Consider the following 57,420-nt stretch of genomic DNA (forward strand, 5'->3'; position numbering starts at 1 on the left):
TTTTACGACTGGTGCCGGCAATCGCTTTATCGCCTTCCGCCATCAGAGCGCGGATCGCCGTCGGCGCGGTGTAGAGCAGCGTGACTTTATGCTTGTCCACCACTTCCGCCATGCGGCTCGGCTTCGGCCAGTTCGGCACGCCTTCAAACATCAGCGTCGTCGCGCCGCACGCCAGCGGCCCGTAGAGCAGATAGCTGTGGCCTGTTACCCAGCCGACATCTGCGGTACACCAGTAGACATCTTCCGGATGGTAATCGAAAACGTATTTGAAGGTGGTCGCCACATAAACCAGATAGCCGCCGGTGGTGTGCAGCACCCCTTTCGGCTTGCCGGTCGAGCCGGAGGTATAGAGGATAAAGAGCGGATCTTCAGCCTGCATCTCGGCGGGCGCGTGCTGCTCGCTCGCTTTATCCATTAAGTCAGCCCACCAGAGATCGCGGCCATCCTGCCAGTCAATCTGCTGGCCGGTGCGTTTCAGCACCACCACGTTTTTCACGCTGTTCACGCCGGGGTTTTTCAGCGCTTCATCGACGTTTTTCTTCAGCGGAATGGGACGTCCGGCGCGTACCCCTTCATCGGCGGTAATCACCAGCCTGGCGCTGGAGTCCACCACGCGTCCTGCGACCGCTTCCGGCGAGAAGCCACCAAAAATCACCGAGTGCACCGCGCCGATACGCGCGCAGGCCAGCATCGCGACCGCCGCTTCCGGCACCATCGGCATATAGATCGCCACCACGTCGCCTTTTTTCACCCCCAGCGACAGCAGCACGTTGGCGAAACGGCACACCTGGTTATGCAGCTGGCGGAAGGTCAGGGTTTTGCTTTCGCTGGCGTCGTCGCCTTCCCAGATAATGGCGGGATGATCGCCGCGCTTTTCCAGATGACGATCGAGGCAGTTGGCCGCCAGATTAAGCGTGCCGTCTTCATACCAGCGAATAGAAATATTGCCCGGCGCGAAAGAGCTGTTTTTCACTTTGCTGTAGGGCTTGATCCAGTCGAGAATTTTTCCCTGCTCGCCCCAGAACGCATCCGGGTCGCTGACGGATTGCTGATACATTGTCTGATACTGCTCGGCAGTAATCAGCGCATTCGCAGCAATGCTGGCGGGTATCGGGTGTTTATGTTGTTGGCTCATGGCGGATCTCCTTGAAGATGTTAATAATATGTCAATCAAAGGTTAAGTGAAGCCTACGCCATCGCTTTGTTTCTTTTTTGCGCCACAGATCACGAGAGCAGACACAAGCGTGTAATCCTTTGCAAAATCGCGTGAACATTCTCCGTTATACCCCTGTCCGCCTGGTGAAAAATGCAGCAAACAAACCCGCCGCTATTTTGCGCAACGCTGCATAGCTATGCGCGCAGTGTGAGAACTATTACTTTTCAGAACAGCAAGTTAGGGTTTTGATAACTAAACAGCATTTTATGCTATAAGAGTGGCTAATCTTTAACCGAAGACGCCAGGGGTTGCATTTACCACAGTGAAAATGGTACTTATCTCGCCCCTGCTCAGCAGGACTCAACCAGACGGCGTCTGAAAAAAGTACGGGAATTTTCGCATTTTCGTAGAGGACGCTGTCCTCAATAACCCTCTAATTTACCGGGCTTTTGCTCACTTCCCTGTGTGTATCCTTCTCTGCACCTTCGCAGCGTAGCAATAGGGGTTTTGACTGAGGAAATAACGCGTTATGAAAGGTTTTAAAATAAGCCTGGCCTGGCAGATTCTGATTGCACTGGTGCTCGGCATCATCGCTGGTTCAGTGCTGCATAATCAGCCAGACGATCGTGAATGGTTAATCACCAACATTCTCAGCCCGGCGGGCGACATCTTTATTCACCTGATCAAGATGATCGTTGTGCCTATCGTGATTTCATCGTTGATTGTCGGCATTGCCGGCGTAGGCGATGCGAAGAAACTGGGACGTATTGGTGTCAAAACCATCGTCTATTTTGAAGTGATCACCACCCTTGCCATTGTGGTCGGCATTACGCTGGCTAACGTGTTTCAACCCGGCACCGGCATTGATATGTCAACGCTGGCAACGGTGGATATCTCTAAGTATGAAGCCACGACCGAAGCGGTGCAGAACGGGCCGCACAGCCTGGTCGCCACTATTCTGTCGCTGATCCCGCAGAATATTTTCGCCTCGCTGGTGAAGGGCGACATGCTGCCGATTATCTTCTTCTCGGTGCTGTTCGGCATGGGCCTGTCGGCGCTGCCGTCGGAGCAGCGCGATCCGCTGGTAAACATTTTCCGCAGCGTGTCGGAAACCATGTTTAAGGTGACGCATATGATCATGCGTTACGCGCCGGTAGGCGTCTTTGCGCTGATCGCTGTGACTATCGCCAACTTTGGTTTCGCCTCGCTGTGGCCGCTGGCGAAGCTGGTGCTGCTGGTGTATGCCGCGATTCTCTTCTTCGCTTTCGTGGTTCTCGGCGGCGTGGCGCGCTTCTGCAAGCTGCGCATCACGACCCTGATGCGCATCCTGAAAGATGAGCTGATCCTCTCCTACTCAACCTCCAGTTCGGAAACCGTCCTGCCGCGCATTATGCAGAAGATGGAGGCCTACGGCGCGCCGAAGGCGATCACCAGCTTTGTGGTGCCGACCGGCTACTCGTTTAACCTGGATGGTTCAACGCTCTATCAGAGTATCGCCGCTATCTTTATCGCGCAGCTTTACGGCATAGACCTGTCGCTGACCGATGAGATTATCCTGGTGCTGACGCTGATGGTGACGTCGAAAGGTATCGCGGGCGTGCCGGGCGTATCCTTTGTGGTGCTGCTGGCGACGCTGGGCAGCGTCGGCATTCCGCTGGAAGGGCTGGCCTTTATCGCGGGCGTCGACCGCATCATGGATATGGCGCGCACCGCGCTCAACGTTATTGGCAATGCGCTGGCGGTGCTGGTTATCGCCCGCTGGGAGAATCAGTTCGACGCCGAGCAGGCGAAAGCGTACGAGCTGACGCTGCGTACGCAAACGGCGAACTAGCCCTTCTTTTGCCCTGACCATCAGGCGGCATCTAAAGCCGACAAGCGGGAGAGAAGGGCCGCAGAGCAAAGCGTCCCGCAACATGGATGTTGCGGGACGAGCTGCCAGGGATAGCGCTTTTTGCGTCTTTGCGATCGGCTCCTCTCTCTCGCGTTAGCGCCTTGCTAACCAACGTAGGGTTCAGACAGCGTCTGAACCCTTTTTTTATCCTGCAAGTATGATAAAAACGGGCCTGAATCAACTCTTTCCCGGAGCATGCCCCATGACTATCGACCTCAGCCAGCTCATTACCGAAGGCCGCAACCCGGCCAGTCAGAACATTGACGAACTCTCTACCGACGCGATGCTGCGCGTGATTAATAACGAAGATAAAAAGGTGGCGCTGGCAGTCGAAGCGATAGTGCCGCAGATTGCGCAGGCGGTTGACGCCATCGTTGCCGCTTTCGCACAGGGCGGTCGGCTGATCTACAGCGGGGCAGGCACTTCCGGCCGTCTTGGCATTCTCGACGCCAGCGAATGCCCGCCCACCTTCGGCACGCCGCGCGGCCAGGTGGTGGGGCTGATTGCGGGCGGTCATAAGGCGATACTCCAGGCGGTGGAAAACGCAGAGGATAACCGCGAGCAGGGCGCGCAGGATCTGCGCGACATCCAGTTCAGCGCGAAAGATGTGCTGGTGGGCATCGCCGCCAGCGGCCGCACGCCCTATGTGCAGGGCGCGCTGGAGTATGCCCGTTCGCTTGGCGCCACCACGGCGGCGCTGACCTGCAACCCCAACAGCGCCATGGCGCAGGCGGCGGAGATTGCGCTCACGCCGGTGGTCGGCCCGGAGGTGGTTACCGGCTCCTCGCGTATGAAAGCGGGCACCGCCCAGAAGCTGGTGCTCAATATGCTGACTACCGGCGCGATGATCCGCAGCGGCAAAGTCTACGGCAACCTGATGGTCGACGTGGAAGCCACCAACCAGAAGCTGGTGCAGCGACAGATCAATATCGTTATGCAGGCCACCGACTGCGACGAGGCGAGCGCCAGTCACGCGCTGGCGGCCTGCGGCGGCCACTGCAAAACCGCCATCCTGATGCTGCTGGCCGGTATCGACGCCGCCGAAGCTCGCACGCTGCTCGCCAGGCACCAGGGTTTTATCCGTCGGGCCTTACAAGGCTGAGGATCGATTATTAAAAAGAGCTAAACGATTATATGTACCCTGCTGGCGGGTTAATTGCTCGCCAGTCCGCTTTTTTAGCGGGGAAAATTAATTGCTGCCACTAAAGCCAGGGTCTTTTGCTGCCGAAAAGATAAAAAAACATAACTGATAATCACCTTACTCTCAGCAGCTCTTTCAAGGACCCGCCATGCGCAATAACCAGCCAGTCACTCAGCGCGAATTCGTGTTTGACGACCAGGCGACATTAATGTCGACCACCGATATCAACAGCTATATCACCTACGCCAACGACGCCTTTATTGAAGTCAGCGGTTTTACGCCGGAAGAGGTCAACGGACAGCCGCACAATATGGTGCGCCACCCCGATATGCCGCCAGAGGCGTTTGCCGATATGTGGGCGACGCTGAAGCAGGGCGAGCCCTGGTCGGCGCTGGTCAAAAACCGCCGTAAAAACGGCGATCATTACTGGGTGCGCGCCAATGCGGTGCCGGTCGTGCGCGACGGCAAAGTGCAGGGGTTTATGTCGGTGCGCACCAAGCCCGGCGAGGCGGAAATTCGCGCCACCGAGGCGCTCTATCGTGATTTCCGCGAAGGGCGGGCAAAGGGACGCCGCTTCCATAAAGGGCTGATTGTGCGTACCGGCTGGCGACGCGTCGGCTCGCTGCTGAAAACGCTGCCGCTGCGCTGGCGTATTCACCTGCCGCTGATGACGCTGCTGCCGCTGGCGGCGCTCAGCGCCGCGCTGCTCGGCATGACGCCCGCGTCGCTCGGCTGCTTTACCGGCGGCATGGCGATCCTGCTGCTGCTGACCAGCCTGTGGATGGAACAGCAAATTTCGCGGCCTGTTGAACGTATTTGCCAGCAGGCGCTAAGCGTGGCGACCGGTGCCAGCCATAAGGTCGAAGAGATGGAGCGCGTTGATGAAGTCGGAATGACGCTGCGCGCCGTCGGCCAGCTCGGCCTGATGTTTCGCTGGCTGGTGGATGACGTTAGCGGTCAGGCGATTAACGTCCTCAGCGCCAGTGACGCTATCGCTAACAGCAACAACGAGCTGAGCCGTCGTACCGAACAGGCGGCCGCCAATGTGCAGCAGACCGCCGCCACCATGAATGAAATGACCGCCACGGTGAAGAGCAACACCGAAACGGCGGGCGAGGTTAATACGCTCTCGGCGCATACCAGCCAGGCGGCGAGCAAGGGCGGCGAAGTCATGCAGGAGATGGTGAGCATGATGGCGGAAATCGCCGAAAGCTCGCAGCGCATCGCCAATATCACCAGCGTAATCGACGGCATCGCCTTCCAGACAAATATCCTCGCGCTTAATGCCGCGGTGGAAGCGGCGCGCGCGGGCGAACAGGGCAAAGGCTTTGCGGTGGTGGCAGGAGAAGTGCGCAGCCTGGCGCAGCGCAGCGCGAAGGCCGCCAGCGAAATTAAAAGCCTGGTGGAAACCAGCGCCAGCCGCGTCCAGCTTGGCAGCAATCATGCCGACGCGGCGGGCCGCACCATGCAGGATATTGTCGCGCAGGTGCAGAACGTCTCTTCACTGATTGCGCAGATCAGCGCCGCCACCGCCGAGCAGTCCACCGCGCTGGGCGAAATCTCTACGGCGGTCGAGGATCTCGACGATATTACCCACCGCAACGCGGCACGGGTGCAGGAGAGCGCGGAGGCGTCGGGTCGTATGACGCATCAGGCTAACCGACTGGTGGAAGCTATCAGCGTCTTCCGCTAAGAGGCGACGCGGCTCTCATCTCGTCCGGCGCGCAGCGCGCCGGGCGGCTGGCCGACAATACGCTTAAAGGCGCGGCTAAAGGCCGCCAGCGAGCCGTAACCGAGCTGGAACGCCACTACCTCCACCGCCTCGCCGTTATTGACGATGCGCTGCACCGCCAGCCGCATACGCAGTTCGGTCAGGTAGCGCAGCGGCGTCATGGTCGTGGCGTTCTGAAAGCGCTCGGCAAATACCGAACGCGAGCAGCCCGCCACCCGCGCCAGTCTTTCAACCGTCCAGCTCTCTCCTGGCTCGCGGTGCATCGCGGCGATCGCTTTGCTCAGACGCGGATCGCGCATCGCCTGCACCAGCCCGCTGCCCTGACCGCAGCCATTCTCTACCCAGCCGCGTACGATCAGCGCCGCCACCACGTCCGCCAGCCGCGACAGGATACCGGCGAACCCGGCGTGCCGCGTGCGCGACTCGCGCTCCATCGCGTCGAGAATGGGCTGGATCTCCGGGTACTTCGACAGCAGCGTGCTGACCAGCATGATATCCGGCATGGTGTTGATCAACGGCTGCATGCCGCCCAGCTCGAATTTCATGCAGGCGCTGAATAAAATCACGCTCTCCTCATCGTCGCAGGCGTCGGCGGGCGCGCCGATGGCGCACACGCTGTCGCAGATCGGCTTGCTGACGAAGGCGGCGATGTTTTCGCTGGCGGCGTCGGGTGACGAGAGCAGGCTGTGCGGTTTGCCATGCGGGATCAGCAGCGCGTCACCGGTATTCAGGGTGAAAATCGCACCCGACGCGCCACGCACCAGCAGCGGCCCGCGTCCGACAAAGTGAAACTGCGCGCGGCCTGGCGCCTGCTCATAGCGCAGCCCGAAGGGCGCGGCGAGCTGAATGCGTTGATAGGTCACGCCGTGCAGCCGCATTCCCATCAGCAGCTCGCTGGTCAGATCTTCATAATGGCTCATGGCATTCCAGACGAATTATCAATAATGAAGGTGTCGTCATCATAGATCGTCTTGCCCGCAATCTCTATGCTCCAGCCTTAATCATTTTTTCTCTGGAGAAGCTACATGAGTCTGAGCACAGAAGTGGCTGATGAGGTTTCCGTCCCCGCGCGTCCCGCCTGGGGCGCGGTGTTTTCAATGGCGTTTGGCGTATTCGGGTTAATCACCGCCGAGTTTCTGCCGGTTAGCCTGCTGACGCCGATCGCGGCTTCGCTGCAGGTGTCGGAAGGGCAGGCGGGCCAGACGGTGACGGTGACCGCGCTGGTGGCGTTACTGACCAGCCTGGTGGTGGGCAGCGTAACGCGGCGGCTGGATCGTCGCGTGGTGATGCTGGCCTTTACGCTGTTGCTGGTCGCCTCGGCACTGCTGGTGGCGCTGGCGAGTAATCTGACGCTGATCCTGCTGGCGCGCGTGCTGCTTGGTATGGCGATTGGCGGTTTCTGGACGCTCTCGACCGCGATTACCATGCGCCTGGTGCCGAGCGCTCAGGTGCCGCGCGCGCTGTCGATCGTTTTCAGCGGGATTTCGCTGGCGACCATCATCGCCGCGCCGCTCGGCAGCTATCTCGGCGGCCTGATCGGCTGGCGCAATATCTTTATGCTCACCGCAGGCCTGGGCGTGCTGGCGCTCATCTGGCAATGCTTTACGCTGCCTGCCATGCCGCCAGAGAACAAAGCGCGTAGCGGCGGGGTACTCGATCTGCTGCGCAGCGGGCTGATGCGCTGGGGCATGCTGGCGGTAATTATGATGTTTACCGGCCACTTCGCCTTCTTTACCTATCTGCGTCCTTTCCTGGAGAGCAGCGCGCAGCTGAGCCTGAATCAGCTGTCGCTGGTGCTGCTGGCGTTTGGCGTGGCTAACTTTTTCGGCACCTCGCTGGCGGGTTATCTGGTGACGCGCAGCGTATCGCTGACGCTGAGCGTGATGGCGCTGGTAATGAGCGCGACCGCGCTGCTGCTGGTGAGTTTCGCCGAGGTCTCCTGGCTGGTCGCCGCGGGCGTGGCGTTGTGGGGACTCGCTTTTGGTTCGATGCCGACCGGCTGGTCCACCTGGATCTCGCGCGCGGTGCCGGACGATGCCGAATCGGGCGGCGGTCTGCTGGTGGCGACCATCCAGCTGGCGATTACCGCAGGCGCGGCGGCGGGCGGCTGGATGTTCGATCTGCAGGGCGCAGGCGGCGTCTTTCTCGCCAGCGGCGTGCTGATGCTGCTCGCCTCCATCACCATATTTACCCGAGTGCGTCATCACGGCTAAAAGGCTTAAGGGCAGCGAAATATGCTGCCCTTTTTTATTATCCCAGAGAGTTAACCTTTTGCGGCGCGGCTACACCAATTGTGCGCTTTCATCGTCAGTAAATTTGATAAAGAACGGCAATTATCTCCGCTATCCGCTGCATCAACCTCGGTCTATTATTCATATCAACAAGGCGAAACGCCTTACCTTACTAAACATCTACCAAGGAATTGACCATGAAAACCATCAAAACTTTTGCTGCTGTTATCGCTCTCTCTGTTCTTCCGCTGACCAGCTTCGCGCAGAGCGTAACCGCTACCGACTCGACGCTGGACGGCGCGGAAGCAAAAATCGCGGCGCAGGCGAAAGACGCGGGCGCATCATATAAAGTGACCGAAGCCTACACCAACAACGGCGTGCATATGACTGCTGAACTGCTGAAATAAGTCTGACCGGCTGTTGCTGACAGGACGCCCTCGGGCGTCCTGGCGGCGTTGTAAGCGCGGGAAACCGCTTCCCTTTCGGCGTTAAATCCTTATCATTTGCTAAAAAACATATCTTTGACGGCTTCAGGGCCGCTTCTCTTTTTGCAGGGTTTGCAATGTGAGCTTTCCAGCACTGCCTGACGGCGGTGAATCTTTACTATGGAGAGATCATGAAATCCTTATCCTTTGCGCTGCTCGCTACCGCGCTCTTTTCCGCCTCCGGCATGCTGGCGCATGCAGACGAACTCAACCAGCCCGTCAGTAAGGGCGCTTATGAACTCGCCTTCAGCCCCAGCGACAATGCGCTTTTTCTCGCCGCGTCTCAGGGCAGTGATGCGCCGGGCGGCGCGGTATTCCGCCTCGATCCGCAGACTCTGGCCGTTAAGCAAACCCTTCCTACCGAGCTGAAAAGTTTCGGCGCGGCCATTAATCCGCAAACCAACGTGCTTTACGTCGGCAATACCCTGAACGGCGCGCTCACCGCCATTGATGCCGCCAGCGGCAAGGTTATCAACACGCTGGTGCTGGATGGCCGCAAGCGCAGCGAAAACGTGCGTCCGCTGCAGCCGCGCGAGATCGCCGTCGACGTGAAAACCGACCGCGTGTACGTGACCGGGATCGGCCCGCAAAGCGTGGTCTGGGTGGTGGACGGCAAAACGCTGCGGCTGATTAGCGTGGTGCCGAATACCGGCAAAATGGGCACCGGCCTGGCGGTCGACAGCGAGCGGCAGAAACTCTATGTTACCAACGGTGATGGCGAGCTGGTCACCATCAACACCCGCACCAACGCCATTGAAAAACGCCAGAAAATCGACGGCGATAACGCGCATTTCTTCCTGAATATCGCGCTCGATACCCAGGGCCAGCGCGCCTTCCTCAGCGACGCGAAGCAGCCGCAGGTGCTGGTCATCGATTTGCGCGATCAAAAGGTGATCCAGTCGATCGCCGTTCCGGAGTCGCTGGCGGTGCTGTTTAATCCCCACAGCAATGCGCTTTACGTCACGCACCGCAAAGCGGGCGAGGTAAGCATCATTGACGCTGCCAGCTATCAGGTAAAACGCAGGGTTAAAACGCCGGGCCTGCCTAACAGCCTGGCGCTTTCCGCCGACGGCAGGACGCTGTTCGTTAGCGTCAAACAGCCAGGCTCGCGCAAAGAGCCGCCGAAAGATCCAGACAGCGTGATGCGCATCGCGCTTTGATTTCACTGTTAGTTTCAGGGGCGGCTGCGGGCCGCCCTTTGCATTTCTTCGGCTACCTTTAAAAGCGTGCCGCTGCCTGGCGGCATCAACACCATTGGAGAGGATGCAATGAGCCAGTTCCTGATGAATGAAAAAAATAATCTGGTCAACGAAGCGATAGAGGGCGTACTGCTGAGCACGCCCTGGCACAACCTCAGCCGCCTGGATTTAGGCGACGACATTCGGGTCGTGGTGCGCAACGACTGGGACAAAAGCAAGGTGGCGCTGATTTCGGGCGGCGGTTCAGGGCATGAGCCGGCCCATGCCGGCTTCGTCGGCAAAGGGATGCTGACCGCCGCAGTCTGCGGCGATATTTTCGCCTCGCCCAGCGTTGACGCGGTGCTGAGCGCCATCATTAACGTCACCGGCGACGCGGGCTGCTTGCTCATCGTGAAAAACTATACCGGCGACCGCCTCAATTTCGGCCTGGCGGCGGAGAAGGCGCGGGCGCAGGGCTATAAGGTCGAGATGGTAATGGTGCAGGACGATATCGCCCTGCCGGATAACCCGCAGCCGCGCGGCATCGCAGGCACCGCGCTGATCCATAAAATCGCCGGTTATGCCGCAGAGCAGGGGCAGTCGCTGGCGCAGGTAAAAACGCTGGCGCAGCGTGCCATCAAGGGTACGGCGAGCATCGGCGTCGCCTTCTCGACCTGTCATATTCCCGGCGAAAAGCGCGACAACCGCGTTAAAGAGGGCGAGAGCGAGCTGGGCATGGGCATTCACGGCGAGCCGGGCGTCATTACGCTGGACACACAGAACAGCGAAAAGCTGGTCAGTATCATGACGGAGAAACTGGCTAACAGCCTCTCTTCCGGCACCAGAGCGGTGCTGCTGGTCAACAATCTCGGCGGCTTCTCTATGCTGGAGCTGGCGCTGGTGACGCGCGAGGTGCTGAAAAGCCCGCTGGCGGCGCAAATCAGCCATCTGATCGGCCCGGCGACGCTGGTGAGCGCGCTGGACATGAAAGGATTTTCGCTGACGGTGCTGCAGATCGAGGCGGCGTTTCTTGAAGCGCTGAAAGCGCCGGTTGAGGTGCTGGGCTGGGCGCCGATCCATGCAGTAGAGCAGGTGACGACGCTGAGCAGCCAGCGCGTGGTCAGCAAGCTGGAGTTTACGCCTTCGCAGGATGAGCAGACGGCGCGGGTGGTGAGCCGCGTTGCGCAGACGCTGATCGATCTTGAAGCTGAGCTGAACGCGCTGGACGCAAAAGTTGGCGATGGCGATACCGGCTCGACCTTTGCCGCGGGCGCGCGCAAGGTGAAAAGCGCGCTGGAGGCGCAGCAGCTGCCGCTGGCGGATCTGCCGTCGCTGTTCGCGCTGGTGGGCGAACAGCTGGCGACGGTGATGGGCGGGTCGAGCGGCGTGCTGATGTCGATCCTCTTTACCGCGGCGGGCCAGCAGCTGGCGCAGGGCGGCACGCTGCCGGAGGCGTTACAGCAGGGGCTGGCGCAGATGAAGCACTACGGCGGCGCGCAGATTGGCCATCGCACGCTGATCGATGCGCTGGAACCGGCGCTGGAGGCGCTGGTCGCGGGCAATACCCTGGCGGAGGCGGCAGAGGCCGCGGCGCAGGGCGCTGAATCAACGGCGCAGATGCAGAGCGCCAGAGCGGGGCGCTCCTCTTACCTGAATCAGCAGACGCTGGATGGGGTGAAAGATCCTGGCGCGTACGCCGTGGAGCGGGTTTTCGCCGCGCTGGTTTAACCTTTTCCTCGCTGTCCCGCGCACCGGCTGCGCGGGACCTTTTGCTGCCGGGATCCTGCCGCGCTACTCGTTTTCCGCCGCTTCGCGCATCATCTCCTGATGCGGAATATCCTGCAGGATTTGCTCAAAGCTGCGCAGACGTTTGTAGATCGACATCAGCTCCACCAGCGTCGACCAGGAGGTGATCAGATACTGGAACGAGGAGCGCACCTGGTCGAACACGTTAGTGATCTGGTTCAGCAAACCGAGCGTAATGGTGCCCGCCACGATCGACGGGAACAGCACAAACAGACCGAAAACGTTATCGACCTGCAGATAGAGAATGCGGGTGATATTAAAGTAGAGATAGTGAAAGTAGAGGCGGAAGTAGTTAACCCGCACGCGGCTAAACAGCGCCTGCACTGTCGGCGGCGTCGCGCGATCGGGATCGTCCTCGCCATACACCAGCTCTTTACGGTAAGCCGCTTCAACCCGCTGATTGCGGAATTCCAGGCCCGGCAGCTTAATGCCCACCAGCGCCAGCAGCGCTGTGCCGAAGAGCGACCAGAGCAGCGCCGCAACCACCAGCGCGTAGGGAATATTGCCGAGAATCGGCACGTCTTTCACGTGGTGCGACAGGCTAATCAACACCGGTAAAAAGGCCACCAGCGTCATAATCGCCTGAATAAAACTCACGCCCCAGCTCTCCAGCGTACTGGCGAAGCGCATGGTGTCTTCCTGCACACGCTGCGCCGCGCCTTCCACCTCGCGCAGACGCTGCCAGTTATGCATGTAGTAGTTGTTCATCGCGGTGCGCCAGCGGAACACCCAGTGACTGATAAAGAATGAGTTCATCACGCCGATGACGACGGCAATAAGCGCGATGCCGAGAAAGGCCATCACTTCGGCGTAAAAACGGTTTATCTGCACTGAGCCCGCTTTAGTCAGCGCCTGCTGAATCAGATCGTAGAACGGGCCGTACCAGGCGTTAATCGCGACGCCGACCTGTACGCCGAACCAGGTGACGAAAATAATCAGTGCTGAGCCCCAGACCGACCAGCGCTGCCACGGATGGTTATCAATAGCGCGCCAGGCCAGGGCGAATAGCGCCACGACAATCCAGTAATAGCTGTAAAACCAGAGCTGGCTGGGCGCGATAAAGCGCGCGGCCGTGGTCGGCAGCTGCTGCTGCATCGCAGCATGTAGCGCTGACCAGCGTGACGGCAGATCGTCGGCAAAGCCGAACCAGGCAAAAATCGCGATCAGGCTCCAGATCGCCGCCGTGCTGAAAAACAGCGCTGGCCGGGGGAAAAAAGACTTAAACATAGGCTCTCCGCTGTTGTATGCATCCTTTTATAACGTTTTTTAGCGTTATTTGTCTGCTGAGTGTTGTTTCTGAAGGTGACAGCGTTCGCCCACGTCAGGTAAAGCATTCCGACGAGATGTTAATGAATTTGTGCGAATTTGTTTTGACGAACTAAATGTTTCGCCACAACGGTGTTACACTAGCGCCCGCTGTTACCGGTAACAGTGCTGCTGTAACCCTTAATCCGCATAAAAAAATCATTACAACGCAACTGTTTAACTTTCATGCCGCATTATAAGCGGTACTGAGGCAATGTCATGTCAGAACAAAAACGTGGCCAGACACGCAGGGATTTTCTGTTAAAGACCATTGCGCTGGCACCCGCCATGGCGGCAGGTAGCGCCGTCGTCGGGGGCTTCAGCGTGGCGCCTGCGGTACAGGCCGCCGATCCCGCTGCTGCGCAACCCGCGCGCGACTATCAGCCGAGCTGGTTTACCGCAGAAGAGTTCGCCTTTATCAAAGCAGCCGTTGCACGCCTGATCCCAAATGACGAGCGTGGCCCCGGCGCGCTGGAAGCGGGCGTGCCGGAGTTTATCGACCGCCAGATGAATACCCCTTACGCCACCGGCGCTAACTGGTATATGCAGGGACCGTTCAATCCGGATCTGCCTAAAGAGCTGGGCTATCAGCTGCCGCTGGTGCCGCAGCAGATCTACCGTCTGGGTCTGGCGGACGCCGACGACTACAGCAAGCGTCAGCATGGCAAGGTGTTCGCCGATCTCAGCGGCGAGCAGCAGGATGCGCTGCTGCAGGCGATGGAGAGCGGCCAGGCCGATTTTCGCCAGCTGCCAGCGAAAACCTTCTTCGCCTTCCTGATCCAGAATACCCGCGAAGGCTTCTTTAGCGACCCGATTCACGGCGGCAACCAGAATATGGTGGGCTGGAAGCTGATCGGCTTTCCCGGCGCGCGCGCCGACTTTATGGACTGGGTTGAACGCGGCGAGCGTTATCCCTTCCCGTCAGTTTCTATTCGCGGGGAGCGCGCGTAACCATGGCAAACGAAATGAAAAAAGCAGATGCGGTGATCGTAGGTTTCGGCTGGGCCGGCGCGATCATGGCCAAAGAGCTGACCGAAGCTGGACTTAATGTGGTGGCGCTGGAGCGCGGCCCGCACCGCGATACCTATCCTGACGGTTCCTATCCGCAGTCGATTGACGAGCTGACCTATAACATCCGTAAAAAGCTGTTCCAGGATTTGTCGAAAAGCACCGTGACTATCCGCCACGACGCCTCGCAGACGGCGGTTCCCTATCGTCAGCTGGCGGCGTTTCTGCCGGGCACCGGCACCGGGGGCGCGGGACTGCACTGGTCCGGCGTACACTTCCGCGTCGATCCCACCGAGCTGCGCCAGCGCAGCCATTACGAAGAGCGCTACGGCAAAAACTTTATTCCGGAAGGGATGACGATTCAGGACTTCGGCGTCACCTATGACGAACTGGAGCCGTTCTTCGACAAGGCGGAGAAGGTCTTCGGCACCTCCGGTACCCCCTGGAGCATCAAAGGCCAGGTGATCGGCAAGGATAGCGGCGGCAACCCGTTCGCGCCGGATCGCTCTGATAAATTCCCGCTGCCTGCGCAGAAACGCACCTGGTCGGCGCAGCTGTTTGCCGAGGCGGCGAAATCGGTGGGCTATCACCCCTACGATCTGCCATCGGCCAACACGTCCGGCCCGTACACCAACCCCTACGGCGCGCAGATGGGGCCGTGCAACTTCTGCGGCTACTGCAGCGGCTACGCCTGCTACATGTACTCGAAAGCATCGCCGAACGTAAACATTCTGCCTGCGCTGCGTCAGGAGCCGAAGTTCGAACTGCGCAACAACGCCTATGTGCTGCGCGTTAACCTGACTGAGGATAAAAAGCGCGCTACCGGCGTGACTTACGTCGATGCGCAGGGGCGTGAAGTGGTGCAGCCGGCGGATCTGGTGATCCTCTCAGCGTTCCAGTTCCACAATGTGCACCTGATGCTGCTCTCCGGCATCGGCAAGCCTTACAACCCGATTACCAACGAAGGTACCATCGGCCGCAACTTCGCCTACCAGAATATTTCGACCCTGAAGGCGCTGTTCGATAAAAACACCACCACTAACCCGTTCATTGGCGCGGGCGGCGCGGGCGTTGGCGTAGATGATTTCAACGCCGACAACTTCGACCACGGGCCGCACGGCTTTGTCGGTGGTTCGCCGTTCTGGGTCAACCAGGCGGGTACCAAGCCGATCTCTGGCCTGCCGACCCCAACGGGCACGCCGAACTGGGGCAGCAAGTGGAAAGCGGCGGTCGCGGATACCTATACGCACCATATCTCCATGGACGCCCACGGCGCGCATCAGTCTTACCGCGTCAACTATCTCGACCTCGATCCTAACTACAAAGATGCCTACGGCCAGCCGCTGCTGCGCATGACCTTTGACTGGCAGGATAACGACATCAAAATGGCGCAGTTTATGGTCGGCAAGATGCGTAAAATCGCCGAAGCGATGAGCCCGAAGATGATTATCGGCGGCGCGAAAGGGCCGGGTACCCACTTCGACACCACGGTGTACCAGACCACGCATATCAGCGGCGGCGCCATTATGGGCGACAATCCCGCCACCAGCGCGGTGAACCGTTACCTGCAAAGCTGGGACGTGCCGAACGTCTTTGTACCGGGCGCATCCGCGTTCCCGCAGGGGCTCGGCTATAACCCGACGGGGATGGTGGCGGCGCTGACCTACTGGTCGGCGAAAGCGATCCGCGAGCAGTATCTGAAAAACCCGGGTCCACTGGTGCAGGCATAAGGAAATGGCGATGAAAAACGGCTTACTGGCCCTGATTCTGGGCACGATGACCTTTGCCGCGCTGGCGGACGATAACGGCGGCGATCGGGTAAAACGCGGTGAGTATCTGGCGCGCGCGGGCGATTGCGTCGCCTGTCACACCAGCAAGGATGGTAAACCTTTTGCGGGCGGCCTGCCGATGGCGACGCCGATCGGCACCATCTACTCCACCAATATCACGCCCGATAAGGCGACCGGCATTGGCGACTACAGCTACGACGACTTCCAGAAGGCGGTGCGTCACGGCGTGGCGAAAAATGGCGATACCCTCTATCCGGCGATGCCTTACCCTTCCTATGCGGTGGTGAGCGACGACGATATGCAGGCGCTTTACGCCTACTTTATGCATGGCGTTGCGCCCGTTGAGCAGGCTAATAAAGAGAGCGCGATTCCCTGGCCGCTGTCGATGCGCTGGCCGCTGGCGATCTGGCGTTCACTGTTCGCGCCGGACGTAAAAGCGTTCCAGCCTGCGGCGCAGGAGGATCCTGAACTGGCGCGCGGTCGCTATCTGGTAGAGGGGCTGGGCCACTGCGGTGCCTGCCATACGCCGCGTAGCATCACCATGCAGGAAAAAGCGCTGAACAACGGCGAAGGCAGCGACTATCTGGCGGGCAGCAGCGCGCCGATTGACGGCTGGACCGCCAGCAACCTGCGCGGCGACAACCGCGACGGGCTGGGGCGCTGGAGCGAGAACGACTTGCGCCAGTTCCTGCGCTACGGCCGTAACGATCATACCGCCGCGTTTGGCGGCATGACCGAGGTGGTGGAGCATAGCCTGCAGCATCTCAGCGATGAAGATATCGCCGCGATTGCGCGCTACCTGAAGTCGCTCGGCGCGAAAGATCCGAGCCAGGCGGCTTTTAGTCAGGACGACGCCACGGCGAAAGCGTTATGGAAAGGCGACGACAGCGCGACCGGCGCATCGGTCTATGTCGATAGCTGCGCGGCCTGCCATAAAACCGACGGCAGCGGCTACCAGCGCTTTTTCCCGGCGCTGCGCGGCAACCCGGTGGTGATGACTGACGATCCCACCTCGCTGATCCATATCGTGCTGGCGGGCGGTACCTTGCCTGGCGTAAAAGGCGCGCCGTCGGCCATCACCATGCCGGCGTTCGGCTGGCGGCTCAACGATCAGCAGGTCGCGGACGTGGTGAACTTTATCCGCACCAGCTGGGGCAACGGCAGCCAGTCGAAGGTCACGGCGAAGGATGTGGCGAAGCTGCGTGAAGATAAGACGATAAAACCTTATCAGGGCAGCGCGGATATTCATCAGCTCGAAAACCCGTAATGCTCAAAGGCGCCCGGCTGACACCGGGCGCCTTTTCCCGCCTCTTTAGCCTTTCATCGCGCGCTGGCGCTTAAATATTCTCCAGATCGATGCCGCGCGTCTTCGGCCCGTAAATCCCTACCGAGAGCATCACAATCAGCATACTTGCCACAATAAAGGCGATAACGCCCTGACTGCCCGCATACTGCAAGATCAGACCGATCAGAATACTGCTGAATACCGTCGAGAGGCGGCTGAAGGAGTAGCAAAAGCCGACCGCGCGGGCGCGGATATGGGTCGGGAAAATCTCTGTCTGATAGGCGTGATAGCTAAAGGTCAGCCAGGCGTTGGACCAGGTGATCAGGAAGCCGCAGACAATCAGCAGCGCCGGGCTGGTCTGAAAGGCGAACAGCGTGCCGAATACCACGGTCATCAGACAGGACAAAACGATCTGCCATTTGTTCTCCAGCTTATCGGCGTAGCGGCTGGAGATCAGCGAGCCGAGCGGGTAGGCAAGGGTGATGAAAAAGGCGTAGAGCAGGCTGTGGGTGACGGTGGCCCCTTTGCCCGACAGCAGCGCCGGCAGCCAGTTGCCGAAGCCGAAAAAGCCGATCGCCTGAAAGAGGTTCATCACCACCAGCATCAGGGTGCGCTTGCGGTAAGCTGGCGCCCAGATCTCGCTGAACCGGCCGCGTTTCGGCAGCTGCGCCGCCGCGTCATCCGGCGGGAAATCCGCGCCGGGAGCGACGCCGCAGCGTTTTTCCATGGCGCTCAACACCTGATGCGCCTCCTGATGGCGTCCCTGCTGCGCCAGCCAGCGCGCCGACTCCGGCAGATCCTTACGGATAAACCAGATCGCCAGCGAACAGATCGCGCCCGCGATCACCACCCAGCGCCAGCCCTCAAGACTCAGCACTGTCTGTGGCACCAGCCACCATGACATCAGCGCCACCGCAGGCACGGAAAGGAACTGCACAAAGAAAGAGAAGGCGAAGGCGCGGCTGCGCAGATGCGTCGGCACCCATTCCGAGAGATAGGTATCGATAGTGACCAGTTCGATGCCGAGGCCGATGCCCACCAGAAAACGGAACAGGATAATCATCTCCGCGCTCTGTTGAAAAGCCATCAGCAGGGAGAAAATGCCATACCACGCCAGCGCACACATAAAGGTCAGGCGGCGGCCGAAGCGGTCAGCATAGGGCGCCAGCAGGCTGGCGCCGACAAACAAGCCGAGAAAGGTCGCGGAAGCGAAGGCGGCCTGATCGGCAATGCCGAACACGCCTGCGCTGCCGGTGTGGAAAACGCCAGCGGCCAGCAGACCCGAGCTGATATAGCCGGTCTCGAACAAGTCGTAGAGTTCAAAGAAGCCGCCGAGCGCGAGCAGCGTAATAAAACGCCACAGGCCTCGCGATGACGGCAGGGCGTCGATGCGCCCCGCTAAACTGTTGTTATGCGGCGTCGGCGCAGCGAACGCCGGCGCTATCCCTGAAGGGCAGGTTGTTGTCATTATTTTATAAACCTCGGTGTGACGGTGTTTGCCTGTCCTGCTAACGGCGTGGCGACGTTGTAAAAATAATTAACCGTTAGCAAGCGAAGAGATAGCAGAATAATCAATTCGGCGATCCTTGCCGAGAGGGTTGTTGGTGAGTTTTTAGCAACGTACGTTGCAGTTTTAGCCGTCCCTGGCAAGCCCGCTACGGCATCTGCGGATAGACCCCGGGACCGACAGGCAATCCCAGCGCATACCAGGCGAGCAGCAGCGCGATCCAGGTGATAAAGAAGAGCACCGGATAAGGGAAAATCAGCACGTAATAGGTGCCGAGCTGCGCATCTTTCTGGTATCGCTGCAGGAAGGAGAGGAACAGCGGCAGAAAGGGCGACATCGGCGCCAGCGGCAGCACTGCCGAATCGGCGATGCGGAAGATCATCTGGGCGAAGGCCGGGTGGAAGCCGAGCAGCATAAACATCGGTACGAATACCGGCGCAAGAATCGACCAGATCGCCGAACCGCTGGCGATAAACATACAGAGAAACGCTGACAGGAACATCAGGCCGAGGAAGGCTGGCGCGCCGCTGATGCCCGCGCTCTCCAGCACATCGGTCAGCCCGATGGCCATAAATTTGCCCATGTTGCTCCAGTTAAAAAAAGCCACGAACTGCGACAGCGGAAACACCATCACAATAAAGCCCGCCATGCTTTTCATCGGCTCCACCAGCAGCTGCGGAATATCATCCGGACGGCGGATCTGCTTCGTGACCGCGCCATAGACGATCGCCACGACAAAGAAGAACAGGATGATGATCGGTACGATGCCTTTGATAAAGGGCGACGGCACGATACCGCCGGTTACTGGATCGCGCAGCGGTGCATGTTCCGGCACCACCAGCAGCGCCATCACGCCGATAAACAGCAGCGCCGCGATGCCCGCCGCGCGCAGGCCGCGATTCTCCAGCGGCGTCAGGGCCGCCAGCCGCTCGCTGCTGCCTTCTTTCCACTGCGGCAGGCGCGGCTCGATAAACTTGTCGGTCAGAAGGGCGCCCGCCACGGTCAGCACCAGCACGGAGGTGGCCATAAAGAACCAGTTGTCGATCACGCTCACGTGTACCGTATCGCTCACCGCCTTCGCCGCCTCAGTGCTGATGCCGGAAAGCAGCACGTCGGTGGTGACGATCAGCAGGTTGGCGGTAAAGCCGGACGCGACGCCCGCAATCGCCGCCAGCAGGCCCGCGACCGGATGGCGGCCCACGGCGAGAAAAATCAGCGCGCCGAGCGGCGGCATCACCACCAGCGCGGCATCAGAGGAGATATGGCTGAAAAAGGCGATAAACAGCACCATATAGCTGGCGTAGCGGCGGCTGACGCGCGACGCCATCTTCACCATCAGCGACTGCAGCAGGCCGACTTTTTCCGCCAGGCCCGCGCCGAGCACCAGCGCCAGAATCGAACCGAGCGGCGTAAAGCCGCTGAAATTTTTGATGATGTTGGGCAGGATCCACTGCAGGCCCGCTACGCTCAGTAAATTGTTGACGCGCACCAGCTCGCCGCTGACAGGGTTTTTCACCGCCAGATCGAGGCTGCTGATAATGGCGGTCGCCACCATCAGCACCAGGATCAGATAAACAAACAGCAGGAAAGGATTGGGGACTTTATTGCCGACCCGCTCAATCCAGCCGAACACTTTCCCAGGGCTGCGATTCTCCGACATTACGGTCATGTTATTCCTCGTCTTGTATGGTCGTGTTTGCGTTTTTTATTGTGTTATCGGTCCGCGCCTGAGGCGCGGCCGTGGCTCAGTTGGCCAGTTTTGAAGGCGTGACGCCTTCAGGTATCGGACAGCGATAGGGCTGGGCGCGGCGCGCGCGCTCAAATTCGGCGCGACAGCGTGCCAGCGCCTGGTCATCGTTCAGCAGCTCCAGTACGGTGGCGGCCATCACTTTGGCCGCCAGCAACATGCCTTTATGCGCGATAGAGGTGCGGCCCTGCGCCACCAGCTGCCACGTATGAAGCGGGGTGCCAAAGGTAAAGCAGGGCGCGAAGCACTGTGCGACAGGCGTGACCCAGCTGACATCGCCGACGTCGGTAGAGCCGTAGAGCAGCTCGCGCGTCGCCGCGCAGGGCGCTACCTCGTCCATCAGCAGCTTGTCGCCGTGCGCCTCGATCCAGGCCGCGCCCGCCTCGCCGCCGGTGCGCGCCGCATTGAGTCGGGCATTGCGCAGATCGTCCTCGCTGAGCGTGGCGCGGATCTCGGCGGCGAAGGCGCGCTCTTCGTCGCTGTAGTGCGGCAGACCGAAGTGATGCAAATAGCGCTCCATCACCGCCTCCAGCGCGCGATTCGGCACGTAGTTGGAGCACGCCTTGTCGAAGCGAACGGTGACGTGCGTGTCAGTCATCAGCGCCGCGCCCTGGGCGATATTAATAACGCGCTGGTAGATCTCCTGCGCCTGCGGTAGCTCCGGCGCGCGGATCAGGTAGAGCACTTCAGCATCGGCCTGCACGACGTTAGGCGAGACGCCGCCGCTGTTGGTGACTGCATAGTGCAGCCGCGCCTCCTGCACGATATGCTCGCGCAGAAAGTTCGCGCCGGTGTTCATCAGCGTCACGGCGTCTAGCGCGCTGCGTCCGAGGTGCGGCGAATTAGCGGCATGCGCCGCCACCCCTTTAAAGTGAAACGCCGCCTGGATATTCGCCAGCGTGCTGAGGTTAAACAGGCCGCTGAAGCCTTCGGGATGCCAGGTCACGGCGGCGTCGACATCATCGAACAGCCCCTCGCGCACCATAAAGGTTTTGCCGGAACCGCCCTCTTCGCCGGGGCAGCCGTAAAAGCGAACCGTGCCGCGTCCGCCGTGCTGCTCCCTCCACGCCTTAAGCGCGAACGCCCCCGCCAGCCCTGCGGTGCCGAGCAGGTTATGGCCGCAGCCGTGGCCGTTGCCATTCTCCTCCAGCGGGTCAGGCCGCGCGCAGCCCGCTCGCTGGCTCATCCCCGCCAGCGCGTCGAACTCGCCAAGAATGGCGATAACCGGTTTGCCTTCGCCCACGCTGGCGATAAAGGCGGTTTCAATATTGCCGACGCCGCGCGTCACGGCGAAGCCTTCCTGCTCCAGCGCATCGGCCAGCAGCGCGCTGGAGCGGGTTTCGGCGAAGCGGGTTTCCGGCGTGTCCCAGATGGCGTCGCTGAGAGCGGTAAAGCGCGCCTGGTTAGCGTCGATATAGTCGCCGAGGAAATCAGCGTTCATCACCCGCCTCCAAACTGCGATTGATTGAGCGCCAGCGTCGCCAGCATCTGCACCGCTTTACCCATTACGCTTTCGTCAAAATCGAACTTCGCGTTATGGTGGCCCGCCGCCAGCTCGCAGCCGAAAATCGCGTAGGTCGCCTGACCACCGCGCTGTTTTACCCGCTCCATCATACAGGTGGCGTCTTCCGATCCGGCGGCCTGCGCTTTGCTATCCACCACCGAGTCGAAGATGCCCAGCGCCTCCGCCTGCTGATGAAGGAAATCGACCCAGGGCTGCGTCGGCGTGCAGCTGCGCGCCGCGCCCATCAGTTTGACCTCATACTCCACGCCGTACATCGCCGCCGCGCCAGCGATAATACGCAGCGCCTGCTGGTAGATATCGTCGTTAACCTCATTGCTGACGCCGCGTGTCTCCACCTTCATCAGCGCCGTATCGGCCACCACGTTGCGGCCCGTTCCCGCCTGCAGTACGCCGACGTTGACGCGCGCTACGCCGCCGCTGTGCTGCGGCAGGCCGTGCAGACCCAGCGTGGCCTGCGCCGCCGCCAGTAAGGCGTTGCGACCCTCTTCAGGCTTGCCGCCCGCGTGCGCGCCGACGCCGGTAAAATGCACGTCCAGCTTGGTGGTGGCGAGGAAGCTGTCGCTGCCGCACACCAGCTCGCCAGCGGGCACGCCGGTGCCGAGATGGATGGCGGTAAAGAGATCGACATCGTCCACCACGCCTGCTTCCACCATCGCCTTCGCGCCGCGCACGCCCTCTTCGGCAGGCTGAAAGATCAGCTTAATGGTGCCGCTCAGCTGCGACTTCATCGCCATCAGCACGCTGGCGAGCCCGAGCCCGATAGTGGTATGGCCGTCGTGGCCGCAGGCGTGCATCATGCCGGCGTTGCAGGAGGCGAAGCCTTCGCGCTGCGGCAGATGGTCGGCCGCCTGGCTCTCATTGAGATCCAGCGCGTCCATATCGACGCGGAAACCCATTACCGGGCCGGGACGACCGGTCTCCAGCGTGGCGACGATGCCGCAAAAGCCGCCGGAGAAAGCGGGCATCCACTGCGCCAGCGCGCCCTGCTGCAGCGCGCGCGCCTCCTGCTGCTTCAGGGTGTCGGCGTCGGGCAGCCCCATACGCGCCTCGGCATTGATTACCTCGCGGCCGAGCTGCAGCTGATAACCCAGCTTATGCAGCGCATCGGCCACCCGCGTCGCGGTGCGGAATTCCAGCCAGCCGGATTCGGCGAACTGATGAAGATCGCGCCGCCAGTTTTGCATTTGCGGCGCCAGCGCCTGGACCTGTTCAGAGAGGGTTGTCATAGGAAATCCTTATTGTTGGTTTTTTATGCACAGTCCCGAATTTACACAAGCCTCTCTGGCCGCATAAGATGCAAATATCTTTCTCCTGATAAACAGTGGTTATCATGCCGTCACAGCTTAAGCTGCATCAGCTGCGCGCCTTCGTTGAGGTCGCGCGCCAGGGAAGCATTCGCGCTGCAAGCCGTCTTTCCGGGCTTTCCCAGCCTGCGCTGACTAAATCGATTCAGGAACTTGAGCAGGTATTAGGCGCTCGGCTCTTTATTCGCCGTCAGCAGGGCGTGATGATGACCGACGTGGGTGATAACTTTTTTCGCCATGCCAGCCTGGTTTTAGAAGAATTACGTGTGGCGCAGGAGGATATTCAGCAGCGGCTTGGGCTGGCGGGCGGACGAGTCAATATCGGCGTCGGCGGCAGCGTGGCGCGCACCATCATGCCGCAGGTGATCACGCAGTTTCACCGCGAATACCCGCTGGTCAAAGTGCGTATCGTGGAGGGACAGCTGGTGTCGATGATCCCAGAGCTGCGCCAGGGCGAGCTTGATTTCACCATCAACACCTACGATCAAAGCCATCTCGATCAGGAGTTGAGCTTTGAGAAAATGATGCAGCGCGAATATCGGGTGGTGGTGCGTAAAGGGCATCCCATGGAGAAGGCGCGTTCGCTGGCGGCGCTACAGCAGTGCAACTGGACCATGCCGACGCCGAAAGGCAGCTACTACCGCCTGCTGCACGATCTCTTTAGCGAGCGCGGCATGGCGCCAAAAATTGTGGTCTCCTGCGAGACGTTTATGGCCTGTACCAGCCTGGTGGCGCAGAGCGATTTCGTCAGCATTTTATCGGTGGACGTGATCAACGATCCGGTGCTGGGCCATCAGCTGGTGGCGCTGGAGCTGGACGATCCGCTGCCGAAAGCGACCTTCTATTTGATCCAGCGAAAGGATACCGCGCTGACGCCGATGAGCGCCTATATGGCGCAGCTGTTCCGCCGTTATTGCCAGTAAAAACAGCAGGTAAGCCCTGTCGTCTACACTATTAAGGTGCTGTAAAAAATCCAACCGACAAATGGAGGTGAAGATGCAAGTCAGTCCTTATCTGTTTCTCTACGGCCGCTGTGAAGAGGCTATCGACTTTTACCTGAAGGCCACCGAGGGAGAGCTGCTCTATAAAATGACGTTCGGCGATATGCCGGATCAGGGCGAACAGGTGGGCGACCAGTCTGCGCCGCCGCTGCCGCCGGAGAAGATTATGCATGCTCATCTGCGTATCGGTCAGGGCGAGTTGATGCTGAGCGATGGCAATACCGATCAGCCCCCGGCATCGGAGCACGCCGGTTATGCGGTAAGCCTTTCGACTACCGATGCGGAGCAGGGTAAAGCCTGGTTTGAGAAACTGTCGGCTGGCGGGAAAGTGACGACGCCGTGGCAGGAGACCTTCTGGTCGAACGGATTCGCCATGTTTATTGATAAATTCGGCATCCCGTGGCGTATTAACGTGGTGAAGCCGCAGCATTAAGTTATATAAGTGCTCACGCGGTTAGCCTGATCCGATCGCAAAGACGCTCAAGGCATCCCTGCGCGCTCGGCCCGCGACATCCTTGTCGCGGGACGCTTTGCTCTTCGGCTCAGGCTAACCACTTTGTCAGTGAGGTGCGCTTGACTGTTTTATCAGAAGTTATAGCCCGCCACCAGGTAGTAACCCCAGCCGGTCGATTTCACTTCAAAGGGTCCGCGACCGAAATTCAGCTCCTGGCCGTCCGCCCACTGTCCGCCGTTATGGAAATAACGCGCCACGGCGGAGATATGCCAGTGATCGTAACCCAGCGACAGAATATGGCTGGAGGCGATGGAGTTGCTGGTACGCGAAGCGTCTGACTTGTCGCGCAGGTCAGAACCCCAGTCAAAGTTGGTAAAGCCGATATAGCTCAGGTTGCCGCCCCACAGCGTGGTGATCGGCACCATGTATTTCACCTTGAAGCGATAGCCATCCCAGCTGTTCTCATTCGCCGCGCCGTAGTTTTCCCACTGGTATTTGGCGTAAACGTTAAGCGACAGGCCGACGTCGCTGTGCGTATCGATGTCGGTGCCGAGACCCATATACCAGGTGTTCTGGCGGTTATCGCTGTTACGGCCCATATCGTAGATATAGTTGTTAGCGAAATACCACTCTTTGAACGGACCGAAAGCCAGGCTGGTGCCAGTCAGCTTATCAATAGAGAAACGCGGCTCAATTTCCATGAACATCGGCGAACCGTGGTCGAAAATACCGTTGGCGTTACTGTTGCCCATGCCGAAGAAATTGGTCAGGTCGAGGTAGCCGTAAAAATCGAACCAGTCTTTTTTGGCAAAGGCTTCATATTCCAGATAGACATCATTATTGAACTGCGGTCCGAAGCGGGTGTGATAGCTACCTACCACGTTAACGCTCTGGTGCCACCAGTCGGAAAGATATTGCGGATCGCTTTCGGCGGCTTGCGCGCTGCCAGCCAGAGAGGTCGCCAGCAAGGCTCCTGCTATCAAGGTTTTAAATGTCATTCTCATTAACCACATGCTTTCGACCACGCCTGGACGCAGTCAAGGTGAAATCAATCCCAGAGTAGGGCGGCGAAGATGTAACCGTTTTTTACTGCCGGTTTCTAGCCTGCGTAGCCTGACCGTTACAGGGCGATAGAAAATAGATTTTGCTCACGTTTGTCAAAATGTGTTGCATTGCATTTACGTGAAAATGTGAAGCGTGTCACGAAAATAAGCGGCAGCGAACGGAACGCCGCAACCGTTTACGTTGTCGGCATCGCGCTCGAACGTGAAATTCAGGGTAGGGTGACGCGAACCTGCAAACCGCAGATAACGCCTTGTGGGTTGAGACAGTTGGAGAGGGCTACCTGGATATGGTGTTTCTGCGCCACGCTGCGCACTATTGATAACCCTAAACCGCTGCCCTGCGCCTTCACCGTGGGGGCACGGGTAAAGCGATCAAAGGCGCGATCGATAAAGGCTTCTGGCATGCCGGGTCCGTTATCGACGATATCGACCACGGTGCGATCGCCGACGCGGTGCAGCAGCACGTCTACCAGACTGCCTTCCGGCGTGTGCAGCATGGCGTTGCCGATCAGGTTATCGAACAGGCTGCGCAGCTCGGAGCGGCTCGCCTGCAGACGATAGTGGGTCGAGCCATTAAAACCGATATCAATGCCGCGCTTATCGGCCACCACCATCAGCTGCTCAATGCTCTCTTTCAGCAGATCTTCCAGCTCAATATGCTCGATCGAGGCAACGACGGTTTTATCCTCCTGGCGAGAGATATTAAGCAGCTGCGTCACCAGATGGCGCGTGCGCGTGACGCCCGCCTCCAGCTGATCGAACTGGCGGCTCGCTTCGCCGGGCTGAATATGCTGACGCAGGTTCTCCAGCTGCAGCGTTACCGCGGTCACCGGCGTACGCAGCTCGTGCGCGGCGTCCTCAAGAAACTGGCGCTGCGACGACCAGGCGGCGCGCAGCTTATTGAGCAGCGAGTTGTACGCCTCTACCAGCGGCAGGATCTCGTCCGGCAGTCCCTCCGGCGAGACGAGATGAGGATGCAGCGTCTCCTGCGCCGCGATTTCACGCGACGCGACGCGCAGATCGCGGGTGATTTTGCGCACCACCAGCCAGATGACCAGCAGTGAGAGCGGCATCATTAAAATCATAGGGATAATGGCCGACAGCGCGCGCTGCACCATTACGGAACGCATATAGCTCAGGTTATGCATAACCTGGATGGTCTTGATCTCACTGCCCGGCTCGCCGGGGCGCGTATAGATACGCCAGGCGCACTCGTTGCAGTCGCCGACGTCGATATCATGCCACCCTTTTTCCGCCTGCAGCGGCGCATGCAGCTCCGGCCAGGAGCTGGCACGCAGTTTGCCGTTGCTGTCCCACAGCTGCACCACATAGGCGCTTTTGACCTTGTCGGCGTGCAGCATCAGCGGCATCAGCGCCGGGATCTCTTTATTGGTCGCCCAGGCGTCGGCGATTTTCGACAGCTGGTCATCCTTCATGGTGCCAATCATCTCGCCGTAGCAGCTGAAGAAGTACCAGGTGACGCCGCCAATCATCAGCAGATGAATAATCAGCAGCGTACTCAGCAGTTTATTACGCAGGGAGCGCATAAAGGTAAAAGGTTTCATAATGCAGGCACGCGCCAGCCGAGTCCGCGCACGTTGCGGATGGCGTCATTGTCGAGTTTGCGGCGCATGCCGTGGATCAGCACATCGACCGCGTTGCTGGTTACCTCTTCGCCCCAGCCGTAGATGCGGTTCTCCAGCTGTTCCCGCGACAGTATCGCGCCGGGACGCTCCAGCAGAGCGTAAAGCAGCGCATATTCGCGCGCGGTAAGCTGCTCGCGCTGCCCCTTATAGAGCACTTCGCGCGTCATCATATCCAGCTGTACGTCGCCGCTGCCGAGCAGCGAGTCCGCTGCGCCGTGGCGACGCCGGGTGATGGCGCGCATGCGCGCCAGCACCTCTTGCAGATCGAAAGGCTTCAGAAGGTAGTCATCGGCGCCGCTGTCGAGCCCCTGCACGCGCTGCGCCACAGTATCGCGCGCCGTTAAAATCAGCACCGGCGTGGTATCGCCGCGTCCACGCGCGCGCTTCAGCACCTGCAGGCCGTCGTCGCGCGGCAGGCCGAGATCGAGCAGCACGCAGGTATAGTCACCTTCGCTCCAGGCGTGATGCGCGAAAACGCCGTCGCGCACCCAGTCAACCGACCAGCCTGTGGCTTCCAGCGCCTGCTGCAGGTTGGCGCCGATCATTTCATCATCCTCCACCAGTAGCACGCGCATGAAAAATCTCCTCGTTGATAAGTAGCCGCAGTTTACGCCGGGATTATTAGCACAGAATTAAAGCTGCCGCACAGCGCACCCTGCGGCGCGCAATGCTAATTCTGCGCTAATTTTCCGCTAATTAAGGGATAAATTTCCTGCGTTAAAGTGGGTTCACTGAAGATCATGCCGTATCAGGAGAAACTCATGAATCAGCGCGAATTTATTCGTAGTTTGCTGCAGTGGATTGAAAACAACTTAGGTCAGGATCTGCATCTGGATGAGGTCTCGCGCCGCTCGGGCTATTCCCGCTGGCACCTGCAGCGTCTGTTTCGTCAGCATACCGGCTTTTCGCTGGCGGAGTATATTCGCCAGCGCCGGCTGACCGAATCCGCTCTGCTGCTGCTGAACAGCAACGAGGCGATTCTGCAGGTGGCGATGAACTACGGTTTCGATACCCAGCAGGCCTATACGCGCACTTTTAAAAATTATTTCCGCGTCACTCCAGGGCAGCTGCGCCGCCAACGGCGCGTCGAGCCGGACCGGCTGCTGTTCCCGCTGGCGATGGCGGGCTAAGTCAGCAAACAGGTGTAACAGATGGCTGAATTGTTTAGTCTGCTTTTTTCCGGCGGACAAAGACAATCATGGATAACAGCGAAAACTTAACGGCGATGATGATGTTCGCCCGCGTGGTGGAGTGCAGGAGCTTCAGCGAGGCCGCACGCGCGCTCGGCCTGTCAAAATCCCACGTCAGTCGGGAGATCGCCCGGCTTGAGGTGCGGCTGGGATTTAAACTCTTGCAGCGCACCACACGCAAACTGGCGCTGACCGAGCTGGGTCAGGCCTACTATCCTTTCTGCACCCGTATGCTGGCGGAGATGCATCGCGCCGACGCCTTTGTCCAGCAGCTGCATCAGAACGTTGCGGGCAACGTGCGGCTGCAGGCGCCGGTCACCTACGGCTGCCAGTGTGTGGTGCCCGCGCTTAATCCTTTTCTGCGGCGCCATATCCATATCAACGTCGATCTCGACCTGACCGATCGCGGCAGCGATCGGCTGGAAGAGCAGGTCGATATCGCCATCGTTATTCGCGCCCGCGCGCCGCAGGGAGCGCACGTTCGGGTGTTAGGTAATATCGACTGGGGGCTCTACGCCGCGCCGGACTATCTGGCGCAGCGCCCGCCCGTTACCCATCCCGATATGCTGCCGCGCCACGATTTGCTGATGTTTCACGGTCCGGCGCATACCGCCGCGCTCCCTTTTCGTCGCGATAAGCAACGACTGGCGATCGACGTGCGCAGCCGCTTTCGCGCCAACAACAGCATGGCGTTGCTCAACGCCGCGCAGGCGGGCAGCGGCATCGCCTATCTGCCTTCCTATATGGCGCAGGCGGCGCTGGCGCGCGGCGAAATCACCCAGCTACTGGCGGAGTGGCAGATGGATCGCCTGCAAAGCTATCTGCTGCTGAAGGAGGCGCAGCCCGCCGCGCCGGTCAGCCTGCTGTGTGACACGCTTATCGCCGCGCTGAATAGCTGATTGTTGCTGTCTGGCAACAGCGGGCGGCGCTGAGTAATTATCGCGGCGGGACTGTTGTTCACGCATCAACGCCGCTAGCCTGAAGGTCAAATAAGACGGAGGGCTTTATGGAAGCGATCGCCGCGCCAGATGCGCAAATCTGGAAACGTAACTTATGGGTCTGCGTGCTGGGCTCGTTCAGCACTATCGTGGCGATGACGCTACTGCTGCCGTTTCTGCCGCTCTATGTGCGTCAGCTCGGCGTGACGGAACCGGCGGCGATTGCGCGCTGGTCCGGGCTGGCCTATGGCGCGACCTTCTTCAGCGCCGCGCTGACCGCGCCGCTCTGGGGCAGGCTGGCGGATCGCTATGGCCGCAAGCTGATGCTGATCCGCGCCAGTCTCGGCATGGCAATCGCGATGGCTCTGATCGGCATGGCGAGCGCGCCCTGGCAGCTGGTGGCGCTGCGCCTGCTGGCGGGGCTGCTTGGCGGCTACGCCTCCGGCTCAACCATTCTGGTGGCGTCCCAGACGCCGAAGGCGCAGACCGGCTGGGCGCTCGGCGTGCTCTCATCCGGGATTATGGCGGGCAATGTCGTCGGCCCGCTGCTGGGCGGCGTGCTGCCGCCGCTGATTGGCATCCGCCATACCTTCTGGCTGACCGGCGGCGTGATTTTTCTCGCCTTCCTGGCGACCGCGTTTCTGCTTAAAGAGCTGCCGCGTCAGCCTGCGGCGACGCATCGCGCCGACAGCGGGTCGGGCCGCGTCAATCACGGCGTAGTAAGGCTGATGTGGCTGTCGGGAATGCTGCTGATTTTCGCCAATATGTCGATTGAGCCGATTATCACGCTCTATGTCGGGCAGTTTGTTCAGGGGGATCACACCGTCACCGTTACCGCCGGGCTGGTGATGGCCGCAGCCGCGCTGGGCAGCATTCTTTCTGCGCCGCGGCTGGGCAAACTGGCTGACCGTATCGGCCACTGGCGCGTGCTGAGTGCCGGGCTGCTGGTCTGCGCGATGCTGCTTATTCCTCAGGCGTTTATTACCGCCGCGTGGCAGCTGGTGGTGCTGCGCTTTTTAATGGGGATGGCGCTGGGCGGCCTGTTGCCCTGCATCACGGCGATTATTCGGCACAGCGTGCCGGAAGGGCAGGTTGGCCGTATGCTTGGCTACTCCACCTCTGCGCAGTATATCGGTCAGGTAAGCGGCCCGCTGTTCGGCGGCATTATTGGCGGGGCGTACGGCATGCGGCCGGTATTTTTGCTGACGGCGGCGGTAATGGTGCTGTGCGGGGCAGTGAACGGGTGGAAAAGCCGGAAGGAACAGCAATAAAAAAAGCGGACCGAAGTCCGCTTTTTTAATCACCTCAACGAGGCTTATTTCTCATCGGGCAACGCATAGGCAATAACGTAGTCGCCCAGCTTGGTGCCGAAGGAGCCATGACCGCCTGCAGCGATGACAATATACTGCTTGCCATTCGCTTCATAGGTCATCGGCGTCGCCTGACCGCCAGCCGGCAGACGCGCCTGCCACAGCTGCTCACCGGTTTCGGTGCTGAAAGCGCGCAGATAGTTATCTGCGGTCGCACCGATAAAGAATACCTTACCGGCAGTGGCGATCGGGCCGCCCAGCATCGGCATACCCATCTTGAACGGCAGCGGAACCGGCGCGCTGTCGCGCGTGGTGCCGATACGTTTCTTCCAGACGACTTCATTAGTTTTCAGGTCGACGGCAGAAACGTAGCCCCAGGCCGGCTGTTTACACGGCAGACCAAACGGTGACAGGAACGGGTTCAGCTCAACGCCGTACGGCACGCCGTACTGCGGCTGGATACCGGTTTCGGTGCCTGAACCGCCGTTCGCGCCTTCTGGCGGCTCGATCGGGTTGCCCGGACCGCGCGGCACCAGTTTAGAAACAAACGGCAGCGCCATCGGGTTGGCAATAGCGATCTGGCGATGCGGATCGACCGCAATACCGCCCCATTCGAACATGCCCAGGTTGCCCGGGAACACCAGCGTGCCCTGCTCGGACGGCGGAGTGAACGGACCTTCGTAGCGCAGGCGCTTAAAGATCACGCGGCACACCAGCTGGTCATACAGGGTCGCGCCCCACATATCCTTGTCCGTCAGATTCTGCTTCGGACGGAAGGTAAGCTCGGAGTAAGGCTGCGTCGGCGAAACGTGGTCGCCTTTCGCTGCGCCCTGCGGAACCGGGGTCTCCGGCGCAGGCACAACCGGCTTCCCGGTACGGCGATCCAGCACAAAGATGTTGCCGGTTTTCGCCGGGGCGTAGATCACCGGAACGGTATTGCCGTCTTTATCGGTGATATCGGCCAGCGTCGGCTGCGACGGCAGGTCCATGTCCCACAGATCGTGGTGTACGGTCTGATAGGACCATACCAGCTTACCGGTGGTGGCGTTCAACGCCAGCACGCTGCTCGCATAACGCTCCTGCTCCGGCGTACGGTTGCCGCCCCAGATATCCGGGGTAGAAACGCCCATCGGCAGGTAAACGGTATCCAGTTTCGGATCGTAAACCGCCGGCGCCCAGGAGTTCGGCGAGTTCATGGTGAAGGTGTGTTCGTCAGACGGGATCGCGTTAGGATCTTTCGCGCCCGGATCGAAGACCCACAGCAGTTTGCCGGTGTTAACGTCGAAGCCGCGGATCGCGCCTGACGGCTCGCGGGTCGAGTAGTTATCGGTTACCGCGCCCGCAATCACAATAGTGGTATCGGTGATAACCGGCGGCGAGGTCGGCTCATACTGACCTGAGGTAGTGACCGGCTGCTTGTGCTGCAGATCCAGCTCGCCGTTGTTGCCAAAGGCAGGGCAGCGTGCGCCAGTTTCCGCATCCAGCGCGAACAGGCGACCATCGTTTACCGGCAGGTAAATACGGCGCGAGCAGAGCGCAGGCTGGCTGTTAGCGGCATCGGCCGCAGCAGGCACTTCGTGGTAAGAGACGCCACGACAGGTGACATGCTGGAAGGTCGGGTTCGGTTTCAGGCCCGGATCGAATTTCCACTTCTGCTTGCCGGTGGTCGCGTCGAGCGCGAACAGGATCTGGTGCGGCGAGCAGAGGTAGAGGGTGTCGCGAACCTTAATCGGCGTCACTTCGTCGGTGATTTCACCCGGATCGTTCGGGGTTTTCAGATCGCCGGTCTGGAACTGCCAGGCAACCTGCAGGTTCTTCACGTTCCCTTCGTTGATCTGCTTCAGCGGCGAGAAGCGAGTACCCTGCTGGTCACGCGCATAGGCGGGCCAGTCAGCATCGTCGATATTGCTCAGCGGCTGTGCTGGCGTGGCGTTCTGCGCGGTTTCCGGCAGCTTGCCATTCACCGTCTGCGGATCGTTAAACACCGCATAGGCCAGCACGAGAGCGCTGGCGATCAGCGCGACAGCCATGCTGCCCAGCGCGGCTTTGCTGCCAGCGTTTACGCTACGGTAAACGAAGGGCAGGATCAGCCAGACGCCGAAGATCACCAGCACGTCGGTGCGCGGCGCCAGGGCCCAGAAGTCAGTGCCGACTTCCCACACGCCCCAAATCAGGGTGCCGATCAGCAGCAGCGCATAGAGAACCAGCGCGGTGCTTTTGCGACGTGACAGCAGATAAGCGGTGATAAGCATAACCACACCGCCGATAACGTAATACCAGGAACCTCCGATAGCGGCTAACCAACCACCGCCAATCAGCATAAACGCGCCCGTCAGGAATGCGAACAGCACCGTCAGGAAACGAATTACGCCAAAAGATGAGGAACTTTTCCCCATAATGTCGACCTCGTTTTTTTGCCATAAAAACACAGAAAACAACGAATTAGGCTGTTTTCACGTCATAAAGTACGTAAGAAAGCAGGTGTTCAATGCCGCTCTTTCCGTGAGCAACGCTGTCCATGTGAGTTAAATTTTATAGCAAAAACGTTAAGAGGTTTGATTTTTTTAGCGCTTTGCGCTTGAGCGCGTAATTAGGACGACATTTTATGGGGTTTTACGCTGCGTTATGGCGCGAAGCCTGCGCCCATAACGCCAGCGGTTGGGTTTTTCCTCGGCGATTCAGCTAAACAGAGAGCCTGCGCATCGCTGCTGCTGCCAGCCAGATATATTCAACGCCTTCATCACCTCGGCGGGCGGCGCGGGCTGAGCGCTGCGGACAATAACCTTAATTTCTCTTTCAGCAAATGAAGATAATAAAAAGGGGAAGGTGAATTTTTGATAATTAGCGTTAAAGAAATCTTCGCTTAACACGATGCCGGAAAAAGGAAAAGAGTCAATCAGCCGCCAGTCAGCGCCGGGCGGGGCGAAATCGAGTAGCCAGAAGTGGAAAATATTTGTTATTTCAGGCAAAGCGAGGCGGCACTCTTTCAGGGCGTCATAGTTAATGGCAAGACGGATCCGTGAATTTTGCCATAAGCGATATTGCTCCGGTGCGGCAATGATTTGTTTAAGCTGCTTTACCGTGACGGGAATAATCATTAAGGCTGCTTCATTTGCAGAATGATTCGTCCACGCAACTATGTCGGTATTATTATTGATTCCCTCAACATCATCCAGTAAGTAAGGTTTGGAATAACAAAAACCCAGCAGCGTACCTGCAGGGCAGAGAATATTTTCAGTAACATATGGATTGTACAAGCTATTTTCCATGCATCTCTGGTTAAAAGAAAAAGTCGGACAAAAATGAAAATTGATTTTCAAGGTAACGCTCAGGTTACTGCTGGACTCAATATAAAACGGAATTATTAAAGGCGTCACCCTTTTTATGCGCCTTGTTGCGCGGCTATTAGCAGCCATTATAATGAAACCTTTAATAATTTACTGGTCCTGATTTTGGGTTTCTGGAAATAAATAGTCTGATAATAGTCAGTAATTAACCCAATAACAGGCGTGCCATTTTACCCGCCTGACAAAGCACATCCCGACATTGCCAGGCGACGGGAAATCAAGCACGCTGTGCTACGCATTCGCCTGCGCGGATAAAAAAGAGAGGCTCATGCTATGACGTGAGTCGGCAGAGTGATCAACGGGATATATTATGGATTCTATGGCATCGACAGCGGATGATTCGCTGTTAAAACACCGGGCGTTTGTCGCTTTCTGGCTGGCACGCACCTGCTCATCGTTTGGCTTTCAGATGTTCTCCGTCGCCATTAGCTGGCAGATCTACGCCCTTACCAGCAGCGCTATGGCGCTGGGCATTATTGGCCTGATGCAGTTTCTGCCGTCGGTGCTGCTGGCGCTGCCTGCCGGTCATCTGGCCGATCAGTACGACCGTCGGCGCATCGTCCTGCTGGGTCAGCTGATAGAGTTTGTCGCGCTGGGCGCACTGGTGTTGTTAACCCTGTTTCAGTGGGCAGGCAAAATAGAAATCTGGGGGCTGGTGTTCCTTATCTCCGTGGCGAAAGCGCTGGAGTGGCCCGCCATTACCTCGATGCTGCCTTCGCTGGTACCGCCCGCTATTCTCGCGCGCGCCATGGCCTCGACGTCAGTCGGCAGCCAGGCGGCGGTTATCGTCGGCCCCACGCTGGGCGGTCTGCTCTATGTCGCCGGACCGGACGTGGTCTATGGCGTCTCTGCCGCCTTTTATCTGCTGTCGCTTTTTCTGGTGGCCCGCCTGCATTATGAGCGTCCGCCGCAGACGCGTCTGCCGATGAATCTGCCGAACCTTTTTGCCGGCGTGCGCTTTATCCGCGATCGTAAAGATGTGCTCGGCGTGATTTCGCTGGATCTTTTCGCTGTCCTGCTCGGCGGCGCGACGGCGCTGCTGCCGATTTTCGCTCAGGATATTCTTCACACGGGTCCCTGGGGGCTTGGTCTGCTGCGCGGCGCGCCTTCAGTAGGCGCGCTGCTGGTGGGATTGTGGCTGAGCCGCAATAAGCTGGAGAAACATGTCGGTATGATCATGTTCGGCTCGGTGGCGGGATTCGGCATCGCGACGCTGGTGTTTGCGCTCTCCACCCAGCTCTGGCTGTCGCTGCTGGCGCTGGCCGCGCTTGGCGGATTCGATATGGTGAGCATGGTGATCCGCGGCGCGCTGGTGCAGCTCGATACGCCCGATGATATGCGTGGCCGCGTTAACGCGGTCAACGCCATTTTTATCAACACCTCAAACCAGCTCGGCGAGTTCGAGTCAGGGATGCTGGCCGCCTGGTTCGGCGCGGTACCTGCCGCGGCGATTGGCGGTATCGGCACGCTGGTGGTGGTGGGTCTGTGGATGGCGCTGTTCCCGCATTTACGTAAGCGCCAGAAGCTGGAGAACGATGTCGATGCCGCATAAAAAAACCGGCCCATGGGGGCCGGCGACAGTGAGCTTCCAGTCATACCGCTAATCACAGACTAAGGCGCGACGGGGGACGGCGCGCCTCAGGAGAGGGCCATCAGGCCCCTGTTTTTCCCAGGTTGGCGTCAAAGGTTTGCCAGCTTTCGCGCATATCCACTACGCTGCGGGTTTTGCGCGCCTCATCGATTTTTATGGCGGTGAGGCCCGCTTCCAGCGCGTCCACAACTGAAACTTTCAGCGGTGTTCCCTGTTTAATGTGTTTTACAATCTCTTCCGCCATCAGCGCGTCGGCACCGTAGTGGCCATCGTAAGCGTTGCCGCTGTAGGCGGTATCGACTTCTTTCTCGCCGCTGCGCGCATTGTGGACGCGGAAATAGTTGCGAACGAAATCCCCTTCCGCCATCCCGTCGGTACCGATGACGCAGAAGCGACGGAACTCATCCGGCACGTTCAGATTGGCGTGAAAGGCGAGGGTCGCTCCGCCCGCGTATTCAATCAGGGCGGTCTGGTAGTCGACAATATCCGCATCGCTGTCAAACACCGCATCAGTACTCGACCAGCCGCTTGGCTTGATATGGTAGACCTCGGAGTCAGCAGTTACCGTCCCCTGCGGGGCATGCGCCGGGGTAAAGGATTTACGGCCGCCAAAGCTGGCCACCCGCACCGGTCGTTGCTGCATCAGCCCCTGATAAAGATCGATGTCGTGGCAGCATTTTTCCAGAATGTAGGGACCGGCATATTTTTCCAGCCGCCGCCAGTCGCGCTGGAAGAATGCGCCATGGTAAGGCTTGATATGCTCTGTCGCCTCAATTGACGTGATTTCGCCCAGCTGACCGGCGTCGCGTGCGGCCAGCAGATCGTGATAGAGCGGCGAATAGCGCAGTACCAGCCCAACCAGAATGCGCGCCTCGCCATATTGACGCACCAGCTTCGCCATCTCCATGGTCTGCTGTTCGTTGATCACCACCGGTTTTTCGGTAAAGACGGTATAGCCCGCCGCCAGCGCCTGGCCCACATGCTCAAGGTGGAGAAAATTAGGTGAACCCACCAGCACCACATCCATACCGCCGTGCTGCAGTAATGCCTCAGCCGAGTCAAACGCCTCTCCCGGATCGATACCAAAACTATGCAGATTAGGCAGCCCGGCGGGAGCCGGGTCGTAATAGCCCACCACTGAGAAGGCGTCGTCAGCGTTATTGAACTCTTTGATGACGTGGGACAGACGAAAGCCAAGACCGATAATGCCTACTTTCATGTTAAACCCCTGATCCTGAAATCGGATAGCGCAGAGCCCGCTCATAGCCAGGCGCGACTGTTGATAATCTGAACGCCAACTTATTACGGTAGAAAAACTAATGTCAATATCGCGCTGCAATATTTGCAAAGGAGGTTTTATTTATCTTTATGTAAATTAAGATGAAAATCCGGATATTTTTTTGCGATATTTATTTGTTATTGCGATTTAAGTTTTTTTACCCTATCGTTCGCTCATTATGGCTACAACTCTTAACCAGTGGAGGCGGGAGGAAACGCGTGCAATCACACTATCTTCTTGGCATTGATGGTGGCGGCACCCAGTGTCGCGCGCGGTTAACCGACCTTCAGGGTACGGTACTGGCGGAAGCCGCTGGCGGGCCTGCTAACGTCTGGTCACAGTATGAGGCCGCTCTGTCCAGCGTCGGGCAGCTGATCGACACGGTATTTGTACAGGCCGGACTGTCACCAAAGATGCTGGCACAGACCTCGCTGGTCGCCGGATTAGCTGGCGCTAACGTCGCGTCGGTACAGGCGCGGCTGGCCAGCTGGCAGCCAGTATGTGCGGCTTTACAGGTGGTCAGCGATGTAGAGATCGCCTGCGCGGGCGCCCACGGCGGGCAGCCTGGTGCGGTGTTCATTACCGGCACCGGTAGCCAGGGCGCCGCCTGGGATGGCGCACGCTTCACGCTGCTGGGCGGCTGGGGCTTTGCCCTCTCCGATCACGGATCGGGCGCGGAGCTGGGCCGCCGTGCGCTGCGCCTGGCGCTGCTGGCTCACGAAGCGATTGTCGGGCAAAGCGATTTTACTTATCAGCTGATGGCGCAATTTGATCACAGTCCGGAAACCATGCTGTTGTGGACCCGTACGGCCGCGCCCGCTGACTGGGCGCGAGTGGTGCCGCAGATTTTCGCCGCCGCTGCTGCCGGTGACCATCATGCACAGGACCTGTTGCGGCAGACGGCTGAAGATATCGGCCTGATGGTGCGTCGACTTACGGCGCTAAGCTCCGGGCGCGTGGCGTTGATGGGCGGCCTGGCGGCGCCGATTTATCGCTGGCTGGCCGCCGATATCCAGGCCCGGCTGGTGATGCCGCAGGGTGACGCGTTAAGCGGAGCGCTGACGCTTGCCCGCGCGCATCCTGCTTTATCGTCCGATAACGTCACTCCGGCACAGCTACCCAGTCACTGACCGGAAGCCTGCTGGTTAACGACAGGGATATAACCCGAGGAATTTATGACCGCTCCCAACGTGACCGCGCGCATTCTGCGGTTGATTGTTGAAAACGCGCCGATTAGCCAGTCCGATCTTAAAGTCCGCAGCGGCCTGAGCATGTCGACGGTCTCGCAGGCGACCAATCGCCTGCTGGCACAAGAGATTGTGCAGGAGCTGGGGCTGCGTCGCGTGTCGATGGGACGGCCCAAAACGCTGCTGGGGCTCAACCCCGATCGCGCCAGCGTAATCGGCATCCAGCTCAACGCTGAACGTAACCTCATCGTGATGACCGATCTCAGCGGCAATTTGCTGGGCGAACAGCAGATGCCTTCTGGTCCCCTGACGCCGCGCCAGCTCGGCGATGCGCTGGCAAAATTCCTGCGCGGCGTTGAAGAGAAGCGGGTCGGCGCCATCGGTCTGGCGTTATCGGGGCTGGTAGACGCTGAAAACGGCTACTGCATCCGCTCGAAAGTACTCGACTGGGAGAACGTGCCGGTCGCGCGTCAGCTGGAGGAACGCTTCTCGCTGCCGGTCTTTATTGAGAATGATGCCAACGCGATGGCGATGGCGGCGCTGGTATTTGGCCAGCTCGGCACGGCTCAGTCGGCGGTTATCGCCACCTACGGCAAGGGCATTGGTGCCGGGATCATCCTCAATCGCCAGCTCTACCGGGGGCGCCACGGCAAAGCGGGCGAGATTGGTAACGGGCTGGTCGGCGACGGCTCGCTGCGGTTGCTGGAGGACGTGGCCTCCTCCCGCGCTATTTTGCAGCGGGTGGCGGAGCACGAGCCAACTGCGCTAACCACACTGCAGTCGCTGGATCAGCGTCCGACGCCAGAGGTGCTGGCAGCGCTGGAAGAGGCGGGGCGTGAGCTGGGGATCTCGCTGGCAAATCTGTCGGTGGCCTACGATCCCGATGTGGTGTATCTGGCGATGGAGCCGCATATGGCGTCGCGCATTCTCCTCGATCACATCACCCAGAGCTTCCAGGCTTACCGGCTGAAGCTGACGCCGCATATGACGCCATTGCAGTTCCTGACCGAGTCAAACCGCATGTGGGCGCTGGGGGCGGCGGGTTTTGCCGTTAACCGCCTGCTTGACCTGCTGGCGGCGCAGGCCGATGAAGAGCCGGTAACCTGATACCGGCTGTCAAAGAAAACGGGCGCCGCAGCGCCCGAAAATCCTGTTCGCTTCTCTTAACGTAGCCGTTCTCCGCGCTCGTCAAATAGCAGGCAATGAGCGGCGGAAATGCCCAGTTCTACCTGTGCGCCCAGCTCGCGCGCATGCGCTTCGCGCTCCTCAACCACCAGCATCTGTTCACGCCCAATGTCGAGATAGAGATAGTTGGTGTGGCCGAGCATTTCGCTAAACGACAGCTCACCCTGAAAGCGCAACGCCTCTGGCGTTTGCATCACCGCCTGAAAATGCTCCGGCCGAATGCCCAGCGTTACCGCTTGCCCCTCGCGGCAGGGCGCAGCAACGCGCAGCACCAGGCTGTTAATCTTCAGCTCCGGCACCCGCAGCTGCACTTCGCCTTTGCCAACCGCGCTGATTTCAGCGTGCAGGAAGTTCATCCTGGGCGAACCGATGAAGCCGGCGACGAAAAGGTTATCGGGATCGTGATAGAGCGTTAACGGCGCGCCAACCTGTTCAATGCGGCCCTGACGCAGCACCACAATGCGGTCAGCCAGGGTCATCGCCTCCAGCTGATCGTGGGTGACATATATCATGGTGTTGCCTAGCGAGGCGTGCAGCCGGGCAATCTCAATCCGCATCTGCAACCGCAGCTCCGCATCAAGATTAGAGAGCGGCTCATCGAACAGGAAAATCCGCGGACGGCGAATGATCGCCCGACCAATCGCCACGCGCTGCCGCTGCCCGCCAGAGAGCGCGCGCGGCAGGCGGTCAAGGAGTTCGGTCAGGTGCAGACGCGCCGCCGTCCGCTCAATCGCCTCGGCAATCTCCGCCTTTGATTTTTTCATCACCTCAAGCGGATAGGCCAGATTTCCGCGCACCGTCATATTGGGGTAGAGCGCATAAGACTGAAAGACCATGGCGATGCCGCGTTCGGTGGCGGGCTGCTGCGTCATGTCCTGCTCCTCAATCAGCAGCTGCCCGCTGCTGATCTCCTCCAGCCCGGCGATCATGCGCAGCAGCGTTGATTTACCGCAGCCGGAAGGCCCGACAAATACGACAAACTCACCGCTGTTGATCGTCAGATCGATGCCATGAATGACACTGACGTGCTCGTAAGACTTCTTCACATTCTGCAAGCGCAGGCTGGTCATCGGCTACCTCACTCAGAGTATCTGGCCCATGTAAATGGCGTTGCTGCGCATGATCGGCGTGAATCCCATGCGCTGATAGAACGCGCAGACCTGCTCGTTTTGCAGGCTCACGCCAAGGTGTACGCCGCTGACGCCTGCCGCCCGTAACGCTTCCAGTTCATGCTCAATCATTTTGCGTCCCCAGCCCCCTTTTTGCGCCGCTGGCAGCAGGTTGATGTGCAGATGCGCTGGCCACTGCGCCACCAGCGCGTCAGCCGCACTGTCGGGCTGACGGATGGCGTCGAGCACTTTATTATCAAGCGGCGCGCTGGCGGTACGCTGGCGATATTTCTCCTGCCATAACGGCCACCATTCCGCCTGCAGCTGCGCCTCGAAGGCACGCGTATCGGGCGCGGCTACCACATAACCCATTACCTCGCCGCCGATCTCCAGCACAAAGGCAAAATCAGGCGCGAAGCGCGCATAGGGCACGGCAAACCGCTGGCCGGGATAGTCCGGATCAGAGTAAAGCGCGCGGGCATCGCCTCCGGCATCGGCTGTCTCCAGACAGATGCGGTAGAGCGCCGGATAGTCCGCCGGGGTGGCCGGACGAATGACACCTTGATTCGCCATAATGCATTCTCATAAGTGGGTGAGAGGGGCAGTCGATGAACCGGCCCGCAGATGAAAAGTTACGTTAGTGAAAGCGGACTTAGTTTTCAAGATAGAATAATTATCTTATCGCACTAACGCATCGGGTTCGGCAATCTTTACCGGTATCACCTTTCACAACTGTGATCGCCAACACGCACGACAGGCGGCGTCTGAGGCTGGCTTTCAGAACTGGAAAAACGGAAAAATGTGAGCGTGATAGGATTTTCATATGTTTTATCATGAGGTTATTTTGCAATGGTGACGTTGATATTTTGTGCTGAGGAAAGACGTTCGGGTGGCGTTCCGCTGCGGTCAGGTCACGGATAGCCAGCGCGGCATGCTGATTTTGCCGCCACAATGCTGTTTATTTGCGCGTGCTCACAGCGTTGCAATTTCACCGGCTGGCTGTTTGACTTTATTTTTCTATTAAAGTAAGTATGGATAAGCGTGTGATGTAAAAGGCTTCAGCCTGCGGGATGGCGGGCGGTGAGATGAAAGGATGCCGACCCTGGTCTGGAGAAGGTGAGCATAATGTCTGTTTCCTCAGTTCGTTCGTTCCGTATTCGCAATGTGGGTCGGCTATTGGCGGCGGGCTTGCTGGCGGGCAGCGTCGCGCACGTCGCGCAGGCCGCCGTCACCCTCAATGAGTGGGATATCTATAACTATCCGCAGCAGACAGCCGCCGTGGACGAGGGCATTAAAGCCTTTTCGCAGCAGAATCCAGGCATTGTGATTAACCGGTCGGTACACTCGTTTGAAGATACGCGTATTCCGCTCAAGCTGGCGCTCACCGCTGGCGACGGGCCGCAGATCGCCCAGGTGAATCAGGGCGGCGGCGATATGGGCTCCCTCGTGAAAGATAAACTGCTGGTGCCGCTGGATAGCTATGCCAGCGCCGACGGCTGGACCACACGCTTCCCCGACTCGATTCTTAAACGTAACCGCTGGTCAGACAGCGGCGAATTCGGCAGCGGCAAACTGTACGGCGTCGCCAGCCTCGGTGAAATGGTTGGGCTTTACTACAACAAAGCGCTGCTGGATAAAGCGGGCATTGCGGTTCCCAAAACCCTGGCTGAGCTGGAGAGCGCCATGGCGAAGCTGAAACAGCAGGGCACCGCGCCGATGATGCTCGGCCTGCTGGATGGCAACATGGGCCAACAGCTGCTCAGCACCCTGTGGCAGGCGCAAATAGAAAGCCACGACCGTAAGGCGCTGGACAATCTGATTTACGATGTCGGCGGCAGCTTTAAGGATGACAAGCTGGTGAAGGCCGCCACCATGATGAAGCGCTGGACAGACAACGGCTACTTTTTCCCGGGCTTCCAGGGGATCGGTCACGATGACGCCGCGACGCTGTTCCAGAACAATCAGGCGGCCTTCCTGGTGAGCGGCACCTGGTACCTCGGCCAGTTTAAAGACAATAAAGATATTCACTTTGCCGCCATGCCCGCCGGTGACGGCGTGAAGCAGCCGCTGATGGTGGGCGGTACCGACCTGGCCTTCTCAGTCACCAGCACCGCGAAGAGTAAAGAGCAGCAGGATGCGGCGGCGAAATTCATTAACTATATGGTATCGGATGAGATGGCTGACCGCTGGCTGAAGATCGGCTTCCTGCCTGCCAGCACCAATAAGACGGCCAAAATGCCGACGGACAATCCGCTGCTGGCGGAGGCGTATCAGGTGTGGCTGACGCTCAACGACTATGACGGTCTGGGCCACTACGTTGACTGGGCGACGCCGACCATGAATGCCGAGCTGAATCAGAACGTTCAGCTGCTGCTGGCCGGCCGGCAGACAGCCGACCAGATGATCGCTAATTTTGACGACAACTATCAGCGTTACCTGAAAACCCTGAAACATTAAGCCGGTGGCCCGGCCTATTGCCGGGCCTGAGTGTCGTTCTGAGCCACGAGTACGGTTATGTTGAATCTAAGCGGTTGGCGTAATTTTCTCTATGTTCTGCCTGCAGTACTGGTCTACGCGGTATTTCTGCTCTTTCCATTGCTGGCCTCGCTGGGCATCAGCTTTACCGAGTGGGACGGCACCTCGCTGCCGCTGTTTAGCGGTGTCAGCAACTATCTGCGCATGTTCAGCGATCCGGTATTCTGGATTGCGCTGGGTAATAACGCCATCCTGATGCTGTTCTATACCCTGTTGCCCATTAGCGTGGGCCTGCTGCTGTGCAGCTTTTTGTATGACACGCGCAGTAACAGCGAACGAAGCGTGCTGCGTATTCTCTTCTTTCTGCCCTATATCATGCCGATGGCGGTGCTGGGGGTCGTATGGCGCTGGCTGTATAACCCGGCGTTTGGTCCGATCGATCAGGTACTGCGTGCTATCGGCTTGCCGCAGCTGGCGATGTCGTGGCTCGGTGACTTTACCTGGGCGCTGCCCGCCGTCGGCTTAGTCGCTACCTGGTACTTCTTCGGCTTCTGTCTGGTGCTGTTTATGGCGGGGCTGCAGCGGATGGATCCTTCTCTGCTGGAGGCGGCCGATCTGGATGGCTCCTCGCGTCGCCAGAAGTTTATGCGAATCACCCTGCCGGGCCTGCGGCCCGAGTTGCGGATCGCGCTGCTGTTGACGGTTATCGCCAGCCTGAAGGCGTTTGATCTGGTCTATGTGATGACCCAGGGCGGGCCGGGCACCTCGACCATGGTCACCAATATCTTCATGTATAAGCAGGGCTTTGACCTGCACTACTTTGGCTATGCTTCATCGGTAGCGGTGTTCAGCATGCTGATCGTGTTAGGGATTAACTACCTGATACACCTGGCTTTAAAGGAGCGTTACTGATGCGAAGTACGCTGGTGATTTCACGCGCGCTGATCTGGATTGTTGCGCTGATGACCATCCTGCCGTTTCTGATGGCGCTGATGACCTCCTTCAAAACCCAGATGGAGCTGTTTCAGGGCGTGTTCACGCTGCCCGCCTCGTTTAGCATCAGAAACTACGTTACCGCCTGGCAGCAGGGGCATTTTAACATCTACTTCCTTAACTCAGTGCTGGTGGTCATTCCTGTGGTGCTGTGCAGCGTGCTGCTTGGGATTCTGGCGGGGTTTGGCTTCGCCTGGCTGAAAATTCCCGGTAAAAAAGGGATTGCGGCGCTGCTGGCGCTCGGTATGGTGCTGCCGAGCGAGGCGTTTATCATTCCGCTCTATCATGAACTGCGCTGGATGGGGCTGACGAATACCTACCTGGCGCTGATCCTGCCGCAAATCGCCTTGTCGCTGCCGTTTACCACGCTGATGATCGCCAGCGCCTTTCAGCAGGTGCCGAAAGAGCTGATAGAAGCTGCGGTGATGGATGGCGCGTCGCGGGTCAAAATCCTGTGGGGTATTCTGGTACCGGCGATCTGGCCGACGTTGTCGACGCTTGGTCTATTACTCTTTATCTGGACCTGGAACGAATTCCTTATTCCCCTCATTCTGGTCAACAAAGATGAACTGCGCACTCTGCCGATTGGCATGATGTTCTTTCAGAACAAAAACACCATCGATATTCCGGTACTGATGGCGGGCGCGATGATTGTCATTATGCCGCTGATAGCGGTGTTCCTGATTTTCCAGCGGAAATTTATCAGTGGCGTGACCGAAGGCGCCGTGAAGTAATGCGAAAGATGTCATATGGCGCGGCGAAGTGGCGGCCAGACAAAGGTTTGCAACGCCAGAACGTGCTGCAATTCTTCCTCCTCACTGTTGCGGGAGCCGCATAATGCACCTTTCCCTTGCTGATTTTCATCCTGCCGCCGATGGCGAAACCCTGGATACGGCGGTGCTGCAATACGCCATGGATCAGATCGCTGCCGCGGGCGGAGGACGCCTGACGGTGCCTGCCGGGCGTTACCGCAGCGGCTGCCTGAATCTGCCCTCTGATTTTGAACTGCACCTTGAAGCGGGCGCAGTGCTGATCGCCAGTCAGCGGCTGGCCGATTACCAGCCGTTCCAGGCGCTGAGCAGCGCCGAGAAGTCGCACAATGTGCTGCTCTACGCCCTTGGCCAGCGCAATCTCACCATCAGCGGCACTGGCCGCATTGACGGCGACGGCGAAGCCTGGTTCGCCGCCGGGCGTGACGAGCAGGGCTACCGGCTGCCGCGCGCCGACAGGCCGCGCATCATTGTGTTTGAAGATTGCGAACAGGTGCGGCTGGAGGACGTTACCATTGTGCAGGCCCCGATGTGGACCGTGCATCTGGTGAGCTGCCGGCATGTGCATATCGACCATCTCACCATCGACAACGCCATGACTATGCCGAATACCGACGCGCTGGATATCGACAGCTGCGAGACGGTGTTTGTCAGCAACTGCTACCTCAGCGCTGCCGATGACGCAATCTGTATTAAAACCACCCACAAACCAGCGGCGCTGCGGCGTCCGGCACGGCAGATTATGATTACCAATTGCCAGCTGCGCAGTTACAGCTGCGCCTTTAAGATCGGCACCGAAACCTGGGATGACGTGGAAGATGTGACGGTCACCGGCTGCACCATATTTGACTCCAATCGCGCCGTAGGCATCCTGTCTCGCGACGGCGGCACCCTGCGGCGTCTGCTGTTCAGCCAGCTGACCTTTGTCTGCCATTATGCGCCGCCGTGCCACTGGGGAAAGGCCGACCCGCTGTTTATTTCAGTACGCAGCCGTCGCCCTGACATTATGCCTGGCAGGGTTGAGCAGGTGCAGTTCAGCAATATCGTCGGCGTGGCGGAAGGGGCGATCAACCTGCATGCGGCGCGGCCGGGCGATATCCGCGACGTGCTGATCGCCAGCGTGCAGCTGCGCCAGACGCTGAGCCATGATAGCGCGCAGGGACAGTATGATATTCGGCCGCCGTGCAACCCGGACGCGCCGACCGGCATGGGCCTGGATAATGCGTATAAGCTCGACCCCAGAACCGGCGAAGCGTACGGCGTAGAGCGTTATCCTGACGGCCTGCCCGCGCTGTTCGCGCGCGGCGTTGAGAACCTGCGCTGGCATCACCTGGCGGTTGAGCGGCCTGAGCCGCTGCCGCCAGGCTGGCATGCAGAGCTGTTCGACGTGGATTAAGCGTTGAGCGCGGCGGCGATCGCGGCGCCAAGCGCTTCGGTGCCTGCGTCGCCGCCAAGATCGCGCGTCAGGCATTCGCCCTGCGCCAGCGTGCGTTCGATAGCGTCGAGCACCGCGTCGCCCGCCTCTTTATAACCCAGGTGTTCCAGCATCATCGCGCCGCACCAGATCTGGCCGATGGGATTCGCCACGCCTTTACCGGCGATATCGGGCGCGGAGCCGTGTACCGGTTCGAACAGGCTGGGGAAGGTGCGGTCAGGGTTGATGTTAGCGGAGGGCGCAATGCCGATAGTGCCGGTACAGGCCGGGCCGAGATCGGAGAGGATATCGCCGAACAGGTTGCTGGCGACTACCACGTCGAACCAGTCAGGATGCAGCACGAAATTGGCGGTAAGAATATCGATATGATACTTATCGACTTTGACCTGCGGATAGTGCTCGCCCATCGCCTCAACTCGCTTGTCCCAGTAAGGCATAGTAATGGCGATGCCGTTGGATTTCGTGGCGGAGGTCAGGTGCTTTTTCGGGCGGCTGTTTGCCAGCTCGTAGGCAAATTTCAGGATGCGATCGACGCCGGTGCGCGTCATCACGGTTTCCTGGATCACCACTTCACGCTCGGTGCCGGGGAACATCGTGCCGCCGACGCTGGAGTATTCGCCCTCGGTATTTTCACGCACCACGTAAAAGTCGATATCGCCCGGTTTGCGGTTCGCCAGCGGTGCCTTAACGCCGGGCATCAGGCGCACCGGCCGCAGGTTAACGTACTGGTCGAACTCGCGGCGGAACTGCAGCAGCGATCCCCACAGCGAGACGTGATCCGGCACGATCTCAGGCCATCCCACCGCGCCGAAGTAGATCGCATCGAAGGTTTTCAGCTGCGCAAACCAGTCATCGGGCAGCATCTTGCCGTGCTGCTGCCAGTATTCGGCACTGGCGAAATCGAACCACTCCCAGCGCAACGCGATACCAAACTTCTCTGCCGCCGCATTCATCACGCGGATGCCTTCCGGCATCACCTCTTTACCGATACCGTCGCCGGGGATCACGGCAATACGATGGATTTTTTCAGTCACAGGGCACCTCACAGGGTTGATGTTCGAATTGTCTCCGCAGTATAACTTTGCATCACCGGGAAATAATTAGCCTGAAACGCAAGCCAATGTTGAATCAAAGTAAAGAATCCCGCACTTCGACCGACGATCTCGCCTTCTTTGTGCGTATCGCTACCCTTGGCAGCCTGACGGCGGCGGCGCGCGATCTCGGTTTATCGCTGGCGGCGGTCAGCAAGCGTCTCAGCCAGCTTGAGCGACGGCTCGGCGTGCAGCTGCTCAGGCGCACCACGCGGCGTCTGGAGCTGACGGCAGAAGGACGCCGCTATCTGGACGGCGCGCGTCCGCTGCTCGATCAGCTGGCGGCGCTGGAGGAGGCGGTAAGCGGCCAGACGCAGACGCTGCGCGGCACGCTGAATATTAACGCCTCGTTCGGCTTCGGCCGCCGCCACGTCGCCGCCTGCGTCTCGGCGTTCGCGGCTCTGCACCCTGATCTGTCGCTTTCGCTGCAGCTCAGCAGCCAGCCGCTCAATTTTCTCGATGCTAACGTGGATATCGATGTGCGCGTCGGCGAACCGCCCGATTCACGGCTGGTGGCGCGTCGGCTGCGCACCAATCCGCGCATCCTTTGCTGCTCACCCGCTTACGCGGCCCGCTGCGGACTGCCCGCCGATATTCATGGACTGGCGCAGCACAACTGCATTCTGCTGCGCCAGCATGAAGGGGATTTTACCCTGTGGCGCTTTGTTAAGGGGGATGAGAGCAGCAGCCAGAAGGTTCGTGGCAGCCTGCTCACTAATGACGGCGAGGTGGCGATGCGCATGGCGCTGGACGGTCACGGCATCCTGCTGCGCTCGTGGTGGGATGCGCAGCACGCCATTGAACGGGGCGAGCTGCTGCACGTTCTGCCGGAATGGCAGGCGCCTGACGGTGATATTTTTGCGGTATGGCAGGCGCAGCGTCAGCTTCCGGCGCGTATTACCGCCTTTGTCGATTTTTTACAGGCGCGTTTACAGCAGGAGGCGTAACGCTGTCGCCGCGGCGGGTTAATATTTACACATTGATTGTTAATGAGTATGATTCTCATTCTTTTTGAGCGCTAACCGCTGCGGATTAACCGGGCGGAGGCGACTCATTTGCTAAGGGAGTCATGCATGAAACCTCTGTTCAGTCCGCGCAACGCCGCGCTTGCTCTGGCGATTGCCGCCGCTTTCGGCCTGACAGCCTGTCAGGCCCCGGCGAAAAAAGTCGAAGCCCCAACCGTCGCCGCGCAGCCCGCCGCTTCTCAGGTGAAACAGCGCAAACTCGCCTTCGGCCTCTATGAGATGGCTTACGCGCCGGGCGCCAAAGCGCTTTACGTCGCCAGCGCTGACGCCTTTAAGGATGTCAGCGGCGGCGTCATCTATCGCCTCGATCCCGCCACGCTGGAGACCACCGGCAAAGGCTATACCGATCTGAAAAACTTCGGTATGACCATGAATGATGACGGCAGCCTGCTCTACGTGACCAACACGCTGGATGGCGGCGTCTCGAAGATCGATCCGGTGAAGGGCAAGGTGCTGGCGCGCACGCTGTTCAGCGAGCGCAACGAGAAGGGATCCCCGTTCGGCGCGCGCGAGATCTTTCTGCATGACGGCCTGCTCTATATCGGTGGCGTGGGCGATCCCGGCGTGATCTGGGTGGTAGACGCGCAGACCATGAAGCTGAAAACCCGTATTAAAAACGCAGGCAAGTGGGTCACCGGCATTATCTATTCCCCCGTCACCGATCGTATTTACGCTGCGAACGGCGGCGGAGAGATCCTGGCGATCAACCCGCGCAGCCATAAGATCGAGAAGCGCCTGACCGCAGGCGACGGCAAAGAGTATCTGCTGCTGAATATGGCGGAAGATCCGGCGACGGGCCGTCTGTTTGTCACCGACAACTCCAAAGCGAAGACCACGCTGGTGTTCGATGAGCGTACGGGCAAGGTGATCAAACGTATCGACGGCGACGCGCTGGGGATTAAATTCAACGCGAAACGCAACGAGATCTATATCAGCCAGCGCGAATCGAAAAAGGTGCTGCAGCTTGACGCCACCACCTATGCGGTGAAAAACAGCTGGTCGTTCGAGGGACATCCCAACAGCCTGCTGGTCACGCCGGATGGTCAGACGCTCTATGTCACCGTCAAGCAGGGCTTCAATAAGGACCACAGCAGCAAAGGTCCGGACAGCGTGGCGCGTATTCAGCTGAACTAAAGCAAAGCGTCGTACGGAATAGCCATGGCGGGCGCAGCGGGTGCCCGAAAACAAAGCGTCCCGCGCTATGGATAACGCGGGACGCGCTGACATCAATGCTGACTTTCGCCTTTTTGCGACGGGATCATGCAACCCGCGTCGGCACGCTGTCAGCTTTTAAGGGGGCGCCGTCAGGCGTCCCTTTTTACTTCTCGACGCCCTGCACCAGCACCACGCGATACTCCGCGCCTTTCAGGCGGTGCGCTTTGGCTTCCTGATATTCCGGGCTGTCATACCAGCCGTGTGCCGCTTCTACCGTCGGGAATTCTAGCACCACAACGCCGTCCGCTTTTGGCCCTTCCAGCGTCTCCAGCTCACCATAAAACGCCAGCGGCGTAACAGGGTGATCGCCGCGCGCTTTGCCCGCCTTTTCGCCGTAGATAGCGAACTCTTCAGGGTTGGTAATTTTGTCGCGAATAAAGATTACATATGCGCTCATTGTCGGCTCCTTTACGCCTGGCGTTTATCTTCGGTGTTGGTATCAAAATCGGATGCGTCGTGACGCTCGTGCAGCTGATCAGCCGGTTCGCCCATCACGCGGTTTACTTTGCGCCCGCGGATCACCGCTGGACGTTCCGCAATCTCCTGCGCCCAGCGCGCCACGTTTTTATAGGATTTCGCATCGAGAAACTCGGTCGCGCCATACTGGTTGTTCAGCACCAGCCCACCGAACCACGGCCAGGTCGCGATATCGGCAATGGTATAGGCGTCGCCGCCGAGGAAGCGGCTCTCCGCCAGACGGCGATCCAGCACGTCGAGCAGGCGCTTGGTCTCAAGCGTATAGCGGTTAATGGCGTATTCGATTTTCTCCGGCGCGTAGTGATAGAAGTGGCCGAAGCCGCCGCCGACGAAGGGCGCTGCGCCCTGTAGCCAGAAGAGCCAGTTCAGCGCTTCGGTACGGCCTGCCAGGTCTTCAGGCAGGAAATGGCCGAACTTATCCGCCAGGTAAAGCAGGATATTGCCGGACTCGAACACGCGCAGCGGCGGGTTCACCGAATGGTCGCTGAGCGCCGGAATTTTTGAGTTCGGGTTGATATCAACAAAGCCGCTACCGAACTGATCGCCTTCGCCGATGCGGATCAGCCAGGCGTCATACTCAGCTTCCCTGACGCCGACCGCCAGCAACTCTTCCAGCAGGATGGTTACTTTCTGGCCGTTCGGCGTGCCGAGCGAGTAGAGCTGCAGTGGATGTTTGCCGACCGGCAGCGCTTTTTCATGGGTCGCGCCTGCGATGGGACGGTTGGTTTTCGCGCCGTTGCCTTTGGCTTCCGGATCCCATTTCCAGACTGTTGCGGGCTGATAACTGTTTTCCGACATAGTGTGGGTTCGCCTTGTTGATGAGAGTTTGTCAGACGTCTCTGAGTGTAGCAGGGCGGATAATTGCGGTTTAACTCTGCTGGCGTTCGCTAATCGACGTTCTCCTGGGTATAGAGCATAAAGTCGACGCGCCCCTCCTCATAAGTAGAAAAATTTCCGCCTTTTTCCAGCTGCTGCAAAAGCAGGTTAAGCGCCAGCTGGGCGTGACGCTGGGTGTTCTGATCGAGCGTTAAGGTGAGGATGCGCTGCTGCAACAGGCGGCGCGTGGTGGCGTACAGTTCATGCGTAATGTAAACCACGTCGCGTTCGCGACGGTGACGCGCCAGCGCCTGCGAAATCTCGCTGTTGCCAAGACCGGTATTATAGATGCCGACAATTGCGGTCGACTCCACCAGCGCCTTCTCCAGCAGTTTGCTGATGCGCTCGCGCTCCTCCTGTCCGGCCAGCACTTCGCGCAGCGCCAGATGCGGGAAGCGCTGCTGCAAAACGTCGCGAAAGCCTTCAATACGCTGGCGATGCGCGCGATAGTCGACGCGGCCGCTGATCATCAGCACCTCGCCCGCGCGGGCCAGCATGCTGCCCATCATCAGCCCGGCGGTGCGTCCGGCTTTAAGCTGATTGATGCCTACATGCAGCAGCCGCTCGGCATCGGGCAGATCGGAAACCAGCGTAATCACCGGCACGTTGCGCGCTTTGCAGTCGCGTAGCGCCTGATAAATCGCAGGATGTTCATGAGCAAAGACCATCAGCCCATCCATCCTGCGGCTGCTGGCGAGAATATGTGCTGCCAGCTTCTCCGGCGCGTTTTCGGCGATAAAGGTGCGCTGCAGGCGCAGGCGGCGATAGCCGAGCGCGTCGGCTAACTGCTGAAAATCCTGCGCCATCTGCTGAAAGAAAAAGGAGTCGTTGCCGCTGAGGATCACTTCGATTTGCCACGGCTGGCGGTGCTCTTCCGGCAGGATGCGGTTAAGGCCCGCCGCGCGCGCTGCGTCCAGTACCTTTTTCGTCATCGCTGGCGACACGCCGCCGCGTTCGTTGAGCACCCTGTCCACGGTCGCTACGCCAACGCCTGCGGCGCGAGCCAGGTTGCTGAGCGTCATTCGCTTCATGCTGAGTGAATTCCATCAATTTCTGCGTTCAGTCAGCCTGACAGAAGGGGCTATTTTGACAAGGCCAACCATCCTGAACTGTGAAGAGGAAACCGAAAATGTTGCCAGTAACTCAACGCGTTGCCCTGATTGGCAGCGGCTTTATCGGCCAGGTTCACGCTGCGAATCTGGCGGCGCACCCTGGCGCGCATCTGGCGCTGGTGTGTGACCTCGACGCGACGCGCGCCGACGCGCTGGCGCAGCGGTATGGCGCGCGTGCTGGCCGCGTCAGCGAGGCGCTTAGTCGCGACGATATCGACGCGGTGCTGATCGCCAGCTCGACGCCGACCCACGCCGACTTTCTGGCGCAGGCGGTGAATGCGGGCAAGGCGGTCTATTGCGAAAAGCCTATCGACCTGTCGCTGGCGAAGGCGCGCGCGGTAGTGGAAAGCATCACGCCGCTGAAGGTGCCGGTTACCGTCGGCTTCAATCGCCGTTTCGACCGCAGTCACCAGCAGCTTAAGCAGCAGATTCAGCAGGGCGCGATTGGCGTGCCGGAGCTGATCCAGATGGCGTGCCGCGCGTCTGAAATGCCGTCGCTAGAATACCTGCGCGCGTCGGGCGGTCAGATGCGCGACCAGGCGATACACTTTTTCGATCTGCTGCGTTTTCTCACCGGCGATGAGGTAGAGGCCATCGGCGCGCTGGGTGCGACGCTGGCGCAGCCTGCGCTGCGCGAACTGGGCGATGTCGATACCTCGGTGCTGATTATGCGGCTTGAACGCGGCGCGCTGGCGCAGCTCGACAACACGCGGCGCACCGCTTACGGCTATGACGAGCGCATCAGCGTGGTGGGATCGAAAGGGATGCTGGCGTCTGAGCCGCAGGCGACGCGCGGCGCGACGCTTTATCAGGCAAGCGGCATCACTCAGCCCGGCCTGTTCCCGGACTGGTTTAGCCGCGTGCGCGACACCTACTACGCCCAGCTGGATGCGTTTCTGCGCCATCTCGGCGGCGAAACGGTGGCGGATCTGCCTGGCCTGATGGATGGTCTACAGGCGCAGGCGATTGCCGAAGCGGCCTGTGAATCGCTGGCCAGCGGGCGTTTCGTTCAGGTGGAGCGGCTGGTGTAAAGCGATTACCGGCTCAGCAGCTCGCGTTCGATCAGCTCACGCGTCTCTACCGCCTGCACCTTCATCTTCTCCGGATAGCCGAACAGCGCGGAGGCGATAATGGATTCGCCGCCCACTTTATAGGTGCGGTTGGCGAAGTCCATCTCGCGCAGCGTCTGGAACAGGGTATCAAAGTCGACTTCGCCTTCGCCGACGCCGACGTGCTGGTGGATCGTGGCGTCCACGCCCGGCGGGTTAACGATATAGCGGCAGTGCTTGGTATGGTTCATGGTATCGGCGATCAGCACGTGGGAAAGATCGTCACCGGCATACTCGAGCATCGGCCTGACGTCGCCTTTACCGTTGTCGTAGAAAAAGGTGTGCGGCACGCTGTAGACATATTTCACGTTGTCGCTGCGGAACGATTTCACCATATCGGCGGTTTCGTTGCTGTTCTCGCAGAAATCCCAAGGATGCGACTGGATTTCAACGCGAATGTTCTCGCGTTCAAAAATCGGCAGCAGCTCTTCCATCGAGCGGTAGAACATCTCTTCGCAAATCTCCGGCTCGTTAGGGTTGCCGGACAGTTCGGTGTTGATCACCTGCACGCCCATTTCAACAGCGATTTCGATCATGCGCTTCCAGTTTTTCACCGCCGCCTGACGACGCAGCTCATCCGGGCCGGACCAGCGATAAACCACGATAAACGAGGAGATCTCTACCCCGGTGGCGTTTAGCGCGTTCTTATATTCGCGCATGATTTCGCGGCTGGCCTTCGGGTGCTTATAGAACGGGTTGATCTGCGGATGGGGCGATTGCTCGATATATTTATATCCCCACTCCGCCACCTGGTGCACCATGCGGGTGATGCCCATATCCCTGATTACATCCACATCAAAAGCGATTTTCATCTTAACTACTCCAGGCTTAAGTTAGCGTTCTTCGTTAAATACCACACCGATCTGCCGACGCGCCTCATCCATCGCGCGCAGCGTCAACAGCGACGTCGCCAGCGAGCGAACCGGCGAATCAGCGAGGCCCTGGCCGACGCACCAAGCGAAATGGTTGATTTCATGGCAGAGCTGCTGGTAGCGGTTAGCGGGTTCTTCCCAGTGCAGCGTGTGACGCCTGTCGCTGGAAACCAGACGGAAGTTGCCAGGCGCGTAGAACTGGCCGTCGAGGTAGAGCGTGGCGTCGCGACCGGCGATCACCGCCGTGCCCGGCGTGTTGCTGAACAGCGTGGTGTGCAGCACTGACTGCATACCCTGCGCATGGGTAAAGATCATCGCGGTCTGGCCGTTGACGCCGCCCGGTGCGGGTTCGCCCTGCGCAATAATGCGCTCTGGCGCGCCGCCGACCAGAATACTAAAGGCGACAAGATAGCTGCCGAGATCGAGCATCGGCCCGCCGGCGAGATCGGCGTTGAAAATACGATGATCCGGGGTAAAAAATTCGCCGTGGTCGGCGATCAGGCTGTGAACTTCGCCCAGCGCGCCATCCGCCAGCAGCTGACGGATAACGTCATATTTCGGCGCGAAGTCGCACCACATCGCCTCCATGCAGAGACGCTGTGCTCGCCGCGCCGCCTGCTGCAGCTCTTCGCCCTGACGCGCGTTGAGCGCCAGCGGTTTTTCAATCAGTACATGTTTTCCTGCCTGCAACACGCGCAGGCCATCGGGAAAATGGTGGTTATGCGGCGTGGCGATATAAACCGCGTCGACATCATCGCGCGCCAGCAGCGCATCGATGCCGCCGCACGCATGTGGAATGGACCATTTATCGGCGAACGCCTGCGCTTTCTCACGGCTGCGTGATGAAACAGCAATCAGCTGCTGGCCGGTGTGGTGGCGCAGCGCGCTGGCAAAGTGATCGGCAATCCAGCCGGGGCCGACAATGCCCCAGCGCAGCGCAGGGATCTGTTGCGCATCGGGCAGTCGCGGAGCAGGTAAGGTAGAGGGAAACATAATATCTCCAGATTTATTCGCGTGTTAATGGAGCGCGGCGGCTAACCGCTTCGTCCGCCAGGCTTTCACTATAGAAAGCCTGCTGCTGCCCTCTCTAACCCTTTGCTGATGGAATCCCATCAACCCTTCTGCTGGCAGAACGGGGAAATTTTTAACAAATGTATTTTCCAAATGAAACACGTTTAGAAATAAATATTTCATTATGCGAAGAGGATCAAATTTATAAGCGCTTTTTTATTAAAGAAGAGGCAGCGGCCGCCGCGTAGAGAGGAGAGCAACAGCGAAATTTCAGCGTCAGCCGGGCGGGGGAAATCGCTGTCACAAGGGATACCAGCGATGAAAATTGTCATGCGCGCAAGGGGCGCGACGCTGGAACGGGCGTGGCGACAGCACTCTGCATGCTGGCATCGTGAAAAGAGCTAAATCAGTTAGTTAATGATTTAAATAGGAAATTTAATGGCATGATGAAGTTAAAAATAACTATGATCGCTATCAAAGAATAAAAATTCCACAGTTGTTTGTTGCGGAAAAAATATTCGATACTCGCGGCAAAGCTACCTGCCAGGAGAGTGATCGTGACCATTCATATCGCCAATGCGCCCTGTAGCTGGGGCGTCGATAACCCTGATAATCCCTTTCTGCCGCCGTGGCAGACCGTACTACGTGAAGCAGCGCAGGCGGGCTACCGCAGCATTGAGCTGGGCCCCTGGCGCTATCTGCCCAGTGATCCTGAGCAACTCAGCCGCGCGTTGAACCAGCACGGCTTGTCGATCGTCGCCGCTACGCTGTTTGACGATCTGGTCAGCGAGGCGAATTTCCCCGCGATGGTCGACCTGACGCATAAGCTGTGTCGAACCCTGTCCCAGATCCCGACCGCAGAGAAGACCCACGGCGACAACGCGCCCGCGCCCTATCTGGTGATAATCGACTTTGGCAACCCTGAACGCGCCAGGCTGGCCGGACAGTTTGAGCGCGCCCCGCGTCTCGGCGCGGCGGAGTGGCAGCGCCTGATGCGCCATATCAGGGAAATCAGCGAGATCGCCTGGCGCGACTACGGCGTGCGACCGGTGATCCATCCGCACGCTGGCGGCTGCATTGAGTTCGCCGACGAGCTGGCGCAGCTGGAACAGGACATTCCGCACCAGGTCGCGGGACTCTGCCTCGATACCGGCCATCTCTATTATGCGGGCATGGACCCCATCGCCGCGCTGCGGCGCTACTGGCATCGCATCGACTATCTCCATTTTAAAGACGTCAACCACGCGGTGTGGCGCGATGTGCTGGCGCGCGGTATCGATTTTTTCAGCGCCTGCGCCGAAGGAGTGATGTGTCCCATCGGGCAGGGCGCTATCGACTATCCGGCAGTGCGCGCTTTTCTGGCCGAGCAGGGCTATCAGGGCTGGATTACCCTGGAGCAGGAACGCGATCCACGCCAGTCCGACACCAGCCTGCGCGACGTCAGTGCCAGCCTGAGCTATCTCAAATCCGTGGGTTTTTAAGGAGCAGAGGATGATTAACGGTACAAAAGCAGTGGATCGCGCCCTGCGCTGGGGCATGGTTGGCGGCGGCGGCACCAGCCAGATTGGCTATATTCATCGTTCTGCGGCGCTGCGCGACGGCAACTTCAGGCTACTGGCGGGCGCGTTCGATATCGATGCCGAGCGGGGCCGCGCTTTCGGCACCTCGCTGGGCGTTGTGGCCGAACGCTGCTATCCCGACTATGAAACGCTGTTCGCCGCGGAAGCGGCGCGCGAGGATGGCATTGAAGCGGTCTCTGTCGCCACGCCCAATAACACCCACTTCGCCATCTGCCGCGCAGCGCTCAATGCCGGACTGCATGTCGTCTGCGAAAAGCCGCTCTGCTTTACCACGCAGGAGGCGGACGAGCTGGAGCGGCTATGCAAAGCGAAAAACAAGCTGATCGGCGTGACCTATGGCTACGCGGGACACCAGCTGATCCAGCAGGCGCGGGAGATGATCGCGCAGGGAATGCTGGGAGAGATCCGCATCGTCAATATGCAGTTCGCCCACGGCTTTCATCATGAAGCCGTGGAGTTGCAAAATCCCAGCACGCGCTGGCGCGTCGATCCCCGATTTGTCGGGCCCAGCTATGTACTGGGCGATCTGGCGACCCATCCGCTGTTTCTCGCTGAAACCATGGCGCCGCAGCTGAAAGTCAAACGGCTGCTCTGCTCGCGGCAGAGCTTTATCGCCTCGCGCGCGCCGCTGGAAGATAACGCCTTTGTAATGATGGAGTACGACAATGGCGCGGTCGGCACGCTCTGGGCGTCGGCAGTAAACTGCGGGTCGATGCATGGCCAGAAGATCCGTATTGTCGGCGCGAAGGCGAGTCTGGAGTGGTGGGACGAACAGCCTAATCAGCTGCGCTACGAAGTGCAGGGCGAACCGGTGCGTATTCTTGAGCGCGGCATGCCGTACCTGACGCCGCGCGCGCTGGAAGAGGACCGCATTGGCGGCGGCCATCCTGAAGGCCTTTTTGAGGCCTGGTCGAATCTCTATCGCCGTTTTGCCCAGGCATTCGCCGCCAGCGATCGCGGTGACACCGCTTTTCTGCAAACCTTCTG

Annotated in this window: 48 protein-coding genes (2 of these 48 only partly in view); 27 read left to right on the forward strand and 21 right to left on the reverse strand. The window is 59.3% G+C overall.

Features of this window, described 5'->3' with window-relative positions; genetic code table 11:
- A protein-coding gene (gene acs, locus D7S44_RS12230) for an acetate--CoA ligase (protein ID WP_120455211.1) crosses the window boundary here: on the reverse strand, window positions 1–1,135 show its 5' portion. 821 nt of this gene lie to the left of the window's left edge; only the first 1,135 of its 1,956 coding nucleotides appear in the window; the start codon lies at window positions 1,133–1,135; its stop codon lies off the left edge, out of view.
- 550 nt (window positions 1,136–1,685) lie between these two features.
- Here acs and gltP point away from each other — a divergent pair.
- The 3 genes from gltP (at window position 1,686) to D7S44_RS12245 (ending at window position 5,881) form a co-directional block, all read left to right on the forward strand.
- Entirely contained in the window at window positions 1,686–2,987 is a 1,302-nt protein-coding gene (gene gltP / locus D7S44_RS12235; protein ID WP_120455213.1) for a glutamate/aspartate:proton symporter GltP, read from the forward strand.
- Window positions 2,988–3,249: 262 nt separating this feature from the next.
- Window positions 3,250–4,149 carry an N-acetylmuramic acid 6-phosphate etherase gene (gene murQ / locus D7S44_RS12240; RefSeq protein ID WP_120455215.1) on the forward strand — a complete coding sequence of 300 codons (900 nt, stop codon included), beginning with the start codon at window positions 3,250–3,252 and terminating at the stop codon, window positions 4,147–4,149.
- 187 nt (window positions 4,150–4,336) lie between these two features.
- Window positions 4,337–5,881 carry a methyl-accepting chemotaxis protein gene (locus tag D7S44_RS12245; RefSeq protein WP_120455217.1) on the forward strand — a complete coding sequence of 515 codons (1,545 nt, stop codon included), beginning with the start codon at window positions 4,337–4,339 and terminating at the stop codon, window positions 5,879–5,881.
- Here D7S44_RS12245 and D7S44_RS12250 read toward each other — a convergent pair.
- Window positions 5,878–6,840, reverse strand: coding sequence for an AraC family transcriptional regulator (locus tag D7S44_RS12250; RefSeq protein WP_120455219.1), 963 nt, complete (start codon window positions 6,838–6,840; stop codon window positions 5,878–5,880). The genes D7S44_RS12245 and D7S44_RS12250 overlap by 4 nt on opposite strands.
- A gap of 105 nt (window positions 6,841–6,945) precedes the next feature.
- Between D7S44_RS12250 and D7S44_RS12255 the strand changes: the two genes are divergently transcribed.
- From D7S44_RS12255 to D7S44_RS12270, 4 genes are all read left to right on the forward strand, one after another.
- Window positions 6,946–8,133 carry an MFS transporter gene (locus D7S44_RS12255; RefSeq protein WP_120455220.1) on the forward strand — a complete coding sequence of 396 codons (1,188 nt, stop codon included), beginning with the start codon at window positions 6,946–6,948 and terminating at the stop codon, window positions 8,131–8,133.
- Window positions 8,134–8,348: 215 nt separating this feature from the next.
- Window positions 8,349–8,558, forward strand: a complete 210-nt coding sequence (locus tag D7S44_RS12260) for a YdgH/BhsA/McbA family protein (RefSeq protein WP_120455222.1) — start codon at window positions 8,349–8,351, stop codon at window positions 8,556–8,558.
- Between the two features lie 209 nt (window positions 8,559–8,767).
- Window positions 8,768–9,796, forward strand: a complete 1,029-nt coding sequence (yncE, locus tag D7S44_RS12265; protein ID WP_120455224.1) for a 7-bladed beta-propeller protein YncE — start codon at window positions 8,768–8,770, stop codon at window positions 9,794–9,796.
- A 108-nt stretch (window positions 9,797–9,904) separates the two neighbouring features.
- Window positions 9,905–11,542 (forward strand): dihydroxyacetone kinase subunit DhaK, encoded by a 1,638-nt coding sequence (locus D7S44_RS12270; protein ID WP_120455226.1) that lies wholly within the window; start codon window positions 9,905–9,907, stop codon window positions 11,540–11,542.
- Between the two features lie 63 nt (window positions 11,543–11,605).
- Here the strand turns inward: D7S44_RS12270 and sbmA are convergent, their stop codons facing one another.
- Window positions 11,606–12,847: a peptide antibiotic transporter SbmA gene (sbmA, locus tag D7S44_RS12275; RefSeq protein WP_120455228.1), complete on the reverse strand. Its 1,242-nt coding sequence runs from the start codon at window positions 12,845–12,847 to the stop codon at window positions 11,606–11,608.
- A 297-nt stretch (window positions 12,848–13,144) separates the two neighbouring features.
- On the opposite strand from sbmA, the gene D7S44_RS12280 reads away from it, so the two are divergent.
- From D7S44_RS12280 to D7S44_RS12290, 3 genes are read left to right on the forward strand one after another with little or no spacing between them, the layout of a single operon-like run.
- Entirely contained in the window at window positions 13,145–13,876 is a 732-nt protein-coding gene (locus D7S44_RS12280; protein ID WP_120455229.1) for a gluconate 2-dehydrogenase subunit 3 family protein, read from the forward strand.
- 2 nt (window positions 13,877–13,878) lie between these two features.
- Window positions 13,879–15,663, forward strand: coding sequence for a GMC family oxidoreductase (locus tag D7S44_RS12285; protein ID WP_120455231.1), 1,785 nt, complete (start codon window positions 13,879–13,881; stop codon window positions 15,661–15,663).
- Between the two features lie 10 nt (window positions 15,664–15,673).
- Complete coding sequence (locus D7S44_RS12290; RefSeq protein ID WP_120455233.1) at window positions 15,674–16,990, forward strand: c-type cytochrome; 1,317 nt, start codon at window positions 15,674–15,676, stop codon at window positions 16,988–16,990.
- Between the two features lie 70 nt (window positions 16,991–17,060).
- On the opposite strand, the gene D7S44_RS12295 is transcribed toward D7S44_RS12290, so the two are convergent.
- From D7S44_RS12295 to D7S44_RS12310, 4 genes are all read right to left on the reverse strand, one after another.
- Window positions 17,061–18,476: an MFS transporter gene (locus tag D7S44_RS12295; RefSeq protein WP_120455235.1), complete on the reverse strand. Its 1,416-nt coding sequence runs from the start codon at window positions 18,474–18,476 to the stop codon at window positions 17,061–17,063.
- Window positions 18,477–18,663: 187 nt separating this feature from the next.
- Window positions 18,664–20,184 (reverse strand): p-aminobenzoyl-glutamate transporter, encoded by a 1,521-nt coding sequence (gene abgT, locus D7S44_RS12300; RefSeq protein WP_120455237.1) that lies wholly within the window; start codon window positions 20,182–20,184, stop codon window positions 18,664–18,666.
- A 76-nt stretch (window positions 20,185–20,260) separates the two neighbouring features.
- The gene (locus tag D7S44_RS12305; protein ID WP_167456971.1) at window positions 20,261–21,703 is read right to left on the reverse strand and encodes a M20 family metallopeptidase; all 1,443 of its coding nucleotides are present in this window, start codon (window positions 21,701–21,703) and stop codon (window positions 20,261–20,263) included.
- The gene (locus D7S44_RS12310) at window positions 21,703–23,013 is read right to left on the reverse strand and encodes an amidohydrolase (protein ID WP_120455241.1); all 1,311 of its coding nucleotides are present in this window, start codon (window positions 23,011–23,013) and stop codon (window positions 21,703–21,705) included. The genes D7S44_RS12305 and D7S44_RS12310 overlap by 1 nt, the downstream gene beginning before the upstream one ends.
- A gap of 104 nt (window positions 23,014–23,117) precedes the next feature.
- Here D7S44_RS12310 and D7S44_RS12315 point away from each other — a divergent pair, with 104 nt between their 5' ends.
- Both D7S44_RS12315 and yjdN read left to right on the forward strand, forming a co-directional pair.
- Entirely contained in the window at window positions 23,118–24,014 is an 897-nt protein-coding gene (locus D7S44_RS12315) for a LysR family transcriptional regulator (protein WP_120455879.1), read from the forward strand.
- A 73-nt stretch (window positions 24,015–24,087) separates the two neighbouring features.
- Complete coding sequence (gene yjdN / locus D7S44_RS12320) at window positions 24,088–24,525, forward strand: VOC family metalloprotein YjdN (protein ID WP_120455243.1); 438 nt, start codon at window positions 24,088–24,090, stop codon at window positions 24,523–24,525.
- 152 nt (window positions 24,526–24,677) lie between these two features.
- Here yjdN and D7S44_RS12325 read toward each other — a convergent pair whose 3' ends face one another.
- From D7S44_RS12325 to D7S44_RS12335, 3 genes are all read right to left on the reverse strand, one after another.
- A complete protein-coding gene (locus D7S44_RS12325; RefSeq protein ID WP_120455244.1) occupies window positions 24,678–25,544 on the reverse strand; it encodes a nucleoside-specific channel-forming protein Tsx in 867 nt (288 codons plus the stop codon).
- 275 nt (window positions 25,545–25,819) lie between these two features.
- Window positions 25,820–27,175, reverse strand: coding sequence for a sensor histidine kinase (locus D7S44_RS12330; RefSeq protein ID WP_120455246.1), 1,356 nt, complete (start codon window positions 27,173–27,175; stop codon window positions 25,820–25,822).
- On the reverse strand, window positions 27,172–27,831 hold the full coding sequence (locus D7S44_RS12335) for a response regulator (RefSeq protein WP_120455248.1): 660 nt from the start codon (window positions 27,829–27,831) through the stop codon (window positions 27,172–27,174). The genes D7S44_RS12330 and D7S44_RS12335 overlap by 4 nt, the downstream gene beginning before the upstream one ends.
- Window positions 27,832–28,017: 186 nt before the next feature.
- On the opposite strand from D7S44_RS12335, the gene D7S44_RS12340 reads away from it, so the two are divergent.
- From D7S44_RS12340 to D7S44_RS12350, 3 genes are all read left to right on the forward strand, one after another.
- Window positions 28,018–28,386 (forward strand): helix-turn-helix domain-containing protein, encoded by a 369-nt coding sequence (locus D7S44_RS12340; RefSeq protein ID WP_120455249.1) that lies wholly within the window; start codon window positions 28,018–28,020, stop codon window positions 28,384–28,386.
- 68 nt (window positions 28,387–28,454) lie between these two features.
- On the forward strand, window positions 28,455–29,345 hold the full coding sequence (locus D7S44_RS12345; protein WP_120455251.1) for a LysR family transcriptional regulator: 891 nt from the start codon (window positions 28,455–28,457) through the stop codon (window positions 29,343–29,345).
- A 107-nt stretch (window positions 29,346–29,452) separates the two neighbouring features.
- Window positions 29,453–30,655: an MFS transporter gene (locus tag D7S44_RS12350; protein WP_120455253.1), complete on the forward strand. Its 1,203-nt coding sequence runs from the start codon at window positions 29,453–29,455 to the stop codon at window positions 30,653–30,655.
- A 44-nt stretch (window positions 30,656–30,699) separates the two neighbouring features.
- Here the strand turns inward: D7S44_RS12350 and D7S44_RS12355 are convergent, their stop codons facing one another.
- Both D7S44_RS12355 and D7S44_RS12360 read right to left on the reverse strand, forming a co-directional pair.
- On the reverse strand, window positions 30,700–33,090 hold the full coding sequence (locus D7S44_RS12355) for a glucose/quinate/shikimate family membrane-bound PQQ-dependent dehydrogenase (RefSeq protein WP_120455880.1): 2,391 nt from the start codon (window positions 33,088–33,090) through the stop codon (window positions 30,700–30,702).
- 282 nt (window positions 33,091–33,372) lie between these two features.
- Window positions 33,373–34,110: a hypothetical protein gene (locus tag D7S44_RS12360; protein WP_240629460.1), complete on the reverse strand. Its 738-nt coding sequence runs from the start codon at window positions 34,108–34,110 to the stop codon at window positions 33,373–33,375.
- A gap of 241 nt (window positions 34,111–34,351) precedes the next feature.
- Here D7S44_RS12360 and D7S44_RS12365 point away from each other — a divergent pair, with 241 nt between their 5' ends.
- Window positions 34,352–35,593 (forward strand): MFS transporter, encoded by a 1,242-nt coding sequence (locus D7S44_RS12365; RefSeq protein ID WP_120455256.1) that lies wholly within the window; start codon window positions 34,352–34,354, stop codon window positions 35,591–35,593.
- Between the two features lie 100 nt (window positions 35,594–35,693).
- On the opposite strand, the gene D7S44_RS12370 is transcribed toward D7S44_RS12365, so the two are convergent.
- Window positions 35,694–36,851 (reverse strand): Gfo/Idh/MocA family protein, encoded by a 1,158-nt coding sequence (locus tag D7S44_RS12370; protein WP_120455257.1) that lies wholly within the window; start codon window positions 36,849–36,851, stop codon window positions 35,694–35,696.
- A gap of 278 nt (window positions 36,852–37,129) precedes the next feature.
- Here D7S44_RS12370 and D7S44_RS12375 point away from each other — a divergent pair, with 278 nt between their 5' ends.
- A complete protein-coding gene (locus tag D7S44_RS12375) occupies window positions 37,130–38,041 on the forward strand; it encodes a glucosamine kinase nucleotide-binding domain-containing protein (protein WP_120455259.1) in 912 nt (303 codons plus the stop codon).
- A 45-nt stretch (window positions 38,042–38,086) separates the two neighbouring features.
- Complete coding sequence (locus D7S44_RS12380) at window positions 38,087–39,205, forward strand: ROK family transcriptional regulator (protein ID WP_120455261.1); 1,119 nt, start codon at window positions 38,087–38,089, stop codon at window positions 39,203–39,205.
- Between the two features lie 56 nt (window positions 39,206–39,261).
- Here D7S44_RS12380 and D7S44_RS12385 read toward each other — a convergent pair whose 3' ends face one another.
- Entirely contained in the window at window positions 39,262–40,353 is a 1,092-nt protein-coding gene (locus D7S44_RS12385; protein ID WP_120455263.1) for an ABC transporter ATP-binding protein, read from the reverse strand.
- A gap of 12 nt (window positions 40,354–40,365) precedes the next feature.
- On the reverse strand, window positions 40,366–40,965 hold the full coding sequence (locus D7S44_RS12390; protein WP_120455265.1) for a GNAT family N-acetyltransferase: 600 nt from the start codon (window positions 40,963–40,965) through the stop codon (window positions 40,366–40,368).
- A 552-nt stretch (window positions 40,966–41,517) separates the two neighbouring features.
- Between D7S44_RS12390 and D7S44_RS12395 the strand changes: the two genes are divergently transcribed.
- From D7S44_RS12395 to D7S44_RS12410, 4 genes are all read left to right on the forward strand, one after another.
- Window positions 41,518–42,849, forward strand: a complete 1,332-nt coding sequence (locus D7S44_RS12395) for an ABC transporter substrate-binding protein (RefSeq protein ID WP_120455267.1) — start codon at window positions 41,518–41,520, stop codon at window positions 42,847–42,849.
- A gap of 57 nt (window positions 42,850–42,906) precedes the next feature.
- Window positions 42,907–43,779 carry a carbohydrate ABC transporter permease gene (locus tag D7S44_RS12400; RefSeq protein ID WP_120455270.1) on the forward strand — a complete coding sequence of 291 codons (873 nt, stop codon included), beginning with the start codon at window positions 42,907–42,909 and terminating at the stop codon, window positions 43,777–43,779.
- A complete protein-coding gene (locus tag D7S44_RS12405) occupies window positions 43,779–44,594 on the forward strand; it encodes a carbohydrate ABC transporter permease (RefSeq protein ID WP_120455272.1) in 816 nt (271 codons plus the stop codon). The genes D7S44_RS12400 and D7S44_RS12405 overlap by 1 nt, the downstream gene beginning before the upstream one ends.
- Before the next feature lie 103 nt (window positions 44,595–44,697).
- Window positions 44,698–46,026, forward strand: a complete 1,329-nt coding sequence (locus tag D7S44_RS12410; RefSeq protein ID WP_120455274.1) for a glycoside hydrolase family 28 protein — start codon at window positions 44,698–44,700, stop codon at window positions 46,024–46,026.
- Here the strand turns inward: D7S44_RS12410 and D7S44_RS12415 are convergent.
- A complete protein-coding gene (locus tag D7S44_RS12415; RefSeq protein WP_120455276.1) occupies window positions 46,023–47,099 on the reverse strand; it encodes a tartrate dehydrogenase in 1,077 nt (358 codons plus the stop codon). The genes D7S44_RS12410 and D7S44_RS12415 overlap by 4 nt on opposite strands.
- A gap of 86 nt (window positions 47,100–47,185) precedes the next feature.
- Here D7S44_RS12415 and D7S44_RS12420 point away from each other — a divergent pair, with 86 nt between their 5' ends.
- Window positions 47,186–48,103, forward strand: a complete 918-nt coding sequence (locus tag D7S44_RS12420; protein WP_120455278.1) for a LysR family transcriptional regulator — start codon at window positions 47,186–47,188, stop codon at window positions 48,101–48,103.
- Between the two features lie 126 nt (window positions 48,104–48,229).
- On the forward strand, window positions 48,230–49,315 hold the full coding sequence (locus D7S44_RS12425) for a YncE family protein (RefSeq protein WP_120455280.1): 1,086 nt from the start codon (window positions 48,230–48,232) through the stop codon (window positions 49,313–49,315).
- Between the two features lie 184 nt (window positions 49,316–49,499).
- On the opposite strand, the gene D7S44_RS12430 is transcribed toward D7S44_RS12425, so the two are convergent.
- The 3 genes from D7S44_RS12430 to D7S44_RS12440 form a co-directional block, all read right to left on the reverse strand.
- Window positions 49,500–49,793 carry a DUF1330 domain-containing protein gene (locus tag D7S44_RS12430; protein WP_120455282.1) on the reverse strand — a complete coding sequence of 98 codons (294 nt, stop codon included), beginning with the start codon at window positions 49,791–49,793 and terminating at the stop codon, window positions 49,500–49,502.
- An 11-nt stretch (window positions 49,794–49,804) separates the two neighbouring features.
- Entirely contained in the window at window positions 49,805–50,671 is an 867-nt protein-coding gene (gene yghU / locus D7S44_RS12435; RefSeq protein ID WP_120455284.1) for a glutathione-dependent disulfide-bond oxidoreductase, read from the reverse strand.
- An 89-nt stretch (window positions 50,672–50,760) separates the two neighbouring features.
- A complete protein-coding gene (locus D7S44_RS12440) occupies window positions 50,761–51,780 on the reverse strand; it encodes a LacI family DNA-binding transcriptional regulator (protein WP_120455285.1) in 1,020 nt (339 codons plus the stop codon).
- A 98-nt stretch (window positions 51,781–51,878) separates the two neighbouring features.
- Between D7S44_RS12440 and D7S44_RS12445 the strand changes: the two genes are divergently transcribed.
- On the forward strand, window positions 51,879–52,892 hold the full coding sequence (locus tag D7S44_RS12445; protein ID WP_120455287.1) for a Gfo/Idh/MocA family protein: 1,014 nt from the start codon (window positions 51,879–51,881) through the stop codon (window positions 52,890–52,892).
- A gap of 5 nt (window positions 52,893–52,897) precedes the next feature.
- On the opposite strand, the gene D7S44_RS12450 is transcribed toward D7S44_RS12445, so the two are convergent.
- Together D7S44_RS12450 and D7S44_RS12455 are read right to left on the reverse strand one after the other, a co-directional pair.
- Window positions 52,898–53,782, reverse strand: a complete 885-nt coding sequence (locus D7S44_RS12450) for a sugar phosphate isomerase/epimerase family protein (RefSeq protein WP_120455289.1) — start codon at window positions 53,780–53,782, stop codon at window positions 52,898–52,900.
- A 21-nt stretch (window positions 53,783–53,803) separates the two neighbouring features.
- Window positions 53,804–54,835 (reverse strand): Gfo/Idh/MocA family protein, encoded by a 1,032-nt coding sequence (locus D7S44_RS12455; protein WP_120455290.1) that lies wholly within the window; start codon window positions 54,833–54,835, stop codon window positions 53,804–53,806.
- Between the two features lie 575 nt (window positions 54,836–55,410).
- On the opposite strand from D7S44_RS12455, the gene D7S44_RS12460 reads away from it, so the two are divergent.
- A complete protein-coding gene (locus D7S44_RS12460) occupies window positions 55,411–56,334 on the forward strand; it encodes a TIM barrel protein (RefSeq protein ID WP_120455292.1) in 924 nt (307 codons plus the stop codon).
- 10 nt (window positions 56,335–56,344) lie between these two features.
- Window positions 56,345–57,420: the 5' portion of a Gfo/Idh/MocA family protein gene (locus D7S44_RS12465; RefSeq protein ID WP_120455294.1), read on the forward strand. The gene runs 94 nt beyond the window's last position; 1,076 of the gene's 1,170 nt are visible here — the first part of the coding sequence; it begins with the start codon at window positions 56,345–56,347; its stop codon lies beyond the right edge, outside the window.

Origin of the sequence: Pantoea piersonii, from assembly GCF_003612015.1 — a bacterium.
Classification (GTDB): Bacteria; Pseudomonadota; Gammaproteobacteria; order Enterobacterales; family Enterobacteriaceae; genus Pantoea; species Pantoea piersonii.

Bases quoted from the DNA above. Each gene is read 5' to 3' on its own strand.
- gltP (WP_120455213.1), top strand. From the start codon at position 1,686: ATGAAAGGTTTTAAAATAAGCCTGGCCTGGCAGATTCTGATTGCACTG.
- murQ (WP_120455215.1), top strand. From the start codon at position 3,250: ATGACTATCGACCTCAGCCAGCTCATTACCGAAGGCCGCAACCCGGCC.
- D7S44_RS12245 (WP_120455217.1), top strand. From the start codon at position 4,337: ATGCGCAATAACCAGCCAGTCACTCAGCGCGAATTCGTGTTTGACGAC.
- D7S44_RS12250 (WP_120455219.1), bottom strand. From the start codon at position 6,840: ATGAGCCATTATGAAGATCTGACCAGCGAGCTGCTGATGGGAATGCGG.
- D7S44_RS12255 (WP_120455220.1), top strand. From the start codon at position 6,946: ATGAGTCTGAGCACAGAAGTGGCTGATGAGGTTTCCGTCCCCGCGCGT.
- D7S44_RS12260 (WP_120455222.1), top strand. From the start codon at position 8,349: ATGAAAACCATCAAAACTTTTGCTGCTGTTATCGCTCTCTCTGTTCTT.
- yncE (WP_120455224.1), top strand. From the start codon at position 8,768: ATGAAATCCTTATCCTTTGCGCTGCTCGCTACCGCGCTCTTTTCCGCC.
- D7S44_RS12270 (WP_120455226.1), top strand. From the start codon at position 9,905: ATGAGCCAGTTCCTGATGAATGAAAAAAATAATCTGGTCAACGAAGCG.
- sbmA (WP_120455228.1), bottom strand. From the start codon at position 12,847: ATGTTTAAGTCTTTTTTCCCCCGGCCAGCGCTGTTTTTCAGCACGGCG.
- D7S44_RS12280 (WP_120455229.1), top strand. From the start codon at position 13,145: ATGTCAGAACAAAAACGTGGCCAGACACGCAGGGATTTTCTGTTAAAG.
- D7S44_RS12285 (WP_120455231.1), top strand. From the start codon at position 13,879: ATGGCAAACGAAATGAAAAAAGCAGATGCGGTGATCGTAGGTTTCGGC.
- D7S44_RS12290 (WP_120455233.1), top strand. From the start codon at position 15,674: ATGAAAAACGGCTTACTGGCCCTGATTCTGGGCACGATGACCTTTGCC.
- D7S44_RS12295 (WP_120455235.1), bottom strand. From the start codon at position 18,476: ATGACAACAACCTGCCCTTCAGGGATAGCGCCGGCGTTCGCTGCGCCG.
- abgT (WP_120455237.1), bottom strand. From the start codon at position 20,184: ATGACCGTAATGTCGGAGAATCGCAGCCCTGGGAAAGTGTTCGGCTGG.
- D7S44_RS12305 (WP_167456971.1), bottom strand. From the start codon at position 21,703: ATGAACGCTGATTTCCTCGGCGACTATATCGACGCTAACCAGGCGCGC.
- D7S44_RS12310 (WP_120455241.1), bottom strand. From the start codon at position 23,013: ATGACAACCCTCTCTGAACAGGTCCAGGCGCTGGCGCCGCAAATGCAA.
- D7S44_RS12315 (WP_120455879.1), top strand. From the start codon at position 23,118: ATGCCGTCACAGCTTAAGCTGCATCAGCTGCGCGCCTTCGTTGAGGTC.
- yjdN (WP_120455243.1), top strand. From the start codon at position 24,088: ATGCAAGTCAGTCCTTATCTGTTTCTCTACGGCCGCTGTGAAGAGGCT.
- D7S44_RS12325 (WP_120455244.1), bottom strand. From the start codon at position 25,544: ATGACATTTAAAACCTTGATAGCAGGAGCCTTGCTGGCGACCTCTCTG.
- D7S44_RS12330 (WP_120455246.1), bottom strand. From the start codon at position 27,175: ATGAAACCTTTTACCTTTATGCGCTCCCTGCGTAATAAACTGCTGAGT.
- D7S44_RS12335 (WP_120455248.1), bottom strand. From the start codon at position 27,831: ATGCGCGTGCTACTGGTGGAGGATGATGAAATGATCGGCGCCAACCTG.
- D7S44_RS12340 (WP_120455249.1), top strand. From the start codon at position 28,018: ATGAATCAGCGCGAATTTATTCGTAGTTTGCTGCAGTGGATTGAAAAC.
- D7S44_RS12345 (WP_120455251.1), top strand. From the start codon at position 28,455: ATGGATAACAGCGAAAACTTAACGGCGATGATGATGTTCGCCCGCGTG.
- D7S44_RS12350 (WP_120455253.1), top strand. From the start codon at position 29,453: ATGGAAGCGATCGCCGCGCCAGATGCGCAAATCTGGAAACGTAACTTA.
- D7S44_RS12355 (WP_120455880.1), bottom strand. From the start codon at position 33,090: ATGGGGAAAAGTTCCTCATCTTTTGGCGTAATTCGTTTCCTGACGGTG.
- D7S44_RS12360 (WP_240629460.1), bottom strand. From the start codon at position 34,110: ATGGCTGCTAATAGCCGCGCAACAAGGCGCATAAAAAGGGTGACGCCT.
- D7S44_RS12365 (WP_120455256.1), top strand. From the start codon at position 34,352: ATGGATTCTATGGCATCGACAGCGGATGATTCGCTGTTAAAACACCGG.
- D7S44_RS12370 (WP_120455257.1), bottom strand. From the start codon at position 36,851: ATGAAAGTAGGCATTATCGGTCTTGGCTTTCGTCTGTCCCACGTCATC.
- D7S44_RS12380 (WP_120455261.1), top strand. From the start codon at position 38,087: ATGACCGCTCCCAACGTGACCGCGCGCATTCTGCGGTTGATTGTTGAA.
- D7S44_RS12385 (WP_120455263.1), bottom strand. From the start codon at position 40,353: ATGACCAGCCTGCGCTTGCAGAATGTGAAGAAGTCTTACGAGCACGTC.
- D7S44_RS12390 (WP_120455265.1), bottom strand. From the start codon at position 40,965: ATGGCGAATCAAGGTGTCATTCGTCCGGCCACCCCGGCGGACTATCCG.
- D7S44_RS12395 (WP_120455267.1), top strand. From the start codon at position 41,518: ATGTCTGTTTCCTCAGTTCGTTCGTTCCGTATTCGCAATGTGGGTCGG.
- D7S44_RS12400 (WP_120455270.1), top strand. From the start codon at position 42,907: ATGTTGAATCTAAGCGGTTGGCGTAATTTTCTCTATGTTCTGCCTGCA.
- D7S44_RS12405 (WP_120455272.1), top strand. From the start codon at position 43,779: ATGCGAAGTACGCTGGTGATTTCACGCGCGCTGATCTGGATTGTTGCG.
- D7S44_RS12410 (WP_120455274.1), top strand. From the start codon at position 44,698: ATGCACCTTTCCCTTGCTGATTTTCATCCTGCCGCCGATGGCGAAACC.
- D7S44_RS12420 (WP_120455278.1), top strand. From the start codon at position 47,186: ATGTTGAATCAAAGTAAAGAATCCCGCACTTCGACCGACGATCTCGCC.
- D7S44_RS12425 (WP_120455280.1), top strand. From the start codon at position 48,230: ATGAAACCTCTGTTCAGTCCGCGCAACGCCGCGCTTGCTCTGGCGATT.
- D7S44_RS12430 (WP_120455282.1), bottom strand. From the start codon at position 49,793: ATGAGCGCATATGTAATCTTTATTCGCGACAAAATTACCAACCCTGAA.
- yghU (WP_120455284.1), bottom strand. From the start codon at position 50,671: ATGTCGGAAAACAGTTATCAGCCCGCAACAGTCTGGAAATGGGATCCG.
- D7S44_RS12440 (WP_120455285.1), bottom strand. From the start codon at position 51,780: ATGAAGCGAATGACGCTCAGCAACCTGGCTCGCGCCGCAGGCGTTGGC.
- D7S44_RS12445 (WP_120455287.1), top strand. From the start codon at position 51,879: ATGTTGCCAGTAACTCAACGCGTTGCCCTGATTGGCAGCGGCTTTATC.
- D7S44_RS12450 (WP_120455289.1), bottom strand. From the start codon at position 53,782: ATGAAAATCGCTTTTGATGTGGATGTAATCAGGGATATGGGCATCACC.
- D7S44_RS12455 (WP_120455290.1), bottom strand. From the start codon at position 54,835: ATGTTTCCCTCTACCTTACCTGCTCCGCGACTGCCCGATGCGCAACAG.